Genomic DNA, 55,436 nt, shown 5'->3' with positions numbered 1-55,436 from the left:
AGGGTGAGGAGGTGTTCGGTGACTTGGCGCATGCCGTCGGCCATGGCGAGGTTGACGTGGGCGGCGGCGCGGCCGGCGGTGGGGTCGCTGTCGAGCATGACGAGGGGGAGTGCGGCGTCGCCGATGGCGTCGAGGGCGTGGGCGGCCATGGAGGAGGCGATGACGCCGTCGAGGGCGGCGCGGGCGGAGGCGAAGGGGTCGCGGGCGGGGCCGGTGCCGTCGGGGGAGGGGTAGAGGACGACGCCGAAGTCGTGTTCGGCGGCGATGCGGGCGGCGCCGGTGTAGACGCGGGCGAAGAATTCGTTGGTGAGGGCGGGGACGACGAGGAGGGCGGTGCGGGTGCTGCCGAGGCGGAGGCTGCGGGCGGCGAGGTTGGGGCGGTAGCCGAGTTCTGTGGCGGCTTCGCGGACGTGGGCGGCGGTGCGTTCGGAGACGCGGCCGCGCCATTTGTCGCCGAGGACGAGGGAGACGGTGGCCTGGGAGACCCCGGCGGCGGTGGCGACGTCGCGGCTGGTGGGTCTTGTCACACCGTGCTCCTGTTGTACGAGGTCGGCGGGGGTGGGGGTGGTTGTTCGGCTGGACCCCGTGGTGTGGCCATGGTACGTATGACGTCGAACGTTATACGTATTACTTGGATGACTCCCGGCTGGGTTCCGGGCAGAAGGGGGCGGACATGGCCGCGGGATACGCGGAGCTGCTCAGGACCCGGCACGCCACGAGGCTGCTGGCGGGCACGCTCGTCGGCCGCCTGCCGAACGCGACCGCGGCCATCGCGATCGTGCTGTTCACGCGGGCCGAGGGGGGCAGCTACAGCCTCGCGGGCGCCCTGGCCGCGGTGTACGGGGTGGCCAACGCGGTGGGTCAGCCGCTGCTCGGCCGTGCCGTGGACCTGTTCGGGCAGCCGCGGGTGCAGCTGCCCGCCGCGGTGCTCTCGGCGCTGGGCATGGCGTGGCTGGCGTTCGCGGGTACCGGGTCGGCGGCGGCCGCGTACGGGGCCGTGGTCGTCGGCGGGTTCTTCGCGCCGCCGCTGGAGGGCGGGCTGCGGGCGCTGTGGCCCTCCGTGCTCGGCGGCAAGGAGGAGCAGGTGCACGCCGCGTACGCGATGGACGCGGTGGCCCAGGAGATCATGTACACCGTCGGGCCGCTGCTCGTGACGCTGTGCGTCTCGCTGTGGGATCCGGCCGGGGCGCTGCTGGTGATCCATGCGCTCGGCGTCCTGGGGGCGCTGTCCGTCGTGGCCAGCGAACCCTCGCGGACGTGGCGCTCCGAGCCGCGTGAGGCGCACTGGCTGGGCGCGCTGCGCTCGCCGGGGCTGCGGGCGCTGCTGGGTGGGTTCTTCTTCGTGGGCATGGCGCTGGGTTCGATCACGGTGGCGGGCGTGGCGTACGCCGACGATCACGGGGGCCAGTCGGTGTACGGCTGGCTGATGGCGGCGCTGGGTCTGGGCGCGCTGGCCGGCGGTGTGCTGTACGGGGCGCGGCAGTGGGCGGGTGCGCCGGAGCGGCGGCTGCGGCTGCTGGTGGCGCTGTTGGCGGTCTGCTACCTGCCGCTGATGCTGGTTCCGGGGGTGGTGGCGATGACGGCCCTGTCGGCGCTGGCGGGTGTGTTCCTGGCGCCCGCGCTGGCGTGTGCGTTCATCGTGGTGGACCGGCATGCTCCGGCGGGGACGGTGACGGAGGCGTTCTCGTGGCTGGTGACGTTCTTCGGGGTGGGTGCGGCGATCGGTACGGCTGCGGCGGGGCCTGCGGTGGAACTGGGCGGGACGGCGAGCGGGTTCGCCGTGGCGAGTGTCGCCGGTGCGGCTGCGCTGCTGGTGCTGACGCTCACTCAGCGCGTCATGGCCGCTCCGGGCAGGACGCGTACGGTGGCGGGCTCGGCGTCGGGGTCCGCGGCGGATGCGGGTGCGGGCCCGGTCGTGGGCGCGGGCGAGCGGGCAGGCGGGGGCGGTGTGGAAGGCCGGGCGGACGGGCAGGCGGAGCGGCTTGTCGACAACTGATCGAAACGGCGTTCACGAACCCGGTTTCAGAACAGTGCAGAAGGCGTAATGTTCAGTCATGGACCGCCGCATTTTCGGGCTGGAGAACGAGTACGGCGTCACGTGCACGTTCAGGGGACAGCGCCGACTGTCTCCTGACGAAGTGGCGCGCTACCTCTTCCGCCGTGTTGTGTCATGGGGCCGCAGCAGCAATGTCTTCCTGCGGAACGGCGCCCGTCTGTATCTCGACGTGGGTTCGCATCCGGAATATGCAACTCCCGAATGCGACAACGTGACCGAACTGGTCACGCACGACAAGGCGGGCGAGCGCATTCTCGAAGGCCTGCTCGTCGATGCCGAACGCCGCCTGCACGAGGAGGGAATCGCGGGCGACGTCTATCTGTTCAAGAACAACACCGACTCGGCCGGCAACTCGTACGGCTGTCACGAGAACTATCTCGTGGCCCGGCACGGAGAATTCTCCCGCCTGGCGGACATCCTCATTCCGTTCCTCGTCACGCGGCAGCTGATCTGCGGCGCGGGCAAGGTGCTGCAGACCCCCCGGGGTGCGGTCTACTGCGTGAGCCAGCGGGCCGAGCACATCTGGGAGGGCGTCAGCTCCGCGACGACCCGGTCCCGGCCGATCATCAACACGCGGGACGAGCCGCACGCGGATGCCGAGCGGTACCGCCGCCTGCACGTGATCGTCGGGGACTCGAACATGTCCGAGACGACCATGCTGCTCAAGGTGGGGGCCACCGACCTGGTGCTGCGCATGATCGAGGCGGGCACGGTGATGCGTGACCTGACCCTGGAGAACCCCATCCGGGCGATCCGCGAGGTCAGCCACGACATCACGGGCCAGCGCAAGGTGCGTCTGGCGAGCGGCCGGGAGGCCTCGGCGCTGGAGATCCAGCGCGAGTACTACGACAAGGCCGTGGACTTCGCCGAGCGCCGGGGGATCCGTACCGGCACGGTGGACCAGGTGCTGGAGCTGTGGGGCCGCACCCTCGACGCGATCGAGGCGGAGGACCTGGACCGGATCGGGACCGAGATCGACTGGGTCATGAAGTACCAGCTGATCGAGCGGTACCGGGCCAAGCACGGCATGACCATGTCGAATCCGCGGGTGGCTCAGATAGACCTCGCGTACCACGACATCCACCGCCGGCGCGGGCTGTACTACCTGCTGGAGCGCAAGGGGCAGGCGGCGCGGATCTGCAACGACCTGAAGATCTTCGAGGGCAAGTCGGTGCCCCCGCAGACCACGCGGGCGCGGCTGCGCGGCGATTTCATCCGCCGGGCGCAGGAGCAGCGGCGGGACTTCACGGTGGACTGGGTGCACCTCAAGCTGAACGACCAGGCGCAGCGGACCGTGCTGTGCAAGGACCCGTTCCGGTCGGTGGACGACCGGGTGGAGAAGCTGATCGCCGGGATGTGACATCAGGCTGATCTTCGCCGGGGCCCCGTACGGATCTCGTACGGGGCCTCCTCACGCCTTAGAGTGGCGACGACCGCCAGCCGTCTGAGATCTGAGGAACCCGTGCGCCGACTTGCCGGCCTGCTTGTCGTACCCCTTCTGCTGCTGTCGACGGCAGCCTGTGGCGACAGCGGCTCCGACTCCGCCGAGATGAAGAACGGGGCGCCCGCGATCACCAAGGGTGCCAAGTTCGGTGAGACCCCGACCCTGTCCAAGGGCAAGGGCGAGCCGCCGAAGGAACTGAAGGTGGTGACCGTCAGCGAGGGCACCGGCCCGGCGCTGAAGAAGGGCGATGTCGCCCAGGTCAACTACCTCGGCCAGGTGTGGGACGGCAAGGAGCCGTTCGACCAGAGCTTCGGCAAGGGCAAGCCGTTCGAGGTGACCGTCGGCGCCGGCATGGTCATCAAGGGCTGGGACCAGGGCCTCGAGGGCAAGAAGGTCGGCAGCCGCGTCGAGCTGGTGATCCCGCCGGACCTCGGCTACGGCGAGAAGGGTTCCGGCGACAAGATCAAGCCGAACGCCACGCTGGTCTTCGTCGTGGACATCGTCAAGGGCACCTCGGTCCCGGCCTCGGCCACGGGCAAGGAGGTCGCGCAGGACAACAAGGACCTGCCGAAGATCGGTACGAACACGGACGGCAAGGAAGTCTCCGTGACCGTTCCGAAGGACGTCACCCCGCCGGCCAAGCTCGTCTCGAACTACGTGCTGGAGGGTGACGGCCCGGCCGTCAAGGACACCGACAGCGTCGTCGTCAAGTTCAACGGCAAGACGTGGAAGGACGACAAGACCTTCGAAAGCACGTACGCCACCGACCAGACGGTGACGTGGCCGATGGAGCAGCTCTCGGTCAAGGGCCTCAAGGACGGCCTGCTCGGCAAGAAGGTCGGCAGCCGCATCCTGCTGGTCATCCCGCCGGACCAGGGGTTCGGCGACAAGGAGCAGGGCACCATTCCGGCGAACTCGACGCTGGTCTTCAGCCTCGACATCCTCGCCGTGATGTAAGACTGTCCCAGTTGACCTGATTCGTTTTTGAGGAGCAGTTCCGTGAGCAACCAGCTCGAGAAGCCCGAGATCGACTTCCCCGAGGGCCCGGTCCCGGCCGACCTCGTCATCGAGGACATCTGGGAGGGCGACGGCGCCGAGGCCACGGCCGGCAACAAGGTCTCCGTCCACTACGTGGGCGTGGCCTTCTCCACCGGTGAGGAGTTCGACGCGTCCTGGAACCGCGGCGCCCCGCTGCAGTTCATCCTGGGCATCGGCCAGGTCATCGCCGGCTGGGACAAGGGTGTCCAGGGCATGAAGGTCGGCGGCCGTCGCAAGCTGACGATCCCCGCCCACCTCGCGTACGGCGACCAGAGCCCGACCCCGGCCATCAAGCCGGGCGAGACGCTGATCTTCGTCTGCGACCTGATGGGCGTCTGATCCGGCTACCCGCGATCAGTGAAGGGGCCCCCGCCGTGAGGCGGGGGCCCTCGCTTTTGCCGGGGCCCGCCGGGGCGGTACGGTCAACGGTCAATGCAACTTGTAAGCGGAGAAGGGCGGAAGGGCGTCGATGGCGATTGCCAAGGCCGAGCGGCTGATGAACCTGGCGCTGTGTCTGCTGGGGACCCGTCGGCCGCTGAGCAAGCGCGAGCTGCGCGGTTCCATCGAGGCGTACATGGAGGCCGGCAACGACGAGTCCTTCAACCGCATGTTCGAGCGGGACAAGGACGATCTGCGTGAACTCGGCCTGGTCATCGAGACGGTGGAGAACCTGGAGGGTGAGACCGGCTACCTCGCCCGCCGCGACAGCAACCGGCTGCCGCCCGTCTCGCTGGACGCCGAGGAGGCCGCCGCCCTCGGGCTCGCGGCCAAGGTCTGGCAGCAGGCCCGCCTCGCCGGAGCCGCCAGCGGCGCCCTGCAGAAGCTGCGCGCCGGCGGGATGCCGGAGGCGGGGGACCCGTACGAGGGCCAGCACAGCGCCATCGAGCCGCGCATCCCGGTCCACGAGGCCGCCTTCGAACCGCTGATGCTGGCCTGCCGCGACCGCCGGCCGGTGGTCTTCGACTACCGCAAGTCCACCGCGGCGCGCCCCGAGACCCGCCAGGTCGAGCCGTGGGCGCTGGAGTGCTGGCGCGGCCACTGGTACCTGGCCGGATACGACCGCGACCGCGGCGCGGAGCGGGTGTTCCGGCTCTCCCGGATCACCGGCAAGGTCAAGTCCCGGGCGGCCAGGTACACCGCCGAGGTCCCGGACGTGGTGACCGTACGGGAGACCGTGGCCAGCTGGGCCGGGGAGAGCGCGGACCGCTCCGCGCTGATCCGGCTGCGGGCCGGCGCCGGGTACCCGCTGCGGGCCAAGGCCACCGCCGTGCGCGAGCGCGGGGACGGCTGGGACGAGCTGGAGATCCCGTACGGGCACGGGCTGGACGCCTGGCTGGTCGAGTTCGGGCCGGACGTGGTGGTCGTGGAGCCCGCCGACCTGCGGGCGGACGTCGTGGACCGGCTGCGCGCCGTGGCCAAGGGCTGAGACCGGCCCGGCGCGCCCGGGCCGGGCAGACCGGGCCGGGCGTACCGGACCCGACAGGCCGGAGCCGTCGCGGCCGCCGCACGATCCGCATGACCGCACAGCGCATCACCGCACCACCGCACCGTTCGCAAGACGTGCCCTGAGGGGGAGACGTACCAGCATGGCTGCCAACGCCATCGACCAGACCCGCCGGATGCTGTCCCTGGTGACGTACCTGCGCGAGCGCCCCGGGGCGCACGTCGCCGACGTCGCCCGCGCCTTCGGGATCACCGAGGACGAGCTGATCTCGGACCTCGACGTGCTGCCCATGTGCGGGACCAGCTTCCGCGGCGGGGACCTGCTCGACATCGACACCGACGGGGAGCGCATCTGGTGGCGCAACCCCGACGCCTCGGGTGAGTCCACCGCCGAGCCGCTGCGCCTCGCCGCCGACGAGGCGACCGCGCTGCTGGTCGCCGCCCGCGCCGTGGCCACGCTGCCGGGGCTGCGCGAGAGCGACCGGGACGCGCTGCTGCGCGCCACCGCGAAGCTCGAGGCGGCCGCGGGCGAGGCGGCCGGGGCCAGCTCGCGGCTGTCGGTGACCTTCGAGGCGGAGGGCGGGGTCTTCGCGGACGTCGACCGGGCCATCGCGGAGCGCCGCCGGCTGTGGCTGCGCTACTACTCGCCGGCGCGGGACGAGCTGACCGAGCGCAAGGTCGACCCGATCCGGCTCTTCGCGGTGGGCCACACGTACATGGAGGGCTGGTGCCACCTCTCCGAGGCCCGGCGCACCTTCCGCCTGGACCGGGTCGCCGAGATCCGGCTGCTGGACGAGCGGGCCGAGCCGCCCGCCATCGAGCCGCGGGACCTGTCCGAGGGGCTCGTCCAGCCGGCCGCCGAGGACCCGGAGGTCGTGGTCGAGGTCGGGCCGGGCGGCCGCTGGGTCGCCGAGTACTACCCGCACGACAGCGCCGAGGAGCTGCCCGAGGGCGGCCTGCGGATCACGCTGCGCAGCCCGGACCCGGCATCGCTGCGCCGCCTCGCGCTGCGGCTGGGCCGCGAGGGCCGGATCGTGGCGCCCCTGGAGCTGGCGGACAGCGCGCGGCAGGCGGCCCGGGAAGCCCTGGCCGGGTACGGGGAACAGGGCTGAGCAAGGGGAGGCGGCGGGGCCCCGCGGGTGCGGGGCCGTGCCGTACGGGAGCTGTGCCGTCTGCAAGCTGTGCCGTCTGGAACGAATGGTCTGAGGGGAGCGCCGAGCGATGTCGCCAATGTCTGGGCCACGGGGTGTGCGAGCTGCCGCAGGATCGCCGGGGCGGTCGGTCACGGTCGGACCGGTCTCCTTCAAGGCGGCCTGTTCCGACTGCCGCGCCCGCTTCGAGCTGGACGCGGGGTCCCTGCGACTGGTGATCGGCGGCAGTCGGCGGACCACGTTCTACTCGTTCACCTGTCCCGAGTGCGGGGCCTCCGTGAGGAAGCCGGCCGGCGAGCGCATCGTGGAACTGCTGACCGGTGGCGGCGTGAGCACCCTGCGCAGCATCTGAGGCGGCCGGTGGCCTAGGCTCGACCCCATGCTGTGGCCGATGCTCGCAATCGCCCTGGGTTTCCTCGGGCTCGCCGTTCTCGCCGTCCTCGCCGTACGGGTCTTCGTGGAGGTGCGGCGGCTGGCCGGCCAGGTCGAGCTGGCCAGCCGGCGGATCACGGACGCCTCGGGGGACCTGGAGCGGGCGGCGAGCGACCTGGCACGTGCCGGTGGCGCCGCCCGGCCGTGAAACCGGCACGAACCGCAGGATCGCGTCCCGCAGGTCTCTGGAAAGTGCTGCACGGGCCCCGTACCGTCGGTCGCAGCCGCACGCAAGGCGTGGTACCCCCGGGGATTGCCGGGCGTTAACCCCCGGGGGTTACGATCCTTGCCTGAGCGGTCACGGACCACGATCCGCGGCCGCCGACACCACAACCAGCCGTTTCGGTGAGAAGGAAGACACACATGATCGGCAATATGAAGCCCCTCGAGATCCTTCTGATCATCGCTGTCATCGTGCTTCTGTTCGGTGCGAAGAAGCTCCCCGAGATGGCCCGCTCCCTCGGCAAGTCGGCCCGCATCCTCAAGAGCGAGGCCAAGGCCATGAAGAACGACGGCGCCGGCGACGACTCCGGCACCGCCGCGACGGTCGCCGACCAGACCCCGCAGCAGGCGACCGCCCCGCGTACCATCAAGGCCGCTCCCGGCGACGTGACCGGCTCGCGGCCCGTCAGCGAGCCGAACCACACCACCCAGGGCTGACCGTCCGGCCGCCGGGCTGCCGGTCCGCGGCCGCGATCACGCCGGTCATCTGCAACGAGACAAGGGACGTGGGTTGCTCAAGTCTGCCCGCAAGCAGGAGAAGCAAAGCAAGCAGGAGAAGGACGCCGAAGGGCGGATGCCTCTTGTCGAGCACCTGCGTGAGCTGAGAAACCGCCTGCTGAAGTCGGTCCTGGCGATCCTCGTGATCACCGCCGTGGCGGCTTTCTACTACAAGAACCTCATCGACTTCATGCTGAAGCCGATGCTGGACTCCGTCGGCTGCACCGGCGGGGTGGTCTCGCAGCGCAACGGCCGGCCCTGCGCCGACATGACCGTGAACGGCCTCATCGCCCCGTTCTCGATCGCCCTCAAGGTCTCGCTCACCGCCGGTGTGGTGCTTTCGGCGCCGGTGTGGCTCTACCAGCTCTGGTCCTTCGTCGCCCCCGGCCTGCACCGGCACGAGAAGCGCTACGCGACGGCCTTCGTCGCCGTCGGCGCTCCGCTGTTCGGCGCCGGTGCGGTACTCGCGTACAAGCTCCTGCCGAAGACCGCGCAGATCCTCCTCGAGTTCACCCCCGACAACGCGCGCAACCTGCTCCCGGTCGACGACTACCTCGACCTGGTCACGCGCATGGTCGTCGTCTTCGGCCTCGCCTTCGAGCTGCCGCTGCTCCTGATCCTGCTGAACTTCACCGGGGTCCTCACCGCGAAGCGGCTGGCGAGCTGGTGGCGGGCCATGGTGCTGGGCATCACGATCTTCGCCGCGTTCGCCACGCCCACCGGCGACCCGCTGACCATGCTGTCGCTGGCCGCGCCGATCGTCGCCCTCTATTTCGTCGCCCTCGCGATCTGCCTGCTCAACGACCGCAGGCGGGGCCGCAACAACCCCGACGCGCTCCTCGACGACGACGAGGCGGCCGAGCTCGACCTCACGCCCGCGCCGATCGGTGAGCTGGAGTCCGTCCAGGCCCCGACCGCGCTGCCCGAGCAGGCCGACGGCGGCCGCAGGCAGATCAACGGTTACGACGACGCGACCTGACAGGTACATTGCCCCGGGTGAGCGCTGAGATCACCCTCCTCGTCAATCCCACCGCGGGACGCGGCCGGGGCGCGCACGCCGCGCAGCCGGCCGCTTCTGCGCTCCGGGCCGCCGGATTCTCCGTACGGACGGTCCTCGGCGCCGATGCCCGGGACGCCCTGGCCCGGCTGCGCACCGCCGTGCGCGAGGGCACCGGAGCGGTGATCGCCGTCGGCGGCGACGGCGTGGTCTCGCTGGCCCTGCAGGCGCTGGCCGGGACGCTGGTACCGCTCGGGGTGGTCGCGGTGGGGACCGGGAACGACTTCGCGCGGGCCATGGGACTGCCCGTACGGGAGCCCGCGCAGGCGGGGCGGCTGGCCGCCGAGGCGCTCAAGGAGGGCCGGATCCGCGAGGTCGACCTCGGGCGGGTGGCGGGGACCCCGGGCCGGCGGGAGACCTGGTACGGGACCGTGCTGTGCTCCGGCTTCGATTCGCGGGTCAACGACCGCGGCAACCGGATGCGGCTCCCGGCGGGCCGGTTCAAGTACGACCTGGCGATCCTCGCGGAGCTGGCCGCCTTCCGGCCCTTCCCGTACCGGATCACCCTCGACGACGGTCCGGTGATCGAGACCGAGGCCACGCTGGTGGCCGTCGGGAACAGCTCCTCGTACGGCGGCGGCATGCGCATCTGTGCGGACGCCGTACCGGACGACGGGCTCTTCGACGTCGTGGTCGTCGGCGACTGCAGCCGGGCCACCCTGCTGAAGGTGTTCCCGCAGGTCTACAAGGGGACGCACCTCGGCCACCCGAAGGTGACCGTCCACCGGGCCGCGAAGGTCACGCTGGAGGCCGCCGGGATCACCGGGTACGCCGACGGCGAGCCGCTGGGACCGCTGCCGGTGAGCGCCGACTGCGTCCCGGGGGCCCTGCGGCTGCTGTCGTAGCGGCGGCTGTGCGGTCCGTATAAATGATCGCGACTGTTGTCAGGGGCGGCGGGTAGGCTCGAGAACAAGATGACCGAAGAACTCTCACCCGCCGAGCGGTACGCCGCTGCCCGGATCCGCGCCGCCGAAGAGGCCTCTGCCCTGGCCCCCTTCCGCGAGATGTACGAATTCGACCTGGACCCGTACCAGGTCGACGCCTGCAAGGCACTGGAGGCCGGCAAGGGCGTGCTGGTCGCAGCCCCCACCGGCTCGGGCAAGACGATCGTCGGCGAGTTCGCCGTGCACCTGGCCCTGCAACAGGGCCGCAAGTGCTTCTACACGACGCCCATCAAGGCCCTGTCGAACCAGAAGTACGCCGACCTCGTCAAGCGCTACGGCGCCGCCAAGGTGGGCCTGCTGACCGGCGACAACAGCGTCAACTCCGAGGCGCCCGTGGTCGTGATGACCACCGAGGTGCTCCGCAACATGCTCTACGCGGGCTCGCAGTCGCTGCTCGGCCTCGGGTACGTCGTGATGGACGAGGTGCACTACCTCTCCGACCGGTTCCGCGGAGCCGTCTGGGAGGAAGTGATCATCCACCTCCCCGAGTCGGTGACCTTGGTGTCCCTCTCGGCCACCGTGTCCAACGCCGAGGAGTTCGGCGACTGGCTCGACACCGTGCGCGGCGACACCGAGGTGATCGTCTCCGAGGAGCGGCCCGTCCCGCTGTGGCAGCACGTCATGGCCGGCCGCCGGATCTACGACCTCTTCGAGGAGGAGTCCGACCACGGAGGCCGCGGCTCCGCGCGCCGCGAGGTCAACCCCGACCTGCTGCGCATGGCGCGCGAGGAGAACACCCGCACGTACAGCCCGAAGGACCGGCGGCGCGGCAAGATGGTCCGCGAGGCCGACCGCGAGCGCGAGCGGCGTTCCCGCGGCCGGATCTGGACCCCGAGCCGCCCGGAGGTCATCGCCCGCCTCGACGGCGACGGGCTGCTGCCCGCCATCAACTTCATCTTCAGCCGGGCCGGCTGCGAGGCCGCCGTCCAGCAGTGCCTGTTCGCGGGCCTGCGGCTCAACGACGACACGGCCCGCCTGAAGGTGCGCGAGATCGTCGAGGAGCGGACCGCGTCCATCCCCACCGAGGACCTGCACGTCCTGGGGTACTACGAGTGGCTGGAAGGCCTGGAGCGGGGCATCGCCGCGCACCACGCCGGCATGCTGCCCACGTTCAAGGAGGTCGTGGAGGAGCTGTTCGTCCGCGGCCTGGTCAAGGCCGTCTTCGCCACCGAGACCCTGGCGCTGGGCATCAACATGCCCGCGCGCACGGTGATCCTGGAGAAGCTGGTCAAGTGGAACGGCGAGCAGCACGCCGACATCACCCCCGGCGAGTACACGCAGCTCACCGGTCGGGCCGGGCGGCGCGGCATCGACGTCGAGGGCCACGCGGTGGTGCTGTGGCAGCGGGGCATGGACCCGGCGGGGCTCGCCGGGCTCGCCGGTACCCGTACGTATCCGCTGCGCTCCAGCTTCAAGCCCTCGTACAACATGGCCGTGAACCTGGTCAGCCAGTTCGGGCGGCACCGTTCGCGCGAGCTGCTGGAGACCTCGTTCGCGCAGTTCCAAGCCGACCGCTCGGTCGTCGGGATCTCCCGGCAGGTGCAGCGCAACGAGGAGGGCCTGGACGGCTACCGGGAGGGCATGACCTGCCACCTCGGGAACTTCGAGGAGTACGCGCAGCTGCGCCGCGACCTCAAGGACCGCGAGACGGACCTGGCCAAGCAGGGCGCGGCCCAGCGCCGGGTGCAGGCGGCGAGTTCGCTGGAGAAGCTCAAGCCGGGCGACATCATCCACGTGCCGACGGGCAAGTTCGCCGGGCTCGCGCTGGTCCTGGACCCGGGCGTGCCGGCCGGGCGGGTCAACGGGCACCGCGGGTACGAGTACGCAGAGGGCCCGCGGCCGCTGGTGCTGACCGCGGAGCGGCAGGTCAAGCGGCTCGCCGCGATCGACTTCCCGGTCCCGGTCGAGGCCGTCGAGCGGATGCGGATCCCCAAGACGTTCAATGCGCGCTCTCCGCAGTCCCGCCGGGACCTGGCGTCCCAACTGCGGGCCAAGGCCGGGCACATCGCGCCGGAGCGCCGGGGCCGCGGCCGGGCCGCCGCCGCCGACGACCGCGAGATCACCCGGCTGCGCGCCGAGCTGCGGGCGCACCCCTGCCACGGCTGCGACGAGCGCGAGGACCACGCCCGCTGGGCGGAGCGCTACCACCGGCTCAAGCGGGACACCCAGCAGCTGGAACGCCGTATCGAGGGCCGGACGAACACCATTGCCCGCACCTTCGACCGGATCCACGCGCTGCTCACCGAGCTGGACTACCTGCGCGAGGACGAGGTCACCGTGCACGGCAAGCGGCTCGCCCGCCTGTACGGGGAGCTCGACCTGCTGGCGTCCGAGTGCCTGCGCGCCGGGGTCTGGGAAGGCCTGAGCCCGGCCGAACTGGCCGCCTGTGTATCGGCGTTGGTGTTCGAGGCGCGGCAGTCCGACGACGCCGTGGCGCCGAAGGTGCCGGGCGGCGCGGCGAAGGCCGCGCTGGGCGAGATGGTCCGGATCTGGGGCCGGCTCGACGCGCTGGAGGAGGAGCACCGCATCAACCAGGCGGAGGGCGTGGGCCAGCGCGAGCCGGACCTGGGCTTCGCGTGGGCGGCGTACCAGTGGGCCTCCGACAAGAGCCTGGACGAGGTGCTGCGCGAGGCGGAGATGCCGGCCGGTGACTTCGTGCGCTGGTGCAAGCAGGTCATCGACGTGCTGGGGCAGATCGCGGCCGCGGCTCCGGCGTCGTCCGCTCCCCCCTCCTCGCAGGGCGGGAGCACGGTCGCGCGCAATGCCCGCAAGGCCGTGGACGCGCTGCTTCGGGGTGTAGTGGCGTACAGCTCGGTCGGCTAGGCGCTTTTGGAGCTTCCTCCGAACGCGGTCATGGTCGGATCTCATCTCTTGCCATGATCGCTTCGGCGGTGTCCTGTGCGACGATCGCCCATGACCGGGGGAACGGCCGAAGGGCCGAGACGGGTCGGCCGGCCGCGTGTCGTACGGCCGCGGCCGGCGGGCGGCCGGTCGCCGCGCGAGGAACTCCTGTGCGCGGCGGCCGAGCTGTTCACCGTCCCCTAGGTTCCGGTTTCCCAGCCCAAGAGGTCTTCCCAGGCCCGTAGGGACAGCCCGCTCTCGAAGCGGCGCGGGGTGCCGGTCACCGGGTCGGTGAACGACACGGTGCGGGCCAGGAGTTGCAGGGGCCGACGGTAGTCGTCCGGCGCCGGGTCGGTGACCTGCGGGTAGACCGGGTCGCCGAGGATCGGCAGGCCCAGGCCGTTCATGTGCACCCGCAGCTGGTGGGTGCGGCCGGTGTGCGGGGTCAGCCGGTAGCGGCCCAGTTCCCCTTTGGTGCCGAGGAGTTCGACCAGGCTCTCGGCGTTCGGTTCGGCGCCCGCGATCTCGGCCGCGGCCATGACCCCGCGGATCTTCTCGATGTGGCTGCGGACCGTGCGCGGGAGGACGACCGCCGGATCGTGGCGGGCGAGGGCCTCGTACTCCTTGTGGACCTGCCGTTCCTGGAACAGCAGCTGGTACGCGCCGCGGTCCTCGGGGCGGATGCTGAACATCACCAGTCCGGCGGTCAGCCGGTCCAGCCGGTGCGCAGGGCTGAGCTCGGGCAGGTCGAGCTCGGCGCGGAGCCGGGCCAGTGCGGTCTGCGTGACGTGGCTGCCGCGCGGGGTGGTCGCCAGGAAGTGCGGCTTGTCCACGACCAGCAGGTGCGCGTCCCGGTGGACGACGCGGATCGGGAACGGGACGGGCGGCTCCGGTTGCATGTCCCGGTGGAACCAGACGTAGGCGCCGGGCTCGTACGGGTCCTCCGGTCGCAGCACGCGCCCGCCGGGGCCGAACACCCGTCCGGCGCGCAGCAGGTGCGCGATGGACTCGGCGCCGCGGGTGCCGGCGTAGCGCGCGGCCAGGTAGCCGCCGAGGTCGGGCCACCGCCCGTCGGGGTCGGCGGGCAGCCGCAGCCGGACCGGGTCGATGCCGGCGACCTGGGGGAGGGGCGAGGGGGGTGCCTGGGCTCTGCGTCTCATCGGCTCCAGGCTATGCGGACGGGCTACTGCTTGGTGAAGGTGCCCAGGTGGGTGGCGTCGAGGTACTCGATGCGGACCGTGCCGTCCTTGAAGACCACCCCGGTGCGGCCGACGGCGTTCTCGCCGGCGGTCACGTAGCTGAAGGTGTCTCCGTCGTAGTGGGTGAGCGGGAAGCGCATCGGCTTCGGGCCGAGGGCGAGGGTGAGACCGCCGCTGCCGTCAGCCGTCACGGTCAGCTTGCCGTAGTACGGGTTGTCGTAGGTCCCGGTGTACGCGCTGTCGGCGCGAGCCGGCTTCGCGCCCGCGGGCGGATGCGCGTAGTCGGTGGTGGAGCGGCCGGTGTCGAGGGCCTGGGCGTACAGCTCGGCGAAGAGGGGGAGCCAGTCGGTGGTCGGCCCGCCGTGCTCGGCGGTGTCGAAGAAGTCCTCGGCGATGGCGTCGGCGACGCCGACCGGGGCGCCGTTGGTGAGGACGATGATGCCGAGCTTCTCCAACGGGAGCATCGTGACGTTGGTGTTGGCGCCGAGCTCGAAGGCGCCGGTGTGGCTGAGGCGCAGCCGGCCGGCGTCGTCGTACGAGACGTTCCAGCCGAGGCCGTAGAAGCCGGTGTGGTCCAGGGGCGGGGTCGGCGCCTGCGACAGGATCTGCGGCAGGTGGGTGGTGGCGAGGGTGTCGGCGGGGACGATCCGCTTCCCGTCGAGGGTGCCGCCGGCCAGCTGGAGCCGCAGCCAGCGGGCCATGTCGGTGGCGGTGGAGCTCACGCCGCCGGCCGGGGCCTGGGCGTCCGGGTCGCGTACGAAGCGGGGCGACCAGGTGCCGTCAGGGTTCTTGACGTGGGTGGCGGCGCGGTCGGGGGCGTTGATGAAGGCCGAGAACTCGGTGCTGGTGTGCGTCATCCCGGCGGGCTTGAAGAGGGTGTCGTCGGCCAGCTTCTGCCAGCTGGTGCCGTGCTGCCGGGCGACGGCCTCGGCGGCCGCGGTGAGGCCGAAGTTGGTGTAGGCGTAGCTCGCGCGGAAGGGGGAGAGGGGCTCCATGCGGAGGTGGTCGAGGATGTACGCCTGGTCGTAGCCGAGGTCTTCGAGGAGGTCCCCGGCGTGGTCGGGGAGGCCGCTGCGGTGGGAGAAGAGGTCGGCGGTGGTGACGTGGTCGGTGACCCAGGGGTCCTTCAGCGCGAAGCCGGGGAGCTCGGTGCGGCGGTCCCAGTCGGCGGGGTTCTTGAGGGTGCCGGCCACGACGGTGGACGAGATCGGCTTGGAGAGGGAGGCGATCTGGAAGACGGTGTCGGGGCCGATGGCGCCGGGCGCGTCGGTGCGGCGGACGCCGAAGCCCTTGAGATAGACGACCTTGTCGTCGTGGACGACGGCGACGGCGGCACCGGGGACCCCGGTGCTGCGCATGGCGCTGGTGACGAACCCGGGCAGGCGCTTGAGCGCGGCGTCCACTTCCGCGTCCGTGATCTGGGGCTTCGGCGCGGGCGGCGGGCTGGGGGCGGCGGCAGCGCCGGTCACGCCGGTCGCGGCGAACACGACGGCGGCTCCTGCTGCGCCGAGCACGCGGAGCGTATGCATGGCGTCATTGTCCCGCCGAACGGGTGACCCCGCCTCTTCGCCGTCCCGCCAGGCCGCTTTGCCGTTCGGCCAGGCCGCTTTGCCGTCCGGCCAGGCCACTTTGCCGTTCGGTCAGGCCGCCGACTCCTGTTCGGCCAGGACCTTCGCGTTCCAGTCGCCCTTGATCGCGCGCCAGCCCTCGTCCGTCTCGCCGAGCCGCCAGTAGCCGGAGATCGACAGGCGTTCCTTCGGCACGCCCCGCTCCAGCCGGAGGTGGCGGCGCAGGTCCTTCACGAAACCGGCCTCGCCGTGGACGAAGGCGTGGACGTCGCGGGAGGGGAACTCGAGGGCCCTGACCGCCTCGACCAGGGCCTCGCCGATCGGACGGGTCCCCCGGTGGAGCCAGACCGGGACGATGCCGTCGGGGGTGGCGATCTTCTGTTCGTCCCCCGGGCCCTCGACCTCCACGAGCGCGTGCACCCGCGCGCCCACCGGCATCCGATCCATCGCGGCCCCGATCGCCGGCAGCGCGCTCTCGTCGCCCACCAGCAGGTGCCAGTCGGCCGCCGGGTCGGGGGCGTAGGCGCCGCCCGGGCCGAGGAAACGGACCAGCTCGCCCGGTTGGGCGCGCGCCGCCCAGGGGCCGGCCAGGCCCTCGTCGCCGTGGACGACGAAGTCGAGCGTCAGCTCCAGGTGCGCAGGGTCCCAGGACCGGATCGTGTACGCACGCTGGCGCGGCCACGCCTCCCGCGCGTACTCCGCGCGGATCCGGTCCAGGTCCCACGGCGAGGGGTAGGTGACACCCTCGGGCGCGAACAGCAGCTTGATGTAATGGTCGGTGAACTCGCCCGCACTGAATCGGACCAGTCCGGCACCGCCCAGCACCACGCGCACCATGTGCGGCGTCAGCCGCTCCGTACGCACGACGACTGCAGTGCCGATCTTGCGGGCGCGTCCTTCTGCCACGGCGTATCCCCTTGCTCCCCTGAAACTTAGGATTACCTAAGTTATCACCTCAAGGGCGCAGCGCGCTGCTGAGGCGCGACACCGCTCCGCCTAGACCCCACCTGCGCGCCAACGCGTCGACGAGTTCCGGCTGCGCGGGCACTGCCGGCAGAGCCGGGTCGAACACAGGAAGGGGGACGTCAGAGGCCACCTGGACCACCTTCGGAGCCACCGCCAGATAGGGCCGGGATTCGTCAAGCCGCTTGCGCTGGGCGGGGGTCAGCTTCGACTTCGGGTCGTCGATCGCGGCGATGATCCCGGCCAGCGTGCCGTACGCGTCGAGCAGCTTCGCCGCCGTCTTCTCGCCGATCCCCGGGACCCCGGGCAGCCCGTCGCTCGGGTCCCCGCGCAGCAGGGCCAGGTCGGCGTACCCGGGGCCGTCCACCCCGTACTTCTCGCGCAGCCACGCCTCGTCCGTCACCTGCAGCGTGCCCACCCCCTTGAGCGGGTACAGCACGCGCCGCTGCCGGGCGTCGTCCACCAGCTGGTACAGGTCCCGGTCGCCGGTGACGATGTCCACCGGGCCGGTGGCGCGCGCCGTGAGCGTTCCGATCACGTCGTCGGCCTCGTACCCGGCGACGCCCACCCGGGCGATCCCGAACGCGTCCAGCGCCGCCTCGATGATCGGCACCTGCGGGGCCAGGGTGTCCGGGGTCTCCTCCACGTCCGGTCCGGACTCGGTCTCCTCTGCGACCCGGTGGGCCTTGTAGGAGGGGATCAGCTCCACCCGCCAGTGCGGGCGCCAGTCGGCGTCCATGCACGCCACGAGATCGTCCGGGCGGTGGTCCTGGACCAGGCGCCCGATGAAGTCGAGCAGCCCGCGCACCGCGTTGACCGGGGTGCCGTCCGGGGCCTTCACGGAGTCCGGCACGCCGAAGTACGCGCGGAAGTAGAGGGAGGCGGTGTCCAGCAGCATCAGGCGTCGAGTCGTCGTCACGGTGACGATGATGCCGCAACCCTCCCGCGCGCCCGCGGCGGACGGTTACGGCCGGGAGGACGGAAAGTGGCCGAAAGAGCGATCGGACGTGGCACGGGAGTTTCACCCGGGGCGTACCTTGGTGGGCTCTTGCACGCGAAACCGGGGGCGGTTGCTGCGTAAGGTGCTTACAGCACACCGATGTGCGACGGACGCCGATGTACGCCGACGGACCAGACTAGGGGAGGGCAGCCCCGCCATGGACGACAGGGACGGCTCGGACGACAAGGAACGGGACAAGGACGCCAAGGAACCGCTCCGGGTGGGAGTGGCCGTGCGCAAGCGGCGCCGGGCGCTGAACCTCACCCTCGCCGCCGTATCGGCGCGCAGCGGCCTGTCGGTGCCCTTCCTGAGCCAGATAGAGAACGAGCGGGCCCGGCCCAGCATGCGGTCCCTCGAGCGGGTCGCGGACGCGCTGGAGACCACGGCCGTCGAGCTGCTGGCCGCGTCCGACACCGCGCGCACGGTCGACCTCGTACGGGCCGGCGACGACTCCGGGCTCACCCCGGTCCCGGGCGTGCGTCCCCTCGTACGCGGACACCACCAGCTGCACGCGCTGGAGTTCACCGGGGACCAGGACGCCGGCCGCGAGTACCAGCACCGCAACGACGAGCTGATGTACGTGGTCTCGGGCGCCTGCCAGGTGGAGGCCGAGGGGCGGGCGTACCGGCTGGAGAGCGGGGACGCGCTGTTCCTGTCCGGCGGGGTACGCCACCGCTGGCGGGCCGTCTCCGAGGACACCCGGCTCCTGGTGGTGGCGGTCGGGGAGCACATCCACGCGACCTCCGAGCCGCCCTCGCCCGGGCGCTGATCCGGATGCGGGTCGTCTCGCTGGTGCCCTCGCTGACCGAGGCGGTCGCGGTGAGCGCTCCCGGGCTGCTCGTCGGGGTCACCGACTGGTGCACCCACCCCGCGGACCTCGCGGAGCGGGGCGCGGTGCGCGTCGGGGGTACCAAGAACCCCGACGTGGAGCGGATCACGGCGCTGCGCCCGGACCTGGTGATCGCCAACGAGGAGGAGAACCGGGCCCCCGACCTGGCGGCGCTGCGCGCGGCCGGGGTGGAGGTGCTCGTCACCGAGGTACGGGAGCTGCCGCAGGCGCTGTCCGAGCTGGACCGGGTGCTGGTGGGGGCCCTGGGACTGGCGAGGCCGCAGTGGCTGGACGAGGCCGAGGCGGCATGGGCGCGGGTGGAGCCGGCCGGCCCGCTCAGGGCCTTCGTACCGGTGTGGCGGCGGCCCTGGATGGTGCTCGGCCGGGACACCTTCGCGGGCGATCTGCTGGCGCGCCTCGGCGTGCGCAACATCTACGCGGGCCACGGCGAGCGGTATCCGCGGGTGCCGGTGGAGGAGCTGGCGGCCGCCGACTGCGATCTGGTGGTGCTCCCCGACGAGCCGTACCGCTTCACGCGCGAGGACGGCCCGGAAGCCTTCCCGGCCCGCCCGTCCGCCCTGGTCAGCGGCCGCCACCTCACCTGGTACGGCCCCTCGCTGGCCGAGGCCCCGGCCCTGCTGGCGGAGGCGCTGCGGGGCGCCTTGTAGGGGGTGTCGCGGGGGTGTCGTCGAAGTCCCTCTCCCGGCTACCGCCGGGAGGTGCCCCCGGGTCGGCCTCACGGGGGGCGACGCTACTTCGACGACACCCCCTGGCGGGGCAGCAGGGTGCCCGTGAACAGGCCGCGCAGGGTGTGGGCGCCGGCCAGGAGCCAGGCGGTCACCAGGGCCAGGAACAGGGCGGCCGCGAGCCAGGCGAACGCGGTCAGGCCGGTGTGGCGGGCCAGGCCGGCGGCGCCGGTGACGCAGGTGCCGACGGGGAAGGTCAGCGCCCACCAGTTCATCGCGAAGCCCATGCCGTTACGGGCGGCCCGGACCAGCATCGCGGCGGCGAGGGCCAGCCACAGCAGGGCGAACCCCATCACGGGCACCCCGTAGACGACCGCGAAGGCGCCGAGCGCACCGGCGTAGGGGGCGCCGATCGCCCGGGGGGCCATGTCGGCGAGCTGGTTGACCGCGGTGGTGGACTGGCCGAGGGGGCCCAGCACCAGGAACAGGGTGGGGGTCAGCAACAGGGGCAGCGGGCCGCTCGTGATCAGCCGGCCGAAGACCAGGGGCAGCATCAGCAGCGTGGCCAGCAGGCTGATGCCGAACATGGCGTAGCAGGCCAGCAGGAGCGCCTCGCGGGGCTGGCCGGCCGGCAGGTGGGGTATCAGCAGGGGGCCCACGGCGGCGGAGACCATGGGGGCGACGAGGGGCAGCAGCCATACGGGGGTGGCCTGTGCGGCCTCGACCTTGTGGCGGACCACCATCAGGTAGGGCACCGCCACCGCCATGAGCAGGCCGATCGCGGTACCAGCGGTGAACAGCACGGCGTCGACGGCCACGGCGGCGGGCTCTCCGACGAGGTCCTTGCCGACGATCAGGGTGCCGCCGCCGACGGCCAGCAGGGCCATCGCGAGGCAGCCGTAGAACGGGGCCACGGCGGGGTCGAGGAGATGGGCGCGGGCCTGGTCGCGGTGGTGGAGCCAGTGGCCGGCCCGGGCGGTGAGCAGGAGGGCGAGGGCCGCGGCGGACAGCGCCCAGATGATCTGGCAGGCCACGCGCTGGCCGGGCACCTGGTACGGGAGGGTCGCGCCGGCGTTGGCGACGATCGCCGTGCCCATGACGGACGCGTACCAGTTGGGGCCGAGGTGACGGAGCGCCGGGAAGGCCTTGTGGGCCTGGGAGGTCCGGGAAGGGTGTTCGTGGGGTCGCACGAGGGTGGTGGCCATGGCCCCAGCGTCGTCGCGGGGCCCGCCGGACGGCAGAGGGCATCTCTCTATGAGGTCATAAACTGACTTTATGGGTAACGAGGAGTGGGTTCCGCTGGCACACCGGGTACCGGACCTGGGAGCGCTGGAACTGCTGCTCGCGGTGGCGCGGGTCGGCAGCCTGAGCGGCGCGGCCAAGCGCATGGGCATCACCCAGCCCGCCGCGAGCAGCCGGATCCGGGCGATGGAGACCCGGCTGGGCGTGGCGCTGGTGGACCGTTCGCCGCGGGGGTCGACCCTGACGGCGGAGGGGGCGCTCGTCACGGACTGGGCCCGGCGGGTGGTGGAGGCGGCGGAGGCGTTCGACGCCGGGGCGCAGGCGCTGCGCGGGCGGCGCGACTCGCGGCTGCGGGTGGCCGCCAGCATGACGATCGCGGAGTACCTGCTGCCGGGGTGGCTGATCGCGCTGCGGGGGCAGCGGCCGGGGACCGCGGTGTCGCTGCACGCGGGGAACTCGGCGGTGGTCGCGGAACGGGTCCTCGCGCACGAGGCGGACCTGGGCTTCGTGGAGGGGCTGTCGGTGCCGGAGGGGCTGGACTCGGCGGTGATCGCGCAGGACCGGCTGGTGGTGGCGGTGGCCCCGGGGCACCCGTGGGCGCGCCGCACGCGGGGGGTCGAGGCGGTGGAGCTGGCGGCGACCCCGCTGATCCTGCGGGAGTGGGGGTCGGGGACGCGGCAGGTGCTGGACGCTGCGCTGGCCGGGAGCGGGGGGCTGGCGGAACCACTGCTGGAGCTGGCGTCGACGACGGCGGTGAAGGCGGCGGCGGTGAGCGGGGCGGGACCGTGCGTGCTGTCGGAACTGGCGCTGGGGGACGAGCTGGCCGCGCGGCGGCTGGTCGAGGTCCCGGTGTCGGGGGCGGCGCTGGGGCGGGCGCTGCGGGCGGTCTGGCCGGTGGGAGCCAGACCGGCGGGCCCGGCCCGCGACCTCCTGTCCCTGACCCGCGCCACCCCCGCGCCCCCCGGCCGCTGACGACTGCGTCCCGCCCACGCCACCGCCCGGCTCCGCCGAGACCCGCGGCCCGAGGCCCGGGCGGGTCCGACGTCTTTGAGTCTCGCCGGCGATTGAGGCGCGGGTCCGGGCGGAGCCCGGGGAACGGTGGAAGGGGCGGACAGGGGACGGCCCCGCGCAGCGGCCCAGGAGCGCGCGTGCGGCGCCGTTGTGCGGGCCGGCCCGGACCCCCGCGCCTCAAGCGCCGGCGGGGCGGGATGGGGCCGGCGGGTCCGGAGGGGCTGCGGGGCCCGGGGACTCGGCCCCGCGAGCATGGGGCCCGGGCGCCCGGGCCCGGGAGCGCGCCGCAGGCCTCGGACGCACACCCCTACCCACCGGTAAAACCATCTGGCAGGCTGCCGCCATGAATCTTCCCGCCGGTGGAGACAGGGCCCGGTACGACCGGGCCACCGCGCATCTCGACGCGCCCCTGGCCATCGTCGATCTCGCCGCGTTCGACGCCAACGCGGACGATCTCGTCCGCCGCGCCGGCGGCAAGCCGATCCGCGTCGCCAGCAAGTCCGTCCGCTGCCGCGCGCTCCTCGAACGGGTCCTCGCCCGGCCCGGGTTCGCCGGGATCATGTCGTACACCCTCGCCGAGTCGATCTGGCTGGCCCGGTCGGGGTTCGAGGACGTGCTGCTGGCCTATCCGTCCGCCGACCGCGCCGGGTTCGCCGAGCTCGCGGGCGACCCCAAGCTGGCCGCGGCCGTCACCGTCATGGTCGACGACCCTGCCCAGTTGGAGCTGATCGACCACTCCCGGGACGGCGCCGGCACGCACGAGATCCGCGTCTGCCTCGAACTCGACACCGCGCTCCACCTGTTCGGCGGTCGGGTCCGCGTCGGCGCCCGGCGCTCCCCGCTCCGCGATCCCGCCGCGCTCGCGGACCTCGCCCGTACGGTCTGCGCCCGGCCCGGCTTCCGCGTCGTCGGGATCATGGGCTACGAGGGCCACGTCGCCGGCGTCGGCGACGTCCTTGCGGGGCGCCCGCTGCGCTCCCGGGCCATCCGGCTCATGCAGGCCGCCGCCCGCAAGGAGCTCGCGGCCCGTCGCGCCGAAGCCGTACGGGCCGTCCGCGCGGTCGTCCCGGACCTGGAGTTCGTCAACGGCGGCGGCACCGGCAGCGTCCAGCAGACCGCCGCCGAGGACGCCGTCACGGAGATCGCCGCCGGCTCGGGGCTCTACGTACCGCGGCTCTTCGACAACTACACGTCCTTCCGCGGTCGCCCCGCCGCGCTCTTCGCCCAGCCGGTGGTCCGCAGGCCCGGCGTCGGCGTGGTCACCGTACTCGGCGGCGGCTACCCCGCCTCCGGCGCGGCCGGCGCGGACCGGCTCCCGGAGCCGTACCTGCCGCAGGGCCTGCGCTACGACCCCCAGGAGGGGGCAGGCGAGGTGCAGACCCCGCTGCTCGGCAGCCCGGCCGACGATCTGCTGATCGGCGACCGGGTCTGGTTCCGGCACGCGAAGGCCGGGGAACTGTGCGAGCGCTTCGACGCGTTGCACCTGATCGAGGGCGACCGGGTGACCGCCACCGTCCCGACGTACCGGGGCGAGGGGCGCACCTTCCTCTAGGGGGTGTCGTCGAAGTCCCGTCTGGCCGGCGCTACTTTGACGACACCCCCTAGCCGGCCGGGACTACCGGAACGAGAAGACGGAGTCCGTCTGGTCCGGGATGACGCTCGTGTCACCCCGGCGGACGGGGCCCGCCGTGCCGTCGTGGTCGACGTAGCCGGAGGTCGAGCACGGGTACGGCGCGCTCTTCTGCTTCTTCGGCCCGATGAACATCGGGTTCACGATCCACTTGCCGTCGCTGTTGTCGTACGCACGGCACATCAGCTCGTTCTTGTTCCGGTTCACGACCAGCCGCAGCGCGGTCGCGTCCCGCAGGAACGAGACGTCGGTGTCGGAGTCGCCCGCGGCGAACACCTGGCGGCGCGCGGCCGGCTGGACCTTCTCGGCGGCCGCGCCGCGGACGCCGAAGACCTCCTTGTTGATCCAGCAGCGCTTGCCGTCGATGTACGTGATCATCGTGTCGGCGCCGTCCTTCACCGATCCGCAGCCCTGCAGGTGCGCGGTGAACTTCCCCCCGGACGCGGTCGTGTTGCGGATGCCGATGACGTGGTCCGCGTCGACCCCGACGCCCCCGGCCCACACCTCGACGACCGGCTGCGGCGAGGCCGAGCTGATCCAGACGTCGAAGCCGGCCTCCTGCAGGCCGGCTATGAGGTCCTTCTGCTGGTCGTAGTAGCGGACCCAGCCGGTGGCGGTACCGGTGCCGACCTGCTGCTCGGCGCCGACCGGCGCGGCCAGGTTCTCGGCCTGCGCGGCGGCCGCGAAGCCGCGGACCTCGCGTGCGGTCCAGCCCTGCATCAGCTGGGGCAGCCAGGCGTACGCGGGCTCGATGGTGCGGTGGTCCCAGCCGGCGAAGGCGGCGGCGCCCGAGCGGGTCGCGGCGGTGCCGTAGACGGCGGCGAGTTCGTCGGCGCAGCCGGCACCCTCGGGGGTGCCGGTGGGCAGCGGGGCGCCGGGGCGGGCGAGGGCGCCGCACGCGTCGGCGAGGGCCCGGGCGGCGGCCGGGGTGAGGTAGCGGCTGGTGGCGGTCCAGTCCCCGGCGGCCGGCCGGCGGATCTTGCCGTTCCGCAGCAGCCAGTACATGGTGGCGTCGCCGACGTCGTTCTTGACGACGGTGTTGTCCCAGTCGAAGACGGCGACGGGCTTGGTGCGGCTCGGCCGGTACGGGTTGCACTTCCCGTACGCGTCGATCAGCTGCTGGAGCCGGGCCCGGTTGTCCCCGTACCAGCCGGCCGCGAGCTGCGGGGTGGTGCAGTGGGCCGCCTGGGCGGCGGGGGCGGTGGCGACGAGGGTGCCGGCGGCGATCGCTACGGCGGCGCCGACGGCCTGGAGCCGTCGTGCCGTGCTACGTGGGGTCACTGGGGTGAACACTCCTTCTTTCCGGAATCGTGCGAGGTCATCGGAGCGTGGAACAGCCGGGCGTCGTACGACGCCCGGCTGTCGGGGGATGCGGTTCGCTTCGGCTTGCCTACAGCGGCGTCACGTACGCGCCCGAGATGCCGCCGTCGACCAGGAAGTCGGTGGCGTTGATGAACGAGGAGTCGTCGCTGGCGAGGAAGGCCACGGCGGCGGCGATCTCGGTGGGCTCGGCGAACCGGCCCAGCGGGATGTGCACGAGACGGCGGGCCGCCCGCTCCGGGTCCTTGGCGAACAGCTCCTGCAGCAGCGGGGTGTTGACCGGCCCCGGACACAGGGCGTTGACGCGGATGCCCTCGCGGGCGAACTGCACGCCGAGCTCGCGGGACATGGCGAGTACGCCGCCCTTGGAGGCGGTGTACGAGATCTGCGAGGTCGCGGCGCCCATGATGGCGACGAAGGACGCGGTGTTGATGATCGAGCCGCGGCCCTGGCGCTGCATGTAGGGCAGGGCGGCCTTGCAGCACAGGTACACGGAGGTGAGGTTGACGTCCTGGACGCGCTTCCAGGCCTCGAGGCCGGTGGTGAGGATCGAGTCGTCGTCCGGGGGCGAGATGCCCGCGTTGTTGAAGGCGATGTCGACGGAGCCGTAGGTTTCGAAGGCGGTCTTGAAGAGGGCCTCGACCTCCTCGGGGCTGGTGACGTCGACCTTCACGAACAGGCCGTTCACCTCCTCGGCGGCGGCCTTGCCGGCCGTCTCGTCGATGTCGGCGCAGACCACGTGGGCGCCCTCGGAGGCTAGGCGGCGGGCGGTGGCGAGGCCGATGCCGCTGCCTGCTCCGGTGACGACGGCGGTACGGCCGACCAGGCGGCGGCAGACGATCTCGGTGTCAGAAGTGGTCATGGTGTGCTCAGGCCTCCGTGCTGATGAAGACGTTCTTGGTCTCGGTGAATGCGGTGAGGGCGTCGGGTCCGAGCTCGCGGCCGAGTCCGGACTGCTTGTAGCCGCCGAAAGGGGTCCAGTAGCGGACGCTGCTGTGGGAGTTGACGGACAGGTTGCCCGCGGCGACCGCGCGCGAGACGCGCAGCGCGCGGCCGATGTCGCGGGTCCAGAGGGAGCCGGAGAGCCCGAACTCGGTCGCGTTGGCCAGCCGTACGGCGTCCTCCTCGTCCTCGAAGGGGAGGACGACGGCGACCGGGCCGAAGACCTCGTCCGCCGCCACGGGCGCGGTGGGGGCGACGTCCGTGACGAGGGTCGGCGGGTACCAGAAGCCGGGGCCCTCGGGGGCGGTGCCGCGGATCGCGGTGAGGTCGTCGGTGACGTACGACCGGACGCGGTCCAGCTGCACGCGGGAGATCAGCGGCCCCATCTGGGTCTTCTCGTCGGCGGGGTCGCCGACGCGGACGCCCTCGATCCCGGGGGCGAGCAGCTCCAGGAACCGGTCGTAGGCGGAGCGCTGGACGAGGATCCGCGTGCGGGCGCAACAGTCCTGGCCGGTGTTGTCGAGGAAGGCCATCGGCGCTGCGGCGGCGGCCGCCTCCAGGTCCGCGTCGGCGAAGACAATGTTGGGGCTCTTGCCGCCGAGCTCGAGGGTGACCCGCTTCACCCGGTCGGCGCACTTGGCCATGATCTGCTTGCCGACCGGGGTGGATCCCGTGAAGACGATCTTCGCGACGCCCGGGTGCTCGACGAGCGCGTCTCCGGCGACCGTCCCGCGGCCGGGGAGCACCTGGAAGAGGTGTTCGGGGATCCCGGCTTCGAGGGCGAGTTCGGCGAGGCGCAGCGCGGTGAGCGGGGTGGTCTCGGCGGGCTTGAGGAGGACGGCGTTGCCCGCGGCCAGGGCCGGGGCCAGGCCCCAGGCGGCGATGGGCATGGGGAAGTTCCACGGGGCGATCACGCCGATGACGCCGAGGGGTTCGAGGAAGGTGACGTCGATGCCGCCGGCGACGGGGATCTGGCGGCCGGAGAGCCGTTCCACTCCGCCGGCGGCGAATTCGAGCAGGTCACGGACGTTGCCGGCTTCCCAGCGGGCGTTGCCGACGGTGTGCCCGGCCTCGCGGACCTCCAGCTGGGCCAGTTCCTCGATGTGCCCGTCGACGACCGCGGCGAAGCGGCGCAGCAGCCGGGCCCGGTCGGCGGGGGCGGCCGCCGCCCAGCCGCGCTGGGCCGCGGCAGCCCGGGCGACGGCGGCGTCGACATCGTCCCGTGTGGCGGCCGGGACGATGGCGACGATTTCCTCGGTGGCCGGATTCAACACTGTCAGATTGTCGGGGGCCAGCACATCGGACACGTGGTGCCTCACAGATTCTCGGTTCGGTGGCGTGCTTGGCGCGCCGTGGCCTGCGTCGCGCGGGTGGCTACAGGCGCTCGAAGGAGCGGCGCAGTTCCCAGTCGGTGACCGCGGAGTCGTACGCGTCCAGTTCGACGCGCGCCATGTTGCGGTAGTGGGCGACCACCTCGGGGCCGAAGGCGGCCTTGGCGATCTCGCTGTTCTCCCAGAGCTCCGCGGCCTCGCGCAGGGTGGTGGGAACGTGCGCGAAGTCGCCGGTGTACGCGTTGCCCGCGCAGGCCTCCGGCAGCTCGAGGCGGTTCTCGACGCCGTAGAGCCCGGCCGCGACCAGGCCGGCGACGGCGAGGTACGGGTTGACGTCCCCGCCGGGGAGGCGGTTCTCGAAGCGCATGGAGCGGCCGTGTCCGACGACCCGGAGCGCACAGGTCCGGTTGTCCACGCCCCAGGCGACGGCGGTCGGCGCGAAGGATCCCGGCCGGAAACGCTTGTACGAATTGACGTTCGGGGCGTAGAGAAGGGAGAAGTCGCGCAGCGCGGCCAGCTGTCCGGCCAGGAAGTGCCGCATCACCGGTGACATTCCGCCCGGGCCGTCACCGGCCATCGCGTTGTGCCCGTCGGCGTCGCCCAGCGAGAGGTGGATATGGCAGGAGTTGCCCTCGCGCTCGTCGAACTTGGCCATGAAGGTGAGCGAGACGCCTTCCTGGGAGGCGATCTCCTTCGCCCCGGTCTTGTAGACGGCGTGCTGGTCGCAGGTGGTCAGCGCCTCGTCGTAGCGGAAGGCGATCTCGTGCTGGCCGAGGTTGCACTCGCCCTTCGCGGACTCGACGGTCAGGCCCGCGGCCTGCATCTCGTTGCGGATCCGGCGCAGCAGGGGCTCGATGCGGCCGGTCCCGAGGACGGAGTAGTCGATGTTGTACTGGTTGGCGGGGGTCAGGCCGCGGTAATTGGCGTTCCAGGCCTGCTCGTAGGTGTCCTGGAAGACCATGAACTCCAGCTCGGTGCCGACCATGGCCGTGTACCCGTGCCCGGCGAGGCGCTCGAGCTGGCGGCGCAGGATCTGCCGGGGCGCGGCGACCACGGGCGAGCCGTCGTTCCAGGCGAGGTCGGCGAGGAGGAAGGCGCTGCCCGGGTTCCAGGGGATCCGGCGCAGGGTCGCGAGGTCGGGGTGCATGGCGAAGTCGCCGTAGCCCCGGTCCCAGGAGGACATCTCGTATCCGTCGACGGTGTTCATGTCCGTGTCGACGGCGAGGAGGTAGTTGCAGCCCTCGGTGCCGTGCGCGAGGACCTCGTCGAGGAAGAACTGTGCGGCGAACCGCTTGCCCTGGAGCCGCCCCTGCATGTCGGGGAAGGCCAGGACCACGGTGTCGATCTCGCCGCCGGCCACGAGAGCGCGGAGCTCCTCGGGCGCGAGCGGCGGCTTGCGGTCTACCACTGGAATCTCTCCTTCGGTGAGCCGAGGAGGCCTAAGGTATTGAATAGAACCATTGCTTGGGAAGGGGAGGAGCCGAGATGACCGACACGGCGAGCGAAGGCGGCGCGATCGCGCGGCTGAATCCGGTGCTGCGGCAGGTGCGGGCGGGCAACGGTTTCGAGGAGGCGCTGGAGCAGATCCTCCAGGTGGTCCGGCTGGGGCTGGTGCCGGGCGGGGAGCGGCTGCCGCCCGAGCGGGAGCTGGCGGAGCGGATGGGGATCAGCCGGGTCACCCTGCGCGAGGTGCTGAAGGTGCTCCAGGACCAGGGCCTGGTGGAGGCCCGGCGGGGGCGGTACGGCGGAACCTTTGTGCTCCCCCGCCCCGACACCCCCGTCGGCGGCACCGAGGACGAGCTGCGCCGGCGCGTGGTGGGCGTGGACATCGAGGACGTCCTGCGGTTCCGCGAGGTCCTGGAGGTGGGCGCGGCCGGGCTGTGCGCCTCCCAGGGGCTGGCCGAGGAGGGCGCCGAGCGGCTGCTCGGCGCGCTGACCGCCACCCATGACGCACCGCTGCCCGACTACCGCCGCCAGGACACCCTCTTCCACCTCACCCTGTGCGAGCTCGCCGGATCCGCCACCCTCACGGCCCAGTACGCCGCCGTCCGGGCCACCGTGAACGACCTGCTGGACTGCATCCCGCTGCTGGTGCGCAACCTGGAGCACTCGCAGCAGCAGCACTCCGCGCTCGTGGAGGCGGTGCTGGAGCGGAACGCGGACGCGGCGCGCGAGGTGATGCGCGAGCACTGCTGCGGAACGGCCGCGCTGCTGCGGGGGTTTCTGGCCTAGGGGACTGGTGCAGGGGGTGCCCGTGAGGCTTTCGTAACCCTTGTTTAACGCAGGGGTCTTGCGCTCTCCACTCCGCTACGGCAAAGGTACGCCCCACAACCATTGCCCTAGGCAGGAGCGCACATGGCCGACGACACCGAGGCACGGCTCGCAGCCGTACCCGAACCCACCACGTCCCCCGAGGGCGGCGACGGTTACCTGGAACGCCGTACGCTCCGCCGCGGCAGCGCCGGCTGGCTCCTGCTGACCGGCCTCGGCGTCGCGTACGTCGTCTCCGGCGACTTCTCCGGCTGGAACGTCGGCCTCGCCCAGGGCGGCTTCGGCGGACTCGCCATCGCCACCGCCCTGATGGGCGCGATGTACGCCTGCCTCGTCTTCTCCCTCGCGGAACTGTCCGCGATCCTGCCGACGGCCGGCGGCGGCTACGGCTTCGCCCGCCGGGCGCTCGGCACCTGGGGCGGCTTCCTCACCGGCACCGCGATCCTGATCGAGTACATCCTGGCCCCGGCCGCCATCGCCATCTTCATCGGCGACTACGTCGAATCCCTCGACCTCTTCGGCCTCACGTCGGGCTGGCCCGTCTACCTCGCCTGCTTCGCGATCTTCATCGGCATCCACCTGTGGGGCGTCGGCGAGGCGCTGCGCTTCTCCCTCGTCGTCACCGCGATCGCCGTGCTCGCACTGATCGTCTTCGCGCTGGGCGCCTTCACCGAGTTCGATCCCTCCCACCTCGACGACATCGCCGTGGACACCACCGCCGCCGGATCCAGCTCGTGGCTGCCGCTGGGCGTCCTCGGCATCTGGGCCGCGTTCCCCTTCGGCATGTGGTTCTTCCTCGGCGTCGAGGGCGTACCGCTGGCAGCCGAGGAGGCCAAGGACCCGGTGCGCTCCATGCCGCGGGCCCTGTCGATCTCCATGGGCATCCTCGTCCTGCTCGCGCTGATCACCTTCCTGGCCTCGACCGGCGCGCGCGGCGCCGACGCCCTCAAGGACGCCGGGAACCCGTTGGTCGTCGCCCTCGAAGGCAACCCGGGCCTTTCCTGGCTGAAGACCTTCGTCAACTACGCGGGCCTGGCCGGGCTCGTCGCCTCGTTCTTCTCCCTCATCTACGCCGGCTCGCGCCAGCTGTTCGCCCTCTCCCGCGCCGGCTACCTGCCGCGCTTCCTCTCGCTCACCTCGAAGCGCAAGGCCCCGTACCTCGGCCTGCTCATCCCCGGCGCGATCGGCTTCGCGCTCGCCGCGGCCACCGGGAACGGCCCGCGCATGCTCAACATCGCGGTGTTCGGCGCGACCATCTCGTACGCGCTGATGGCCCTCTCCCACATCGTGCTCCGCAAGCGGGAGCCGGGCCTGGAGCGCCCGTACCGCACGCCGGGCGGCATCGCCACCTCCTCCGTTGCCTTCGTCCTCGCCCTGTCGGCGCTCGTCGCCACCTTCCTGGTGGACAAGGACGCGGCGTTCATCGCACTGGGTGTGTACGCCGTCGCCCTCGCGTACTTCGCGCTCTACAGTCGGCACCACCTGGTGGCCTCCGCGCCCGAGGAGGAGTTCGCGGCGCTGGCGGAGGCCGAGGCCGAACTCACCCGAGACTGACCGTCGTTCATCGTCCGTCCCTTGGAGGGAGCAACCGTGCCCAGGCCGCTCATCGGCATCACGACCTACGTGGAGGAATCCACCCGCTACGGGGTGTGGGACGTCCCGACGTCCCTCGTACCCACCGGGTACTACGAACTCGTCCAGGCGGCGGGCGGCGCGGCCGTGCTGCTCCCGCCGGACGAACCCGGATCGGCGGCGGAGGTGCTGAGCCGGCTGGACGGCCTGGTCGTCGCGGGCGGCCCCGATGTGGACCCGGTCCGCTACGGGGCCGAACGCCACCCGCGTACGGGGGCCCCCGCGACGCAGCGGGACGAGTGGGAACTCGCCCTGATCGAGGCGGCCCTGACGGCGGGCATGCCGGTGCTGGGCATCTGCCGGGGCATGCAGGCGCTGAACGTGGCACTGGGCGGCACGCTGGTCCAGCACATCGACGGCCATGCGGTGGCTCCGGGTGTCATGTCCTGGCACCCGGTCCGCCCGGTCCCGGACACGCGGTACGCGGCGCTGGTCCCGGAGGAGGCGGAGGTCCCGACCTACCACCACCAGGCCGTCGACCGCCTGGGCCGCGGCCTGGTCGCCTCGGCGCACGCGGTCGACGGCACGGTGGAGGCCATCGAGCTCCCCGGCCCCGCGCACTGGGTCCTCGGCGTCCAGTGGCACCCGGAACGCGACAAGGACACCCGCGTGATGTCCGCCCTGATCGAAGCCGCCACCCGCGCTGCGGCGGTCCCTGCCTGACCCGCCGGGCTCGGGCCCCGGTGGGTGACGGGGCGTCGGGGCCGGGGCCGGGGTCGGGGGGACGGGGCCGCGTAGAGTACGGGGAGGCAGCCGTACGGAACGGGGGGCGGAGCCGCCGGATGAGTGCGTCCACACCGCAGACCGCGGTCCTTGCCGAGCCCGCGGCCGAATCCGGGCCGGGCCGCCGCGGGTCCGCGCGGGGCGTCGCCGCCGTCGTGTGCGCCCTGGTGGGGGTGGGCCTGGTCGGCGGGGCAGGCATCAGCGGCTGGGCCGAACAGCGCGCCGCCCAACGCCCCCTGGCCGCCGACGCCGCCTACCGCAAGGCCGGCTCGCTCTGGCGCGCCACCCCCGTGGACACCCTGTTCCCGCCCGTCCTGGACGGGGCGGAGAGCGGCCCCGGCGGGGCAGACCGTACGTGGACCCGGGTCGCCCTCGCCCCCGACGCCGACTGCGGGCCCGCGCTCGCCCCCGACTGGCAGGCGGCCCTCGCCGCCACCGGCTGTACCCGGGTCCTGCGCGCCACCTACACCGACGCCACCCGCAGCTCCCTCGTCACCGTCGGCATGGTCTTCACCCCCGCCGACGCCCCGGCGATGGCGGCCCTGCGGGGACGCCTTCCCGCCCCGCCCGGCTACGGATTCGCCGACAGCCAGCGCGCCGCGTGGACGGCGTCCGTGGCGTCCGGGGCCCCCGTGGTCGTCTACACCGTCTCCGCGTTCACCGACGGCCGCACGCTGGACGCCCCCCGCCCCGCCGAGGACGTGATGCGCAAGGACGCCACCGGAGCCGTCGCCCAGGCCGGCCTCGGCCACGCGGCCAAGGCCGTCGCCGACCGGACAGAACGAGCCGTACACGCCCTCGCCGCGCAGCCCGCCCCGTCCGGGGCCGGCCGATGAGCCGGCCGAGGGCCGCAGCAGTCCTCGTACTCGGCGCCCTCCTCGTCGGCGCCACCGCGCCCCCCGCGGCCGCCGACGCCATCCGCGACCGCCAGTGGGGCCTCACGGCCCTGCGCGCCGAGGAAGCCTGGGGCACCACCCGGGGCAGCGGGGTCACCGTCGCCGTCCTCGACACCGGGGTCGACGCCACCCACCCCGACCTGGCCGGCCAAGTCCTCGACGGCGCCGACCTGATCGGCATGGGCGCCGGCCGCGGCGACCGCGCCTGGGCCCGGCACGGCACCGCCATGGCCGGGATCATCGCCGGGCACGGCCACGGCGCCAACCGCCGCCAGGGCGTCCTCGGCATCGCCCCGCAGGCGAAGGTCCTCCCGATCCGCGTGATCCTCGAAGAGGGCGACCCCGGCCGGGCCAAGGCCCGCGAGAACAAGGGCGGCGCCCTCGCCGAGGGCATCCGCTGGGCCGCCGACCACGGCGCGAACGTGATCAACCTCTCCCTCGGCGACGACAGCGACTCCGCGCACCACGAGGCCGCCGAGGACGAGGCCGTCCAGTACGCCCTCGCCAAGGGCGTCGTCGTCGTTGCGTCCGCAGGCAACGGCGGCCGGCAAGGGGACCACGCCTCCTACCCGGCCGCCTATCCCGGGGTCATCGCCGTCACCGCCGTCGACCGCGGCGGGAAGAAGGCCGCCTTCTCCACCCGCAACTGGTACGCCACCGTCAGCGCCCCCGGCGTCGACGTCGTCATCGCCGACCCCGACCGCTCGTACTACGAGGGCTGGGGCACCAGCGCCGCCGCGGCCTTCGTCTCCGGCGTCGTGGCCCTCGTCAAGGCCGGGCACCCGGACCTGTCGCCGGCGCAGATCAAGAAGCTCCTGGAGGACACCGCCTCCGACGCCCCGCCCGGCGGCCGGGACGACTCCCGCGGCCACGGACTGGTGGATCCCGTCGCCGCCCTCCAGGTCGCCGACACGGTGCGCGCCGAGCCGCCGGTCCCCGTGCCCGTCGCGGCCGGGCAGCCGTACTTCGGCCCCGGCCCCGAGCCCGTCCGCGCGGCCGAGCGCGGTGCCCGCCTCGGCGCCCCGGCCGCCGCGGCCGCCGGGCTGGCGCTGCTCGTCCTGGCCGCCGTACTGGCCAGGCGCCCGCGGGGCGCACGGCGGGATCGGGATAGGGTCGGGTAACTGTGGCGAACAAAAGCATTCCCGACCCCGGCTTCTCCGACGACGACGGCTCCGCCGATCCCCGGCTGAGCGCCGCCCTGGCCGCCTGGTCCACGGACCGGGCGAAGGAGCCGGAGGTGCTGGCCGCCCTCAAGGGGGCCCGTCTGCTGGTCCCGGTCGTCGCCGTGCTCGGCGAGGTGGAGACCGACCCGGAGACCGGGCTCAAGCGGGAGAAGACCAGCGACATGGCCGTCCCGACCCTGCGGGCGGGGGACCGGCGGGCGCTGCCCGCGTTCACCTCGATCGCCTCGCTGGCGCTCTGGGACCCGGCGGCCCGGCCGGTGGCCGTCCCGCTGCACCAGGCGCTGGCGGCCGCCGCGCACGAGAAGGCCGACACCGTGGTCCTGGATCTGGCCGGCCCCGTCACCTACCAGCTCACCGGCTCCGCGCTGCTCGCGCTCGCCGAGGGCCGCACCGACGCCGGCCCGCTGGCCGACCCCGCGGTGCGGGAGGCCGTACGGGCCGCAGTCTCCGCCGAGCAGGCCGTACTCCGCGCCCACCTGGGCCCGGGCGGAGCGGACTCCGACGGCACCCTGGCGATCGTCCTGGCCCCCGGTGCGCAGGCCCACGCCGCGGCCCGCCGGGTCGCCGAGGCCCTGGCCGCCGACGAGACGCTGCGGGCCCGCCTGGTGCGCGGGCTGGACCTGGCCCTGCTCCCGGAGGAGGCCCCGGCCCCGGCCGGCGAGCCGCTCTTCACCCGCTGAGCCGCGACGTACGACGCGACATGCACGAAGGGCCGGGGCGATGCCCCGGCCCTTCGTGCACGTGCGGGCGGCTCAGCCGAAGACCGGGCCCGTGAACTTCTCGCCCGGGCCCTGGCCCGGCTCGTCCGGCACGATCGAGGCCTCGCGGAAGGCGAGCTGCAGCGACTTCAGGCCGTCGCGCAGCGGAGCCGCGTGGAAGGAGCTGATCTCGGTGGCGCTCGCCGTGACCAGGCCGGCCAGGGCCGTGATCAGCTTGCGGGCCTCGTCGAGGTCCTTGTGCTCGGAGTCCGGCTTGTCCAGGCCCAGGTTGACCGCCGCGGCGCTCAGCAGGTGCACGGCCACCGTGGTGATCACCTCGACGGCGGGCACGTCCGCGATGTCGCGGGTCATGGCGTCGTAGTCGGGGGCCTGGTCGGCCTCGGTGGCGGGGGTGGGGGTCGCGTCAGTCATGCCTCACACGATAAGCCGGGACCCGTGCCCCGCCGACCGGGCCCCGGGCGGACACCGTGGGGACACCCGGGGGACACCGGACGGGCGGCCTCCGGGTGAGCGGACCCGGCGCGGAATGCTATATTGAGCTGACGACCGGCCGGAGACGCATGTCCCCGGCCCACAAGTGGAGGCTCCGCTCTCCCACCCGACCACCCTCCGGGGCGGCGGGTCACCGGTCAGGTGGCATCCATCGTTCCGTACGGACGATGGAAAGCTGCCCGAGTCTGCGCCCCGCGATCGCACGCGGCGGTGCTCCGGTTGTTTTGGAGCCCCTGCCTGTGCCCGGCGGGGCATTTTTTGTTCTCCGCCGCGGTTGGTCTGACGACATTAGACGTCAGCGGCTGTCTGCCAGGCAGCCGTGTGGTGCTACCGAGGAGGATCCATCAGCACCGAGCCCCGCATCAACGATCGGATTCGTGTCCCTGAGGTGCGACTCGTCGGTCCCAGCGGCGAACAGGTGGGCATCGTCCCGCTTGCGAAGGCGCTTGAGCTCGCGCAGGAGTACGACCTGGACCTGGTCGAGGTCGCGGCGTCTGCACGCCCGCCGGTCTGCAAGCTCATGGACTACGGCAAGTTCAAGTACGAGTCGGCCATGAAGGCCCGTGAGGCGCGCAAGAACCAGGCGCACACGGTCATCAAGGAAATGAAGCTCCGGCCGAAGATCGACCCGCACGACTATGACACCAAGAAGGGTCACGTCGTTCGGTTCCTCAAGCAGGGCGACAAGGTCAAGATCACGATCATGTTCCGTGGTCGCGAGCAGTCCAGGCCGGAACTCGGCTACCGACTGCTCCAGCGTCTCGCTTCGGACGTCGAGGACCTCGGGTTCATCGAGTCGAACCCGAAGCAGGACGGCCGAAACATGATCATGGTCCTCGGTCCGCACAAGAAGAAGACCGAGGCGATGGCCGAAGCCCGCGAGGCGCAGGCCGCCCGTAAGGCCGAGCGCCAGGGTGTCGCCGCCGACGAGGCTCCTTCCGAGGAAGCCCCCGTCGAGGAAGGCACCGAGGTCGCCTCTGCCGAGGTCACCGAGGATGCCTCCCCCGAGGCACCGGCCGAGGCCTGATTCCGAGGCAGCCTGCCTCGGATCACCGACACAACATGACGCTCCCGGGCGCCGGTCCCTAGCCGGACCGGCGGGGGCGCCACCGACGAGGAGATAACGGCGCTATGCCGAAGAACAAGACGCACAGCGGTACCAAGAAGCGCTTCAAGATCACCGGCTCCGGCAAGGTGCTTCGTGAGCGCGCCGGTAAGCGCCACCTGCTCGAGCACAAGTCGTCCCGTCTGACCCGCCGCCTCACCGGCAACGCGGAGATGGCCCCCGGCGACGCCGCGAAGATCAAGAAGCTTCTCGGCAAGTGACGTTCTCCGCTCCCCCTGCCGGGAGCGGACGTCAAGACCGGGACCCCATCGAATTCGGGCCGTGTGAAGACACCCACGGCCCCGCTACAAGGAGTTAAAAAGTGGCACGCGTCAAGCGGGCAGTAAACGCCCACAAGAAGCGCCGGGCAATCCTCGAGGCGGCCTCCGGCTACCGCGGTCAGCGTTCGCGCCTGTACCGCAAGGCCAAGGAGCAGGTCACCCACTCGCTGGTCTACAACTTCAACGACCGCAAGAAGCGCAAGGGCGACTTCCGTCAGCTGTGGATCCAGCGCATCAATGCCGCTGCCCGCCAGAACGGCATGACGTACAACCGCCTCATCCAGGGTCTGAAGGCCGCCAACATCGAGGTGGACCGCAAGATCCTCGCGGAGCTGGCCGTCAACGACGCCAACGCTTTCGCCGCGCTCGTCGAGGTTGCGCAGAAGGCGCTTCCGGCCGACGTGAACGCCCCGAAGGCCCCCGCCGCCGCCTAAGCACCACGCGCGCAGCGAGCCCTTCACAGGCTTCAGCCCGGACCCGCAGGCCCCGTGCCTGCGGGTCCGGTGCGTTGTAGCCGATCCACCTGTTTCGACCCGCAGTACGTACGGAAGCGAGCCGACCGCCATGGGTACCCCCGCCCCCGCCGAGCTGATCTCCCCCCGATCCCCGCGGGTGGCCGCCGCCAGGCGACTGGCGCGGCGCAACTTCCGCACCAAGGAGCGCCGGTTCATCGCCGAGGGCCCGCAGGCCGTCCGCGAGGCCGTCGAGCACCGGGGCGCCGGCGGCGCGTCGACCCTGATCGAGCTGTTCGCGACCGTCGAGGCCGCCGAGCGCTACGCCGAGATCGTCGATGCCGCACTGGCCTCCGGCGCGCGCGTCCACTACGCCTCCGACGAGGTGCTCGCCGAGGTCTCGCAGACCGTCACCCCGCAGGGGCTCGTCGGCGTCTGCCACTTCCTCGACTCGCCGTTCGAGGACATCCTCAAGGCCGAGCCCAAGCTGGTCGCCGTCCTCGCCCACGTCCGCGACCCCGGGAACGCCGGCACGGTGCTGCGCTGCGCGGACGCCGCCGGAGCGGACGCGGTCGTCCTGACCGACGCCTCCGTGGACCTGTACAACCCGAAGTCCGTACGGGCCTCCGTGGGCTCCCTCTTCCACCTGCCGGTGGCGGTCGGCGTCCCCGTGGAGCAGGCCGTCGAGGGGCTGCGGGCGGCCGGCGTGCGGATCCTCGCCGCCGACGGGGCCGGCGAGGACGACCTGGACGCCGAGCTCGACGCGGGCACCATGGGCGGCCCCTCGGCCTGGGTCTTCGGCAACGAGGCGTGGGGCCTGCCGGAGGAGACCCGGGCGCTCGCGGACGCCGTCGTACGCGTCCCGATCCACGGAAAGGCCGAGAGCCTGAACCTCGCGACGGCCGCCGCGGTGTGCCTCTACGCATCCGCGCGTGCACAGCGGGCTCCCGGAGGGTGCCGCTCCGTGACCCCCAGCTAGTAATGTGGCGGCCCGGGGGCCCACTGCGCTACTCGGAGATGTGGGGTACGGGGACATGACCGTCGGTACGAACAGCTCGCCCGGGGCCGTCAAGGCGTCCGGGACGCCGTCCCTGGCGGCCGTGCCCCCGCAGGGCGCCGGCCGCGCCGGACCGGCCGCAGCCGAACCCGAACCCTGCGACCCCTGCGAGTTCTCCCAGCTCGGGGTCGACCCCGACGACCTGCCCGACGGGCTCGTCGTCGCCGACCACACCGGCCGGGTGATCTGCTTCAACTCCGCCGCCGCCCGGATCACCGCGCTGGCCCCCGGCGAGGCGCTCGGCGTACGCATCGACCGGGCGCTGCCGCTGGAGGACCTCGACGGCCGCCGCTGGTGGACGCTGACCGATCCGTACGGGGGCCTCGCCACCCGGCGCGGCCAGCCCGAGCGCAACCTCCTGCTGCCCGGCGGCCGCGAGGTGCTGGTCTCGGCCAGCTACATCCGCACCCACCCCACCGGCCCGCTGCGCCGCCTCGTCGTCACCCTGCGCGGCACCGAGGCCCGCCGCCGCACCGAGCGCAGCCACGCCGAGCTGATCGCCACCGTCGCGCACGAGCTGCGCTCGCCGCTGACCTCCGTCAAGGGGTTCACCGCGACCCTGCTCGCCAAGTGGGAGCGGTTCACCGACGACCAGAAGCGCCTGATGCTGGAGACCGTCGACGCCGACGCCAACCGCGTCACCCGGCTGATCGCCGAGCTCCTCGACATCTCCCGCATCGACTCGGGCCGCCTGGAGGTGCGCCGCCAGCCGGTGGACATCGCCACCGCCGTCGGCCGCCACGTCCAGGCGCTCACCGCGAACGGCCAGGCTCCCGACCGGTTCCTCGTACGGGTCTGCCGCTCGCTCCCCGATCTGTGGGCCGATCCGGACAAGATCGACCAGATCCTCGGCAACCTCCTCGAAAATGCGGTGCGGCACGGCGAGGGAACGGTCACCATCGACGTATCGCCGACCAGCATGACGAACGCTGCGGGCAAGACCGAGAAGGGAACCGCCGTCACCGTGACCGACGAGGGCCCCGGGATCCCCGAGGAATCGATGGGCCGCGTCTTCACCCGCTTCTGGCGGGGGAGCAAGCGCGGCGGCACCGGCCTGGGCCTGTACATCGTCAAGGGCATCGTGGAGGCACACGGCGGCACCATCACGGTCGGCCGCGGCCCCGGCGGCGGCGCCGAGTTCCGATTTATCCTGCCCGTGGGCGCGCCGGCCTACCTCACGCAGTAACCCTGCGGAGCGTCTCGCCAGGCGGCCCACGGGCTCCTTCACCCCCAGCGACCTTTAGACTCGTCCTTTGGCACCTTTGGGCCCGTGTCCGAATCGGTCGATCGAACTGTCGAGCAATCGCGCGGGGCTCCACCAGCCAGCCATCGGAAGTACGGGAAGAGATGTCGGCACCGAACAAGTCGTACGACCCTGTCGAGGTCGAGGCACTGAAACCGGAAGAGATCGAGCGCATGCGGGACGAGGCGCTCGCCGCCTTCGCGTCCGCCGGCGACCTCGACGCGCTGCGTGAGGCGAAGACCGCGCACATGGGCGACCGCTCGCCCCTGGCGCTCGCCAACCGCGAGATCGGCGCCCTGCCGCCGCAGGCCAAGGCCGAGGCGGGCAAGCGCGTGGGCCAGGCCCGCGGCGCCGTGAACAAGGCCTTCGGGGCCCGCACGGTCGAGCTCGAAGCGGAGCGCGACGAGCGGGTGCTGGTCGAGGAGGCGGTGGACGTCACGCTGCCGTACGACCGCGTCCCGGCCGGCGCCCGGCACCCCCTGACCACGCTGATGGACCGCATCGCGGACGTCTTCACGGCCATGGGCTACGAGGTGGCCGAGGGCCCCGAGGTCGAGGCTGAGTGGTTCAACTTCGACGCCCTCAACTTCACGCCCGACCACCCGGCGCGCCAGATGCAGGACACCTTCTTCGTCCAGGGGCCCGAGGGCACCGAGGGCGACGAGTCCGGCGTCGTGCTGCGCACCCACACCTCCCCGGTGCAGGCGCGCTCGCTGCTCGACCGGGAGCCGCCCGTGTACGTGGTGTGCCCGGGCCGGGTGTTCCGCACCGACGAGCTCGACGCGACGCACACCCCGGTCTTCCACCAGGTCGAGCTGCTCGCCGTCGACGAGGGCCTGACCATGGCCGACCTCAAGGGCACCCTGGACCACATGGTCCAGGCGCTCTTCGGCAAGGACATGACCACCCGGCTGCGCCCGAACTTCTTCCCGTTCACCGAGCCGTCCGCCGAGATGGACATGCAGTGCTACGTGTGCCGCGGCGAGTCGGTGGGCAACCCCGACCGCCCGTGCCGCACCTGCTCCAGCGAGGGCTGGATCGAGCTCGGCGGCTGCGGAATGGTCAACCCCAAGGTGCTCATCGCCTGCGGTGTGGACCCCGAGAAGTACAGCGGGTTCGCCTTCGGGTTCGGCATCGAGCGGATGCTGATGTTCCGCCACAACGTCGAAGACATGCGAGACATGGTCGAGGGTGACGTCCGGTTCACCCGGCCGTTCGGGATGGAGATCTGATGCGGGTCCCGCTTTCTTGGCTGCGGGAGTACGTCGACCTGCCCGCGGGCACGACCGGTCGTGACGTACAGGCCAAGCTCGTAGACGCCGGCCTCGAGGTCGAGAGGGTCGAGCAGCTCGGCGCCGGCCTCAAGGGCCCCCTCGTCGTCGGCCAGGTGCTGACCATCGAGGAGCTCGAGGGCTTCCGCAAGCCGATCCGTTTCTGCACGGTCGACGTCGGCCAGGCCAACGGCACCGGCGAGCCGCAGGAGATCGTCTGCGGCGCCCGGAACTTCTCCGTCGGCGACAAGGTCGTCGTGGTCCTGCCCGGCGCCGTCCTGCCCGGCGACTTCGCGATCGCCTCGCGCAAGACGTACGGCCGCACCTCGCACGGCATGATCTGCTCCGGCGACGAGCTGGGCATGGGCGACGACGGCACCCACGGCATCATCGTGCTCCCCCCGGAGCACGAGGTCGGCACCGACGCGATCGAGCTGCTCCAGCTCGTCGACGAGGTCCTCGACATCGCCGTCACCCCGGACCGCGGCTACTGCCTGTCGATGCGCGGCGTGGCCCGTGAAACCGCCACCGCGTACGGCCTGCCGCTGCGCGACCCGGCGCTGCTCGACGTGCCCGCGCCGAACTCGTACGGCTACCTGGTCAAGATCGACGACCCGGCCGGCTGCGACCGCTTCACCGCCCGTACGGTGACCGGCCTCGACCCCGAGGCGAAGTCCCCGATCTGGCTCACGCGGCGCCTGCAGAAGGCCGGCATGCGCCCGATCTCGCTCGCCGTCGACGTCACCAACTACGTGATGCTCGAGCTCGGCCAGCCGCTGCACGCCTACGACCGCTCCCGCCTGGACGGTGCCATCGGCGTGCGCCGGGCCGAGCAGGGCGAGAAGTTCACCACCCTCGACGGGGTCAAGCGCACGCTCGACTCCGAGGACCTGGTGATCACCGACAACAGCGGGCCGATCGGCCTCGCCGGCGTCATGGGCGGCGCCGACACCGAGATCGCCGACTCCGTGACCGACCCCGAGACCGGCGCGGTCTCGGGCACCACGGACGTCGTCATCGAGGCGGCGCACTTCGACGCCCTGACGATCTCGCGCAGCGCCCGCCGCCACAAGCTCGCCTCCGAGGCCTCCAAGCGCTTCGAGCGCGGCGTCGACCCGCAGGCGGCCTCCGCGGCCGCGCAGCGGACCGTCGACCTGCTCGTGCTGCTCGCGGGCGGCACCGCCGAGGCCGGCGTCACCGAGCTCACCGCCCCGGGCGCCCCGCGCACCATCGCGATGCGTGCGGACCACCCGGACCGGGTCGCGGGCATGGACTACGGCCGCGAGACCGTCGTGCGCCGCCTCCAGGAGGTCGGCTGCGACGTCTACGGCCAGGACGAGCTCGTCGTGACCGTCCCGTCGTGGCGCCCCGACCTCGCCGAGCCCAACGACCTCGCCGAAGAGGTCATCCGGCTCGAGGGCTACGGGAACCTCCCGTCGACCCTGCCGCAGCTGCCCTCCGGCCGCGGTCTGACCGCCCGGCAGCAGCTGCACCGCCGGGTCGGCCGCGCGCTGGCCGGTGCGGGCTACGTCGAGGCGCTCAGCTACCCGTTCGTCGGCGAGGGCGTCTTCGACCAGCTCCAGCTGCCCGCGCACGACGCGGCCCGCCAGGTCGTCAAGCTGGTCAACCCGATCTCCGACGAGGAGCCGGCGCTGCGCACCACGCTGCTGCCGGGCCTGCTGGGCGCCCTGCGCCGCAACGACAGCCGGGGCAGCCACGACCTCGCCCTCTTCGAGACGGGCTCGGTCTTCCGGGCCGGCCCGCAGCCGGGTGTCGCCGTACGGCTGCCCGTCGACCGGCGTCCCACGGCCGAGGAGATCGCCACGCTGAACGCCGCCCTGCCGGCCCAGCCGCGGTACGCCGCGGTCGTGCTGGCCGGTGCGCGCGAGCAGGCCGGCTGGTGGGGCAAGGGCCGCCCGGCCGACTGGGCGGACGCGGTCGAGGCCGCGCGCTCGCTGGCCGTCGAGGCCGGTGTGGAGATGGTCGTGCGCCAGGGCCAGTACGGGCCGTGGCACCCGGGCCGGTGCGCCGAACTGCTCGTCACCCTGGACGGGGTGGAGACGGTCATCGGCCACGCCGGCGAGCTGCACCCGCGCGTCGTCAAGGCCATGGGCCTGCCGGCCCGCACCAGCGCCATGGAGCTCGACCTGGACCGCCTCGCGGCGGCCGGCGGCGGCGCCGTGCAGGCGCCCCGGATCTCCACCTTCCCGGTGGCGACCCAGGACGTCGCGCTGATCGTGGACGCGTCGGTCCCGGCCGCCTCGGTGGAGGCCGCGCTGCGCAAGGGCGCCGGCGAACTGCTGGAGTCCCTGCGGCTGTTCGACGTGTTCACCGGTGAGCAGGTCGGCGCGGGCAAGAAGTCCCTGGCGTACGCGCTGCGCTTCCGCGCGGCCGACCGCACGCTGACGGCCGAGGAGTCCACGGCCGCGCGCGACGCGGCGGTGGCGCTGGCCGGCGAGCGTACGGGCGCGGTGCTGCGCGGCGCGTAACCGCTGCCGCAGCTGTTGCTGCTGAGAGCCTGAGGGCCTGAGGGGCGTATCCGGTGGTCCGGGTGCGCCCCTCACTCGTTCGGGTGAGAACGCCGGTGGGCCGTGTCCGCTGCTCCGGGCGGTCGACACAATCGTTGCGGCCTGATCGGCAAGACGCCCCCTGGGGGAGGCCGGAACGATGATCACGCGGGGAGATGCCCCAGGTGCGTCGGGTGTGCGTCCTCGCATGGGGCGGCGCCGCGGTGTCCTGGGAGCTGTCCACCCCCGGGCGGCTCGGGGCGAGCCTGGCCAGCTGCGCGGCGTTCCTGTTACTGGCCACCGGGTGTGCACTGCACATCCGGCAGAGGCTGATGGCGGAGCTGCGGCGCTCGCAGGAGATCGCGGGCGCGGCGCAACGGGCGCTGCTGCGGCCGCTGCCCGGGCGGATCGACGGCCTGACGCTGTCGGCGGCGCAGCTGTCGGCGAGCCGGGGCGCGGCGGTGGGCGGCGACCTGTACGAGGCCGTGCCGACGACGTACGGGGTCCGGGTGGTCATCGGGGACGTACGGGGGCACGGGCTGCCGGCGCTCGGCGCGGCGGCGGCGGTGCTCGGCGCCTTTCGGGAGGCGGCGTACGACGAGCCCGCGCTGGGCGGCGTACTCGTCCGGATGGAACGGGCCCTGGCCCGGCACGTCCGGGCCCAGGACGCGGTGGAGGAGTTCGTGACGGTGCTGCTGCTCCAGATCGCGGAGGACGGCTCCGTGCTGGCCCTGAACTGCGGCCACCCGTGGCCGTACCTCTTGCGCGAGCCGCTGCCGCCGGAGCCGTGCGGCGCCGTTGCCGGGGGCCGACCCCCGGACCCCCGCGCCTCGAACGCCGGCGGGGCTGGAATTGCCGCTGCGCGGCACCCTCCAGCCCCTCCGGCGTTCGAGGCGCGGGGTCTGGGGCGGAGCCCCGGTTCGGGAAGGGGCGGGGTGGGGAAAGGCTCCGCGCAGCGGGGCACCGACGTGCGCAGCTTCGACGGGGGTGAGGTGCTGCCGCCGCTCGGGGTGGTGCCCGTGCAGCCGGACCTGCAGTCGCAGGACTGCGGGCAACTGTGGCCCGGCGACGTGCTGTTCCTGCACACCGACGGCGCCGAAGACGCACGGGACCCCGCAGGGCGCTTCTTCCCCCCTGCGCAGCGTGCTCGCAGAGCAACCTGCGGACACGCCCGCGCGGCTGGTCGCGGGCGTGCACGCCGCACTGCTGCACCACACCGGTGGACAACTCACCGACGACGTCGCCCTGCTGGTGCTGCGCAGCGACCGCAGCTGCTGATCCGGAGGGAACCGCACACCGGGCCCGGTGGGAGGGCCCGGCGCGCGTTCCGCGGCCCCTGCCGGGGCCCGGCGACCAACCGGGCGCCGGCGGAGCCGGAGCGCGCCGCCCGCCTGCCATGGAGTGTCGGGCAGACAGCAGAGCGGGCGGCGCGGTGCGGGTCGTCGCACTGTACGAGGGGGAGCCGACGACCCGGGCTGCCTCTTTGGCGAGGCTCTTAAGTGAACCGCTCCCAGGGCTCCTTGCGGCAGGGTGCGTATCGCATTTATGCGCGTACCAGGTTCACACCCCGTGTGAACCGCGCACCCACTAGCCTGAGACCGAAGAGCCCTTGGAGGGGCCCATGCAGCCCAATGCCCTGCTCGACGCCCTCCTCGCCGAGGCGGGCATGTCCCACGCCGGACTCGCGGCGCACGTCAACCAGGCAGGCCGGTCCCGCGGACTGGCCCTGCGCTACGAACACACCGCCGTCACCCGGTGGTTGAAGGGGCAGCGGCCGCGCGGCCAGGTGCCCGACCTGATCTGCGAGGTGCTCGGCGGCCGGCTCCGGCGCCCGGTGTCGCTGGACGACGTCGGGCTCGGCGTGCCCGGCCAGCCCGTGTCCGCGCACGGGTCCCCGCTCAGCGGCTTCGTCGACCGGGCCGCCGCCCTGTGGCGTTCCGACGAGCAGGGCCGGTTCCAGCTGCTCACCGCCGAGGCCGTCACCGGGACGCCCGCCGTGATCCCGGTCTGGGAGTGGGAGAACCCGCCGGAGGACGCCGACGTCTCCCGCGACGGGCCGAACCGGATCGGGCCGGAGCACATCGAGATCCTGCGGGCCGCCCGCGCGCACTACGAGCTGATGTACCGCCGGGCCGGCGGTGTGGCCACCCGGGCCCGGATCGTCCGCTTCCTCGGCAGCGAGACCGCGCCCATGCTGCGCGGGAGCTACCCCGACGGCCTCGGCCGCCAGCTGCACCGGGCCACCGGGTCCCTCGTGGCGGTGGCCGGGATCTGTGCGTACGACTCCGACGCCCACGGGCTCGCCCAGCGGTACTTCCACCAGGCGCTGAGGCTCGCGAAGGCGAGCGGGGACCGGGGGCTGGGCGCCTACGTCATCGCGCTGATCGTCAACCAGTCGCTGCACCTGCGGGAGTACCGCCAGGCCGTCGCCTTCGCCGAGGCCGCGCTGCGCGCCGCCGGCCGGGACACCACCCCGGCCCTGACCGCCGACCTGTACGCCATGCAGGCCAAGGCGTACGCCCAACTCGGCGACACCGCCGCCGCATTGGGCTGCATCCGGAACGCCGAGGCGGCCGCCGAGCGGATCCGGCCCGGCACGGAGCCCGACGAGACGGGGTACGTCCAGCCCGGGCTGGTCAACGTACAGGTGGCCGAGGCGCTGCTCAGCCTCGGCGATCTCGATGCCGCCCACGAGCAGGCGGCCGCGGCCGTCGGGACGCCCGCGCACGACCGGGGGCGGGTCCACCGGCTGGCGATGCTGTGCGAGATCCAGCTGCGCCAGGGCGAGGCGGACCGGGCGGTGGCGGCCGCCGCCGAGATGGCCGAGCGGGCCAAGGGGATGGAGTCGCTGCGGCTGCGCGACCGGCTGCGGGCGGTCCGCGAACAGCTGCTGACCAGCGGTTGTTCCGGCGCGGAGGAGACCGCGCAGCTCATCGACGGGGCGCTGCGCGTTCCCCTGTGACGGCGTGAACTGCTGCCATGTTGCCACCTACTCGAACGGAAGGTGGCACAACCGTGCAGTGGACGAACCTGAGTGAGCAGACCGTGTACAAGAACCGCTGGTTCGACGTGAACCTCGCCGATGTGGAACTTCCCGACGGCCGGCACCTGGACCACTTCGTGATCCGGCTGCGGCCGGTCGCCGTCGCCACGGCCGTCAACGGGGCCAACGAGGTGCTGCTGCTGTGGCGGCACCGGTTCATCACCGACAGCTGGGGCTGGGAACTGCCCGCGGGCGTGGTCGAGGACGGCGAGGACATCGCGGAAGCCGCCGCCCGGGAGATGGAGGAGGAGTCGGGCTGGCGGCCGGGGCCCCTCCACCACCTGATGACCGTCGAGCCGGCCAACGGGCTGACCGACGCCCGCCACCACCTCTACTGGGCGGACGGCGCGACGTACATCGGGCACCCGGAGGACGACTTCGAGTCCTCGCGCCGCGAGTGGGTGCCGCTCAAACTGGTGCCGGACATGATCGCGCGCGGCGAGATCCCGGCCGCCAACATGGCGGCCGGGCTGCTGCTCCTGCACCATCTGCGGCTCGGCTAGCGCGGGCCGCAGGGCGCGGGGGTCAGCCGTACGGGTAGAAGCCCGAGCCGGTCTTGCGGCCGAGGCGACCCGCGTCGACCATCCGCTGGAGCAGCGGGGGAGCGGCGTACAGGGGCTCCTTGTACTCCGCGTACATCGAGTCGGCGATCGAGGCGATCGTGTCCAGGCCGATGAGGTCGGAGAGTTTGAGCGGACCCATCGGGTGGGCGCAGCCCAGCTCCATGCCGTTGTCGATGTCCTCGCGGCTGGCGATGCCGGACTCGAACATCCGGATGGCCGACAGCAGGTACGGGACCAGGAGCGCGTTGACGACGAAGCCGGACCGGTCCTGGGCGCGGATCGCGTGCTTGCCCAGGACCTTCCCCACCAGGGCCTCGGCCCGCCTGACGGTCTCGTCGCTCGTGGTCAGCGCCGGGATCAGCTCGACGAGCTGCTGCACCGGGGCCGGGTTGAAGAAGTGGATGCCGATGACCTGGTCGGGCCGCGAGGTGGTGACGGCCAGCTTGACCAGCGGGATCGAGGAGGTGTTGGAGGCGATGATCGCGTCCGGGCGGGTGATCACCTGGTCGAGGACCTGGAAGATCTCCGTCTTGACCTGCTCGTTCTCGACGACGGCCTCGATGACGAGGTCACGGTCGGCGAACTCGCCGAGATCGGTGGTGAAGGTGAGGCGGGCCAGGGTGGCGTCCCGCTCCTCCTCGCTGATCTTGCCGCGTTCGGCGGCCTTGGTCAGGGAGTTGTGCAGCCGGGTGCGCCCGATCTCCAGGGCCTCGCCGGTGGTCTCGGCGACCTTCACCTCGAGGCCGCTGCGCGCGCACACCTCGGCGATGCCCGCGCCCATCTGGCCACAGCCCACTACGCCGACTCGAGTGATGTCGGAAGGGAGGTCAGTCACTTCGTGCCTTTCGCTGCTCATCCGTCGGCGGGTCCCCCGTGTACCGCAGTGGTAACTGCTTTCCGGCGCCCGCCACGCCCCACGACGTTACCCCCGACCTTGTCCGTGCCGGGGCGCCGGGGCGGGCATGCTGTCAGACGCAAGGCAATGTCACGCAAAGGAACGGAGTCGTCACATGGCGTACATCGGACGGCGGGGGCTGCTGGCGGGGGCTGCCGGGCTGCTGGCCGCGGCGGGTGCGACGGGCGGGGCGGGCCCGGCGCGGGCGGCGGGTGCGAGGGGCCCGGCGCGGGCGGTCGAGGAGGCGAGGGGGCACGGCCGGCGCAGGGAGGCGGCCGCCGAGTTCCGCGCGATGTGGATCGCCTCTGTGGAGAACGTCGACTGGCCCTCCGAGAGCGGGCTGGACGCCGAGGAGCAGAAGGGCGAGCTGACCGGCCTCCTGGACACCGCGGTCGCCCGCCGCCTGAACGCGGTGATCCTCCAGGTCCGGCCGACCGCCGACGCCATGTGGCCCGCCGCCCGGGAGCCCTGGTCGCAGTGGCTGACCGGGGAGCAGGGCGAGGACCCCGGCTGGGACCCGCTCGGTACGGCGGTCGCCGAAGCCCACGCCCGGGGGCTGGAACTGCACGCCTGGTTCAACCCGTACCGGGTGGCCAACCACACCGACCCCGGGCGCCTGGCCGAGGACCATCCGGCCCGGCGCAACCCCGGCTGGGCGATCCCGTACAACGGGAAGCTGTACTACAACCCCGGGCTGCCCGAGGTGCGCACCTTCGTGCAGGAGGCCATGCTCGACGCCGTCTCCCGCTATGCGGTGGACGGGGTGCACTGGGACGACTACTTCTACCCGTACCCCGCAGAGGGGCAGTACTTCGACGACGACGACGCGTACGCGCGCCACGGCGGCGCCTTCGCCTCCCGCGCGGACTGGCGCCGCGACAACACCGACAGGCTGGTCCGCGAGATGTCGGAGCGGCTGCGGTCGGTCCGGCCGGAGGCGCGCTTCGGCATCAGCCCCTTCGCGGTCTGGCGCAACAGCGACCGGGACCCGCTCGGCTCGCCCACGCAGGCGGGCGTCGAAACGTACGACGACCTGTACGCGGACACCCGCAAGTGGGTCCGGGAGGGCTGGATCGACTACATCGTGCCGCAGGCGTACTGGCAGATCGGCCATCCGACCGCCGACTACGCGAAGATCGTGCCCTGGTGGGCGGACACCGTCGCCGGCACCGACGTGTCGCTGTACGTGGGAGAGGCGCTGTACCGCTGCGACCGCAACAGCTCCACCGCCGCGTGGCGCGATCCGGCGGAGCTGTCGAAGCACCTGACGTTCGCCCGCCAGTACCCCGAGGTCCGCGGCCACGTCTACTTCTCGGCGAAGCAGGTGGTCGCGGACCCCAATGGAGCGATGGCCAGGGTCGTTGCCGACCATTACCCGACGGCCGTGCCGCCGCGCTGAGGCCGCGTCGGCCGTGTCGGCCGCGTCAGCCGCGTCGCGTCAGTGCGTGGGCTCCGTCGGGTGCTTGACGACGCAGTCGGGGCCCGGGGACATGACTGCCTCGTGACCGTCCGAGAAACGGACCCGGTAGGGCGGGGTGCCGTTCTCGCCGAGTACCTGAGTGATTTCACCGACCTTGTCGTGCTGCCCCACGATCCTGCCGTGCTGCACCAGCTGGTCGCCCTCGGTCGCGCGCATACTGACCTCCTCGGAGGCGGTCTGGATCCGGTGACAGCAGTTTACGGCGGATTGTGCGGTTTAAGCCCGTTGGGTCACGGCGATGCAGACCAGAACCGCGCAGGCGGCGGCCGGGGCGGCGGGGGAGAGGTGCTCGCCCAGCAGCGCCACCGACCAGACCAGGGTCAGCAGCGGCTGGGCGAGCTGGAGCTGGCTGGCCCGCGGGGCGCCGATCTCCGCCATGCCGCGGTACCAGACGTACAGGCCGAGGAAGGTGGAGCCGGCGGCCGCCCACACCAGACCGGCCAGTCCGTGGCCGGTCAGGTGCACCGGCTCGTACGCGAGCCCCAGCGCGGCACCGGCCACGCCCAGCGGCAGGCACAGCACCAGCGCCCACCCGACGACCTGCCAGCCGGGCAGGACGCGGGCGAGACGCCCGCCCTCGGTGTACCCGGCCGCGCAGACCAGCAGGGCCCCGAAGAGGTAGCCGTCGCCGGTCGAGAGGGCGCCGCCGCTCTGGGCCAGCGTGAAGCCGAGCACGACCGCGGCTCCGGCGACGGCCGCCCCCCAGAACCGGCCCGAGGGGCGGGCGCCGGTGCGCAGCGCGGACAGGGCGGCCGTGGTGAGCGGGAGCAGGCCGACCACGACGGCGGCGTGCGAGGTGGTGGAGGTGGTCAGCGCCAGCGTGGTGAGCAGCGGGAAGCCGATGACGACCCCGGCGGCGACGACGGCAAGGCCCGCCCAGTGCGCGCGGGCGGGCAGCGGCACGCGGCCTGCCAGCAGGAAGGCGCCCGCGATCAGGGCCGCGAGGACGCTGCGCACGGCGACGAAGGACCAGGGGCCGAAGCTCTCCAGGCCCCAGGCGGTGGCGGGGAAGGTCAGCGAGAAGGCGACGACGCCGAGCGCGGCGAGCGCGGTGCCTCCGGTGGCCCGGCGGGCCGGGCGGCCCGAGTGGGTCGGGTGGTCAACCGCTATCGAGCTCGGGAGAGTAGCGCTATTCTTTGCTGTCATGTACGAGCGTAGCAGCGTGGCCGAACTGGCGGAATCCCTGCGGTCGGAACTCGACCGCTACTCCGTGGGTGGAAAGCTCCCGTCCAGCCGCGCCTTGGTGGAGCGCTTCCGGGTCAGCCCCGTCACGGTCTCCCGCGCCCTCGCGCAGCTGGCCGCCGAGGGGCTGGTCGTCACCCGGCCCGGCGCCGGGGTGTTCCGGGCACGGCCCCGGACGGCGGAGCCCGCGCCCGGGGACACCTCCTGGCAGGAGGTCGCCCTCAGCGCGGAGGGCGAGGGCGAGATCGTGCCGCGCTCGGTGGACGCCTCCGGGGTGCTGGCCTGTCTGGCCGCACCGCCGTCCGGGGTGATCGGGCTCAACAGCGGCTACCTGCACCCCTCCATCCAGCCCGAGCGGGCCATGGCCGCCGCGCTCGCCCGGGCCGGGCGGCGCCCCGGGGCCTGGGAGCGGCCGCCCATGGAGGGGCTGCCCGAGCTGCGCGACTGGTTCGCCCGGGAGATCGGCGGAGCCGTATCGGCTGCCGACGTACTGGTCACCGCGGCCGGGCAGAGCGCGCTGACCACCGCCCTGCGGGCACTGGCCCCGCCCGGGGCGCCCGTCCTCGTGGAGTCCCCGACCTACCCCGGGTTGCTGGCCATCGCCCGCGCCTCCGGATGCCGGCCGGTGCCCGTCCCGGTGGATGCCGAGGGGGTCCGGCCGGAGCTGCTCGCCGCCGCCTTCGCAGCGACCGGGGCGCGGGTGTTCGTATGCCAGCCTCTGTTCCAGAACCCGACCGGGGCGGTGCTGGCTCCCGCGCGGCGGGCCGAGGTGCTGCGGATCGCGCGGGCCGCCGGGGCCTTCGTCGTGGAGGACGACTACGCCCGGGCGCTGGGCCACGACGACGCCGGTCCGCTGCCCCCGACGCTGGCCGCCGAGGACCACGACGGGGTGGTCGTGCACGTCCGGTCCCTGACCAAGGCCACCTCGCCCAGCCTGCGGGTGGGCGCGCTCGCCGCGCGCGGCCCGGTGCTGGACCGGCTGCGGGCCATCCAGATCGTGGACAGCTTCTTCGTGTCCCGGCCGCTGCAGGAGGCCGCCCTGGAGCTCGTCGGCGCGCCCGCCTGGCCCCGCCACCTGCGCGCCGTCGCCGCCGAGCTGCGCCACCGGCGGGACGTGCTCGCGGGCGCGCTGCGCCGGGAACTGCCGGGGCTGACCCTGCCCCATCTGCCCTCGGGCGGATACCAGTTGTGGGCGAGGATGGCCGAGGGCAGCGACGACACGGCCTTCGCGGCGGCGGCCCTGCGCGCCGGGGTCGCGGTCGCCGCGGGCCGCCCGTACTTCTGTGCCGAGCCGCCGGGACCGTACGTACGGCTCAGCTTCGCCGGGGTGTCCGGCGCGGGGGAGCTGAACGAGGCCGTCCGCCGGCTGCGCAGCGGGGCCGGCGACGCCGTCGGTCCAGGCGCTTGACCCCGTGCGGCATGCGGCTCACCATCGCCGCATGAATGTTCGGGTTTCGCTCGTCGCCGCAGCCCGTGGTTCCTCGCTGCTCGCCGAGCGCTTCGACGACGACCGCCCGCTGGACGGGGCGGGCTGGCGGGCGGTCGAATCCGCGGCGCGCGGGCTCGTGCCCCTGGGCGCGGCCGAGCTCCGCTACTGCTCGCCCAGCCCGCGCAGCCGGGCCACCGGGCAGGCCCTCGGGTACGCGCCGCTCGCCCAGCCGGCGCTGCGCGAATGCGACATGGGCCGCTGGCGGGGGCTGACCCTGGCCGAGGTGGCGGAGCGCGAGCCCGGGGCGGTGGACCTCTGGCTCACCGACCCCGTCGCCGCCCCGCACGGCGGCGAATCCCTGCTCGCGTTCATCTCCCGCATCGGCGGCTGGCTGGACACCCGGCCCGCCGACGACGGGGGCGCGATCGTGGCGGTGGCGGAGCCGTCGGTGGTCCGGGCGGCCCTGGTGTACGCACTGCGGGCGGCCCCGCTGACGTACTGGAACGTGGACGTCCGCCCGCTCTCCACGATCACCCTGACGGGCCGCTCGGGCCATTGGCACCTCTCCCTCCAGGCGCCCGCCTAAAAGGGTGGAGCCGGGCCCGTCCACCGCCCTAGCCTGCGGTCATGACCGGCATACAGATCACCACCCTCGCGCAGCGACCCGAACTGGCCGAACGGCTCTGGGACATGAAGGACACCTGGCCGCAGTTCGCCCAGCACGACTCGGTCGCCTGGCTCCTCTACCCGCGGATGGTCAAGGAGCTGGCCGACTACGTCCTGGTGGCCACCGACGGGGATGCGGTGATCGCCCGCGGGTTCAGCGTGCCCTTCGCGCAGCACGCGCCGGGCCGGGACGGGGCGCTGCCCGCGCAGGGCTGGGACCGGGTCCTCATGTGGGCCTTCTCCGACCTGCGGCGCGGGATCGCGCCCGACACGGTGAGCGCCATCGAGATCACCATCGCCACCGACCGGCTCGCCGAGGGCCTGTCCGGGCGGATGCTGGCCGCGATGCGGGACAACGCCCGCGCCCGCGGGTTCGCCGAGGTGGTGGCCCCGGTCCGGCCCAGCGGCAAGCCGGCCGAGCCGGAGACGCCGATCGAGGAGTACGCGTACCGCACGCGCGAGGACGGTCTGCCGTACGACCCGTGGCTGCGGGTCCACGCCCGCGCGGGGGCGGTGATCGACTCGGTGGCGCCGCTGTCGATGACGATCACCGGCTCGCTCGCGCAGTGGCGGGAGTGGACCGGGCTGCCCTTCGACGCGACGGGCCCGGTCCTGGTGCCGGGAGCCCTGGCCCCGGTCCGCTGCGAGCTCGAACAGGGCTACGCGGTGTACGTGGAGCCGAACGTCTGGGTCCGCCACGCCCTGGACCGCCCGGCGTAGGCGGCTCCGTCTCACCCCCCTGTGACGGAGCGCTCGCTCCAGTTGGCGGGATCCGCCCACTGGAGCGCTCAGCCAGAGGCGGCCCTACTGGTAGGCGTTGCAGGTCGGCGAGGTAGCCCTCCCGGCTGTAGTCGGCCGCCCGGTCGGACTCGCCGTGGCCACGCTGATCGGGGGCTATGACCCGCCACTCCGGGGCGAGGGTGGCGGCGAGCCCGGCGTACGACAGGCCCTCGGACATGTGCCCGTGCAGAGCGAGCAGCGGGCGGCCGGGGCCCGCCCCGCTCAGTCGCACCCCTCCGCGGCCCGCGCGGCAGCGCTTTGCATAAACGTGCGGCGGTACGTATAGTCATGCCATCGAGGAGGAGGGTCCGATGGTGGTACGTGTAGCGGTGGCCGGAGCGAGCGGGTACGCGGGCGGAGAGGTCCTGCGCCTGCTCCTCTCTCACCCCGAGGTGGAGATCGGCGCGCTGACCGGCAACTCCAACGCCGGACAGCTCTTCGGGACCCTCCAGCCGCACCTCGTGCCGCTCGCGGGCCGGACCCTTGAGGCGACCACGCCCGAGGTCCTCGCCGGACACGACGTCGTCTTCCTCGCGCTGCCCCACGGGCAGTCCGCCGCCGTCGCCGCCCAGCTCGGCGGGGACGTCCTCGTCGTGGACATGGGCGCCGACCACCGGCTCAAGGACTCCGCCGACTGGGACGCGTTCTACGGCGCCCCGCACGCCGGCACCTGGCCCTACGGGCTCCCCGAGCTGCCCGGTGGCCGCGCGGCGCTGGAGGGGTCCAAGCGCATCGCGGTTCCCGGGTGCTTCCCGACCGCCGTCTCCCTCGCCCTGTTCCCGGCCTACGCCGCGCAGCTGGCCGAGCCGGAGGCGGTGATCGTCGCCGCCACCGGAACCTCGGGCGCCGGCAAGGCGCTCAAGCCGCACCTGCTCGGCTCCGAGGTCATGGGCTCCGTGAGCCCGTACGGGGTGGGCGGCGGGCACCGGCACACCCCCGAGATGGTGCAGAACCTCAGCCCGATCGCCGGGCAGAAGGTCTCCGTCTCCTTCACGCCGACCCTCGTGCCGATGCCGCGCGGCATCCTGGCCACCTGCTCCGCCAAGGCCCTCCCCGGCACCACCGCCGAGGCGGTGCGCGCCGCGTACGAGAAGGCGTACGCGGACGAGCCGTTCGTCCACCTGCTGCCCGCGGGGCAGTGGCCGGCGACCTCGTCCGTCTACGGTTCCAACGCCGTTCAGATCCAGGTCGCGTACGACGAGTCCGCACAGCGGATCATCGCGATCAGCGCCATCGACAACCTCACCAAGGGCACCGCCGGTGGCGCGGTGCAGAGCATGAACATCGCCCTCGGGCTCCCCGAAGGGCTCGGGCTTTCCACGATCGGAGTCGCGCCGTGAGCGTTACGGCAGCACAGGGGTTCACGGCCGCGGGCATCGCGGCCGGGATCAAGGCGAACGGCAACCCGGACCTGGCCCTCGTGGTCAACCACGGGCCGCGGCTGGCCGCAGCGGGCGTGTTCACCTCCAACCGCGTCAAGGCCGCGCCCGTGCTCTGGTCCGAGCAGGTCCTGCGCGGCGCCTCCGTCAGCGCGGTCGTCCTCAACTCCGGCGGCGCCAACGCCTGCACCGGCCCCAAGGGCTTCCAGGACACCCACGCCACCGCCGAGAAGGTGGCCGAGGCGCTGGGCGGCGAGCACAACGCCGGCGAGGTCGCCGTCGCGTCCACCGGCCTGATCGGCGTCCTGCTCCCCATGGACAAGCTGCTCCCCGGCATCGACACCGCCGTCGCGGCGCTCTCCGAGGACGGCGGCGAGGCCGCCGCCATCGCCATCAAGACCACCGACACCGTGCACAAGACGGCCGCCGTCACGCAGGACGGCTGGACCGTCGGCGGCATGGCCAAGGGCGCGGGCATGCTCGCCCCGGGCCTGGCCACCATGCTCGTCGTCCTCACCACCGACGCCGACCTGGACAGCGCCACCCTCGACAAGGCGCTGCGCTCGGCCACCCGCACCACCTTCGACCGGGTCGACTCCGACGGCTGCATGTCCACCAACGACACGGTGCTGCTGCTCGCCTCCGGGGCATCCGGCCAGGTGCCGGCGTACGAGGCCTTCACGGAGGCCGTACGGACCGTCTGCGACGACCTCGCCCGCCAGCTGATCGGCGACGCCGAGGGCGCCAGCAAGGACATCCGCATCGAGGTCGTCGGCGCGCTCACCGAGGGCGACGCGGTCGAGGTCGGCCGGTCCATCGCCCGCAACAACCTGCTCAAGTGCGCCATCCACGGCGAGGACCCCAACTGGGGCCGGGTGCTCTCCGCCATCGGCACCACCCGGGCCGCCTTCGACCCGGACCGGCTGAACGTGGCCATCAACGGCGTCTGGGTCTGCAAGAACGGCTCGGTCGGCGAGGACCGCGACCTGGTCTCCATGAAGGACCGCGAGGTCCGCATCACCGCCGACCTGGCCACCGGCTCCGAGTCCGCGGTGATCTGGGCCAACGACCTGACCGCCGAGTACGTCCACGAGAACAGCGCCTACTCCTCATGAGCAACGAGAAGGCCGGCCAGCCCGGCGCCGGAACCGCGCGCAAGCACACCGCTCTGCCCAAGGCGCAGATCCTCATCGAAGCCCTGCCCTGGCTCACCCGCCACAACGGCAAGGTCGTCGTCATCAAGTTCGGCGGCAACGCCATGATCGACGAGGACCTCAAGGCCGCCTTCGCCCAGGACGTGGTCTTCCTGCGCCAGGCCGGCCTCAAGCCGGTCGTCGTG

The 55,436-nt window shown here is 72.8% G+C and carries 54 protein-coding genes and 2 pseudogenes (2 of these 56 running past the window's edge); 41 read left to right on the top strand and 15 right to left on the bottom strand.

What is annotated here, in order from left to right:
- A protein-coding gene (locus ACZ49B_RS17510; RefSeq protein WP_468306416.1) for a LacI family DNA-binding transcriptional regulator crosses the window boundary here: on the bottom strand, positions 1–527 show its 5' portion. It extends 469 nt beyond the left edge of the window; the window shows 527 of its 996 coding nt (coding positions 1–527); it begins with the start codon at positions 525–527; its stop codon lies off the left edge, out of view.
- 146 nt (positions 528–673) lie between these two features.
- Here ACZ49B_RS17510 and ACZ49B_RS17505 point away from each other — a divergent pair, with 146 nt between their 5' ends.
- The 13 genes from ACZ49B_RS17505 to ACZ49B_RS17445 all read left to right on the top strand — a co-directional run bounded on the left by ACZ49B_RS17505 (position 674) and on the right by ACZ49B_RS17445 (position 13,330).
- Positions 674–1,996, top strand: a complete 1,323-nt coding sequence (locus ACZ49B_RS17505; RefSeq protein ID WP_468306414.1) for an MFS transporter — start codon at positions 674–676, stop codon at positions 1,994–1,996.
- Between the two features lie 58 nt (positions 1,997–2,054).
- Positions 2,055–3,416, top strand: a complete 1,362-nt coding sequence (pafA, locus tag ACZ49B_RS17500) for a Pup--protein ligase (protein WP_030294339.1) — start codon at positions 2,055–2,057, stop codon at positions 3,414–3,416.
- Positions 3,417–3,518: 102 nt separating this feature from the next.
- A complete protein-coding gene (locus ACZ49B_RS17495; protein ID WP_468306410.1) occupies positions 3,519–4,457 on the top strand; it encodes an FKBP-type peptidyl-prolyl cis-trans isomerase in 939 nt (312 codons plus the stop codon).
- A 42-nt stretch (positions 4,458–4,499) separates the two neighbouring features.
- Complete coding sequence (locus tag ACZ49B_RS17490) at positions 4,500–4,877, top strand: FKBP-type peptidyl-prolyl cis-trans isomerase (protein WP_030294343.1); 378 nt, start codon at positions 4,500–4,502, stop codon at positions 4,875–4,877.
- A 130-nt stretch (positions 4,878–5,007) separates the two neighbouring features.
- Positions 5,008–5,964: a helix-turn-helix transcriptional regulator gene (locus ACZ49B_RS17485; protein WP_468306408.1), complete on the top strand. Its 957-nt coding sequence runs from the start codon at positions 5,008–5,010 to the stop codon at positions 5,962–5,964.
- Between the two features lie 160 nt (positions 5,965–6,124).
- Positions 6,125–7,093: a helix-turn-helix transcriptional regulator gene (locus ACZ49B_RS17480; RefSeq protein ID WP_468306405.1), complete on the top strand. Its 969-nt coding sequence runs from the start codon at positions 6,125–6,127 to the stop codon at positions 7,091–7,093.
- A 118-nt stretch (positions 7,094–7,211) separates the two neighbouring features.
- Complete coding sequence (locus ACZ49B_RS17475; RefSeq protein WP_468306403.1) at positions 7,212–7,484, top strand: hypothetical protein; 273 nt, start codon at positions 7,212–7,214, stop codon at positions 7,482–7,484.
- Between the two features lie 27 nt (positions 7,485–7,511).
- Positions 7,512–7,712, top strand: a complete 201-nt coding sequence (locus ACZ49B_RS17470) for a hypothetical protein (RefSeq protein ID WP_468306401.1) — start codon at positions 7,512–7,514, stop codon at positions 7,710–7,712.
- A 215-nt stretch (positions 7,713–7,927) separates the two neighbouring features.
- Positions 7,928–8,224: a Sec-independent protein translocase subunit TatA gene (tatA, locus tag ACZ49B_RS17465; RefSeq protein ID WP_468306398.1), complete on the top strand. Its 297-nt coding sequence runs from the start codon at positions 7,928–7,930 to the stop codon at positions 8,222–8,224.
- A gap of 73 nt (positions 8,225–8,297) precedes the next feature.
- On the top strand, positions 8,298–9,263 hold the full coding sequence (gene tatC / locus ACZ49B_RS17460) for a twin-arginine translocase subunit TatC (protein ID WP_468306395.1): 966 nt from the start codon (positions 8,298–8,300) through the stop codon (positions 9,261–9,263).
- Positions 9,264–9,280: 17 nt separating this feature from the next.
- Positions 9,281–10,186, top strand: a complete 906-nt coding sequence (locus ACZ49B_RS17455; RefSeq protein WP_468306393.1) for a diacylglycerol kinase — start codon at positions 9,281–9,283, stop codon at positions 10,184–10,186.
- Between the two features lie 69 nt (positions 10,187–10,255).
- Positions 10,256–13,108 carry a DEAD/DEAH box helicase gene (locus ACZ49B_RS17450; RefSeq protein ID WP_468306390.1) on the top strand — a complete coding sequence of 951 codons (2,853 nt, stop codon included), beginning with the start codon at positions 10,256–10,258 and terminating at the stop codon, positions 13,106–13,108.
- A gap of 90 nt (positions 13,109–13,198) precedes the next feature.
- On the top strand, positions 13,199–13,330 hold the full coding sequence (locus ACZ49B_RS17445; RefSeq protein ID WP_468306387.1) for a hypothetical protein: 132 nt from the start codon (positions 13,199–13,201) through the stop codon (positions 13,328–13,330).
- On the opposite strand, the gene ACZ49B_RS17440 is transcribed toward ACZ49B_RS17445, so the two are convergent.
- From ACZ49B_RS17440 to ACZ49B_RS17425, 4 genes are all read right to left on the bottom strand, one after another.
- A complete protein-coding gene (locus ACZ49B_RS17440) occupies positions 13,327–14,286 on the bottom strand; it encodes an RluA family pseudouridine synthase (RefSeq protein WP_468306384.1) in 960 nt (319 codons plus the stop codon). The two genes, ACZ49B_RS17445 and ACZ49B_RS17440, sit on opposite strands and share 4 nt — an antisense overlap.
- Positions 14,287–14,309: 23 nt before the next feature.
- Positions 14,310–15,854, bottom strand: a complete 1,545-nt coding sequence (locus ACZ49B_RS17435) for a serine hydrolase (protein WP_468306381.1) — start codon at positions 15,852–15,854, stop codon at positions 14,310–14,312.
- Between the two features lie 111 nt (positions 15,855–15,965).
- A complete protein-coding gene (locus ACZ49B_RS17430; RefSeq protein WP_468306378.1) occupies positions 15,966–16,799 on the bottom strand; it encodes a siderophore-interacting protein in 834 nt (277 codons plus the stop codon).
- 49 nt (positions 16,800–16,848) lie between these two features.
- A complete protein-coding gene (locus tag ACZ49B_RS17425) occupies positions 16,849–17,754 on the bottom strand; it encodes a 5'-3' exonuclease (protein WP_468306739.1) in 906 nt (301 codons plus the stop codon).
- Between the two features lie 259 nt (positions 17,755–18,013).
- On the opposite strand from ACZ49B_RS17425, the gene ACZ49B_RS17420 reads away from it, so the two are divergent.
- Positions 18,014–18,625, top strand: a complete 612-nt coding sequence (locus ACZ49B_RS17420) for a helix-turn-helix domain-containing protein (protein ID WP_468306376.1) — start codon at positions 18,014–18,016, stop codon at positions 18,623–18,625.
- A 5-nt stretch (positions 18,626–18,630) separates the two neighbouring features.
- Positions 18,631–19,353 carry a helical backbone metal receptor gene (locus tag ACZ49B_RS17415; protein ID WP_468306373.1) on the top strand — a complete coding sequence of 241 codons (723 nt, stop codon included), beginning with the start codon at positions 18,631–18,633 and terminating at the stop codon, positions 19,351–19,353.
- Between the two features lie 83 nt (positions 19,354–19,436).
- Here ACZ49B_RS17415 and ACZ49B_RS17410 read toward each other — a convergent pair whose 3' ends face one another.
- The gene (locus tag ACZ49B_RS17410) at positions 19,437–20,468 is read right to left on the bottom strand and encodes a TDT family transporter (RefSeq protein ID WP_468306736.1); all 1,032 of its coding nucleotides are present in this window, start codon (positions 20,466–20,468) and stop codon (positions 19,437–19,439) included.
- Between the two features lie 178 nt (positions 20,469–20,646).
- Between ACZ49B_RS17410 and ACZ49B_RS17405 the strand changes: the two genes are divergently transcribed.
- Positions 20,647–21,585, top strand: coding sequence for a LysR family transcriptional regulator (locus tag ACZ49B_RS17405; RefSeq protein ID WP_468306370.1), 939 nt, complete (start codon positions 20,647–20,649; stop codon positions 21,583–21,585).
- Between the two features lie 382 nt (positions 21,586–21,967).
- Positions 21,968–23,176 carry an amino acid deaminase/aldolase gene (locus ACZ49B_RS17400; protein WP_468306368.1) on the top strand — a complete coding sequence of 403 codons (1,209 nt, stop codon included), beginning with the start codon at positions 21,968–21,970 and terminating at the stop codon, positions 23,174–23,176.
- Between the two features lie 63 nt (positions 23,177–23,239).
- On the opposite strand, the gene ACZ49B_RS17395 is transcribed toward ACZ49B_RS17400, so the two are convergent.
- The 4 genes from ACZ49B_RS17395 to ACZ49B_RS17380 form a co-directional block, all read right to left on the bottom strand.
- Positions 23,240–24,535: a haloacid dehalogenase-like hydrolase gene (locus ACZ49B_RS17395; RefSeq protein ID WP_468306366.1), complete on the bottom strand. Its 1,296-nt coding sequence runs from the start codon at positions 24,533–24,535 to the stop codon at positions 23,240–23,242.
- 109 nt (positions 24,536–24,644) lie between these two features.
- Complete coding sequence (locus tag ACZ49B_RS17390; RefSeq protein WP_468306363.1) at positions 24,645–25,436, bottom strand: 3-oxoacyl-ACP reductase; 792 nt, start codon at positions 25,434–25,436, stop codon at positions 24,645–24,647.
- A 7-nt stretch (positions 25,437–25,443) separates the two neighbouring features.
- A complete protein-coding gene (locus ACZ49B_RS17385) occupies positions 25,444–26,790 on the bottom strand; it encodes an aldehyde dehydrogenase family protein (protein ID WP_468306362.1) in 1,347 nt (448 codons plus the stop codon).
- A gap of 100 nt (positions 26,791–26,890) precedes the next feature.
- The gene (locus ACZ49B_RS17380) at positions 26,891–28,255 is read right to left on the bottom strand and encodes a glutamine synthetase family protein (protein ID WP_468306359.1); all 1,365 of its coding nucleotides are present in this window, start codon (positions 28,253–28,255) and stop codon (positions 26,891–26,893) included.
- Positions 28,256–28,332: 77 nt separating this feature from the next.
- Here ACZ49B_RS17380 and ACZ49B_RS17375 point away from each other — a divergent pair, with 77 nt between their 5' ends.
- The 6 genes from ACZ49B_RS17375 (at position 28,333) to ACZ49B_RS17350 (ending at position 34,233) form a co-directional block, all read left to right on the top strand.
- On the top strand, positions 28,333–29,079 hold the full coding sequence (locus ACZ49B_RS17375; RefSeq protein ID WP_267000335.1) for an FCD domain-containing protein: 747 nt from the start codon (positions 28,333–28,335) through the stop codon (positions 29,077–29,079).
- 123 nt (positions 29,080–29,202) lie between these two features.
- Positions 29,203–30,672 carry an ethanolamine permease gene (eat, locus tag ACZ49B_RS17370; RefSeq protein ID WP_468306357.1) on the top strand — a complete coding sequence of 490 codons (1,470 nt, stop codon included), beginning with the start codon at positions 29,203–29,205 and terminating at the stop codon, positions 30,670–30,672.
- 36 nt (positions 30,673–30,708) lie between these two features.
- Entirely contained in the window at positions 30,709–31,413 is a 705-nt protein-coding gene (locus ACZ49B_RS17365) for a gamma-glutamyl-gamma-aminobutyrate hydrolase family protein (protein WP_468306354.1), read from the top strand.
- 119 nt (positions 31,414–31,532) lie between these two features.
- Complete coding sequence (locus ACZ49B_RS17360; RefSeq protein WP_468306351.1) at positions 31,533–32,309, top strand: hypothetical protein; 777 nt, start codon at positions 31,533–31,535, stop codon at positions 32,307–32,309.
- Positions 32,306–33,490 (top strand): type VII secretion-associated serine protease mycosin, encoded by a 1,185-nt coding sequence (gene mycP, locus ACZ49B_RS17355; protein ID WP_468306348.1) that lies wholly within the window; start codon positions 32,306–32,308, stop codon positions 33,488–33,490. Before ACZ49B_RS17360 ends, mycP begins: the two co-directional genes overlap by 4 nt.
- Before the next feature lie 2 nt (positions 33,491–33,492).
- Entirely contained in the window at positions 33,493–34,233 is a 741-nt protein-coding gene (locus tag ACZ49B_RS17350; RefSeq protein WP_468306346.1) for an SseB family protein, read from the top strand.
- Between the two features lie 72 nt (positions 34,234–34,305).
- Here ACZ49B_RS17350 and ACZ49B_RS17345 read toward each other — a convergent pair whose 3' ends face one another.
- Positions 34,306–34,683 (bottom strand): DUF1844 domain-containing protein, encoded by a 378-nt coding sequence (locus ACZ49B_RS17345; protein WP_356869669.1) that lies wholly within the window; start codon positions 34,681–34,683, stop codon positions 34,306–34,308.
- Between the two features lie 400 nt (positions 34,684–35,083).
- Here ACZ49B_RS17345 and infC point away from each other — a divergent pair, with 400 nt between their 5' ends.
- From infC to ACZ49B_RS17290, 11 genes and pseudogenes are all read left to right on the top strand, one after another.
- Positions 35,084–35,791: a translation initiation factor IF-3 gene (gene infC / locus ACZ49B_RS17340; RefSeq protein WP_078613184.1), complete on the top strand. Its 708-nt coding sequence runs from the start codon at positions 35,084–35,086 to the stop codon at positions 35,789–35,791.
- 104 nt (positions 35,792–35,895) lie between these two features.
- Positions 35,896–36,090: a 50S ribosomal protein L35 gene (gene rpmI, locus ACZ49B_RS17335; protein ID WP_327282603.1), complete on the top strand. Its 195-nt coding sequence runs from the start codon at positions 35,896–35,898 to the stop codon at positions 36,088–36,090.
- A 101-nt stretch (positions 36,091–36,191) separates the two neighbouring features.
- Positions 36,192–36,584 carry a 50S ribosomal protein L20 gene (gene rplT / locus ACZ49B_RS17330; RefSeq protein WP_008741875.1) on the top strand — a complete coding sequence of 131 codons (393 nt, stop codon included), beginning with the start codon at positions 36,192–36,194 and terminating at the stop codon, positions 36,582–36,584.
- 130 nt (positions 36,585–36,714) lie between these two features.
- Complete coding sequence (locus ACZ49B_RS17325; RefSeq protein WP_468306341.1) at positions 36,715–37,581, top strand: TrmH family RNA methyltransferase; 867 nt, start codon at positions 36,715–36,717, stop codon at positions 37,579–37,581.
- A 55-nt stretch (positions 37,582–37,636) separates the two neighbouring features.
- Positions 37,637–38,845, top strand: a complete 1,209-nt coding sequence (locus tag ACZ49B_RS17320) for a sensor histidine kinase (RefSeq protein ID WP_468306338.1) — start codon at positions 37,637–37,639, stop codon at positions 38,843–38,845.
- A 161-nt stretch (positions 38,846–39,006) separates the two neighbouring features.
- On the top strand, positions 39,007–40,134 hold the full coding sequence (pheS, locus tag ACZ49B_RS17315; RefSeq protein ID WP_468306335.1) for a phenylalanine--tRNA ligase subunit alpha: 1,128 nt from the start codon (positions 39,007–39,009) through the stop codon (positions 40,132–40,134).
- Positions 40,134–42,662 carry a phenylalanine--tRNA ligase subunit beta gene (gene pheT, locus ACZ49B_RS17310; RefSeq protein WP_468306333.1) on the top strand — a complete coding sequence of 843 codons (2,529 nt, stop codon included), beginning with the start codon at positions 40,134–40,136 and terminating at the stop codon, positions 42,660–42,662. The genes pheS and pheT overlap by 1 nt, the downstream gene beginning before the upstream one ends.
- A 194-nt stretch (positions 42,663–42,856) precedes the next feature.
- A pseudogene (locus ACZ49B_RS17305) lies at positions 42,857–43,390 on the top strand (SpoIIE family protein phosphatase); the annotation flags it as partial.
- Positions 43,391–43,823: 433 nt separating this feature from the next.
- The gene (locus ACZ49B_RS17300) at positions 43,824–43,958 is read left to right on the top strand and encodes a hypothetical protein (RefSeq protein WP_468306774.1); all 135 of its coding nucleotides are present in this window, start codon (positions 43,824–43,826) and stop codon (positions 43,956–43,958) included.
- 343 nt (positions 43,959–44,301) lie between these two features.
- Positions 44,302–45,642: a transcriptional regulator gene (locus tag ACZ49B_RS17295; RefSeq protein WP_468306330.1), complete on the top strand. Its 1,341-nt coding sequence runs from the start codon at positions 44,302–44,304 to the stop codon at positions 45,640–45,642.
- Positions 45,643–45,695: 53 nt separating this feature from the next.
- Complete coding sequence (locus tag ACZ49B_RS17290; protein ID WP_468306328.1) at positions 45,696–46,226, top strand: NUDIX hydrolase; 531 nt, start codon at positions 45,696–45,698, stop codon at positions 46,224–46,226.
- Positions 46,227–46,248: 22 nt separating this feature from the next.
- On the opposite strand, the gene ACZ49B_RS17285 is transcribed toward ACZ49B_RS17290, so the two are convergent.
- A complete protein-coding gene (locus ACZ49B_RS17285; protein WP_468306325.1) occupies positions 46,249–47,142 on the bottom strand; it encodes a 3-hydroxybutyryl-CoA dehydrogenase in 894 nt (297 codons plus the stop codon).
- Positions 47,143–47,296: 154 nt separating this feature from the next.
- On the opposite strand from ACZ49B_RS17285, the gene ACZ49B_RS17280 reads away from it, so the two are divergent.
- Positions 47,297–48,580: a glycoside hydrolase family 10-like protein gene (locus tag ACZ49B_RS17280; protein WP_468306323.1), complete on the top strand. Its 1,284-nt coding sequence runs from the start codon at positions 47,297–47,299 to the stop codon at positions 48,578–48,580.
- 39 nt (positions 48,581–48,619) lie between these two features.
- Here ACZ49B_RS17280 and ACZ49B_RS17275 read toward each other — a convergent pair whose 3' ends face one another.
- Positions 48,620–48,817 carry a DUF1918 domain-containing protein gene (locus tag ACZ49B_RS17275; protein ID WP_030294415.1) on the bottom strand — a complete coding sequence of 66 codons (198 nt, stop codon included), beginning with the start codon at positions 48,815–48,817 and terminating at the stop codon, positions 48,620–48,622.
- Between the two features lie 60 nt (positions 48,818–48,877).
- A complete protein-coding gene (locus ACZ49B_RS17270) occupies positions 48,878–49,807 on the bottom strand; it encodes a DMT family transporter (RefSeq protein WP_468306319.1) in 930 nt (309 codons plus the stop codon).
- Here ACZ49B_RS17270 and ACZ49B_RS17265 point away from each other — a divergent pair.
- From ACZ49B_RS17265 to ACZ49B_RS17255, 3 genes are read left to right on the top strand one after another with little or no spacing between them, the layout of a single operon-like run.
- The gene (locus ACZ49B_RS17265; protein WP_468306316.1) at positions 49,806–51,251 is read left to right on the top strand and encodes an aminotransferase-like domain-containing protein; all 1,446 of its coding nucleotides are present in this window, start codon (positions 49,806–49,808) and stop codon (positions 51,249–51,251) included. The two genes, ACZ49B_RS17270 and ACZ49B_RS17265, sit on opposite strands and share 2 nt — an antisense overlap.
- A 31-nt stretch (positions 51,252–51,282) precedes the next feature.
- Positions 51,283–51,858 (top strand): histidine phosphatase family protein, encoded by a 576-nt coding sequence (locus ACZ49B_RS17260; RefSeq protein WP_468306314.1) that lies wholly within the window; start codon positions 51,283–51,285, stop codon positions 51,856–51,858.
- Between the two features lie 41 nt (positions 51,859–51,899).
- Complete coding sequence (locus ACZ49B_RS17255; RefSeq protein WP_468306311.1) at positions 51,900–52,658, top strand: N-acetyltransferase; 759 nt, start codon at positions 51,900–51,902, stop codon at positions 52,656–52,658.
- 139 nt (positions 52,659–52,797) lie between these two features.
- Here ACZ49B_RS17255 and ACZ49B_RS17250 read toward each other — a convergent pair.
- Positions 52,798–52,950: pseudogene (locus ACZ49B_RS17250) on the bottom strand (alpha/beta fold hydrolase); the annotation flags it as partial.
- A gap of 79 nt (positions 52,951–53,029) precedes the next feature.
- Here ACZ49B_RS17250 and argC point away from each other — a divergent pair.
- The 3 genes in view from argC to argB are tightly spaced (each overlapping or abutting the next) and all read left to right on the top strand, a layout consistent with a single transcriptional unit that may run on beyond the window.
- Entirely contained in the window at positions 53,030–54,058 is a 1,029-nt protein-coding gene (gene argC, locus ACZ49B_RS17245; RefSeq protein ID WP_468306308.1) for an N-acetyl-gamma-glutamyl-phosphate reductase, read from the top strand.
- Entirely contained in the window at positions 54,055–55,212 is a 1,158-nt protein-coding gene (argJ, locus tag ACZ49B_RS17240) for a bifunctional glutamate N-acetyltransferase/amino-acid acetyltransferase ArgJ (protein WP_468306305.1), read from the top strand. Before argC ends, argJ begins: the two co-directional genes overlap by 4 nt.
- Positions 55,209–55,436, top strand: the start of a protein-coding gene (argB, locus tag ACZ49B_RS17235) for an acetylglutamate kinase (protein ID WP_468306302.1). It continues 711 nt past the right edge of the window; 228 of the gene's 939 nt are visible here — the first part of the coding sequence; its start codon is at positions 55,209–55,211; the stop codon falls past the right edge of the window. Before argJ ends, argB begins: the two co-directional genes overlap by 4 nt.

It is taken from the genome of Streptomyces sp. NPDC031132 (genome assembly GCF_055570595.1).
The sequence above is the reverse complement of the archived record's forward strand: the minus strand, read 5'-3'. Positions and strand labels throughout refer to the sequence as shown.

What these genes read in the sequence shown, in the direction of transcription:
- ACZ49B_RS17505 (WP_468306414.1), top strand. Translation starts at nt 674, where the DNA reads ATGGCCGCGGGATACGCGGAGCTGCTCAGGACCCGGCACGCCACGAGG.
- pafA (WP_030294339.1), top strand. Translation starts at nt 2,055, where the DNA reads ATGGACCGCCGCATTTTCGGGCTGGAGAACGAGTACGGCGTCACGTGC.
- ACZ49B_RS17485 (WP_468306408.1), top strand. Translation starts at nt 5,008, where the DNA reads ATGGCGATTGCCAAGGCCGAGCGGCTGATGAACCTGGCGCTGTGTCTG.
- ACZ49B_RS17480 (WP_468306405.1), top strand. Translation starts at nt 6,125, where the DNA reads ATGGCTGCCAACGCCATCGACCAGACCCGCCGGATGCTGTCCCTGGTG.
- ACZ49B_RS17475 (WP_468306403.1), top strand. Translation starts at nt 7,212, where the DNA reads ATGTCTGGGCCACGGGGTGTGCGAGCTGCCGCAGGATCGCCGGGGCGG.
- ACZ49B_RS17470 (WP_468306401.1), top strand. Translation starts at nt 7,512, where the DNA reads ATGCTGTGGCCGATGCTCGCAATCGCCCTGGGTTTCCTCGGGCTCGCC.
- tatA (WP_468306398.1), top strand. Translation starts at nt 7,928, where the DNA reads ATGATCGGCAATATGAAGCCCCTCGAGATCCTTCTGATCATCGCTGTC.
- ACZ49B_RS17450 (WP_468306390.1), top strand. Translation starts at nt 10,256, where the DNA reads ATGACCGAAGAACTCTCACCCGCCGAGCGGTACGCCGCTGCCCGGATC.
- ACZ49B_RS17445 (WP_468306387.1), top strand. Translation starts at nt 13,199, where the DNA reads ATGACCGGGGGAACGGCCGAAGGGCCGAGACGGGTCGGCCGGCCGCGT.
- ACZ49B_RS17440 (WP_468306384.1), bottom strand. Translation starts at nt 14,286, where the DNA reads ATGAGACGCAGAGCCCAGGCACCCCCCTCGCCCCTCCCCCAGGTCGCC.
- ACZ49B_RS17435 (WP_468306381.1), bottom strand. Translation starts at nt 15,854, where the DNA reads ATGCATACGCTCCGCGTGCTCGGCGCAGCAGGAGCCGCCGTCGTGTTC.
- ACZ49B_RS17425 (WP_468306739.1), bottom strand. Translation starts at nt 17,754, where the DNA reads ATGCTGCTGGACACCGCCTCCCTCTACTTCCGCGCGTACTTCGGCGTG.
- ACZ49B_RS17420 (WP_468306376.1), top strand. Translation starts at nt 18,014, where the DNA reads ATGGACGACAGGGACGGCTCGGACGACAAGGAACGGGACAAGGACGCC.
- ACZ49B_RS17415 (WP_468306373.1), top strand. Translation starts at nt 18,631, where the DNA reads ATGCGGGTCGTCTCGCTGGTGCCCTCGCTGACCGAGGCGGTCGCGGTG.
- ACZ49B_RS17410 (WP_468306736.1), bottom strand. Translation starts at nt 20,468, where the DNA reads ATGGGCACGGCGATCGTCGCCAACGCCGGCGCGACCCTCCCGTACCAG.
- ACZ49B_RS17405 (WP_468306370.1), top strand. Translation starts at nt 20,647, where the DNA reads ATGGGTAACGAGGAGTGGGTTCCGCTGGCACACCGGGTACCGGACCTG.
- ACZ49B_RS17400 (WP_468306368.1), top strand. Translation starts at nt 21,968, where the DNA reads ATGAATCTTCCCGCCGGTGGAGACAGGGCCCGGTACGACCGGGCCACC.
- ACZ49B_RS17390 (WP_468306363.1), bottom strand. Translation starts at nt 25,436, where the DNA reads ATGACCACTTCTGACACCGAGATCGTCTGCCGCCGCCTGGTCGGCCGT.
- ACZ49B_RS17375 (WP_267000335.1), top strand. Translation starts at nt 28,333, where the DNA reads ATGACCGACACGGCGAGCGAAGGCGGCGCGATCGCGCGGCTGAATCCG.
- eat (WP_468306357.1), top strand. Translation starts at nt 29,203, where the DNA reads ATGGCCGACGACACCGAGGCACGGCTCGCAGCCGTACCCGAACCCACC.
- ACZ49B_RS17360 (WP_468306351.1), top strand. Translation starts at nt 31,533, where the DNA reads ATGAGTGCGTCCACACCGCAGACCGCGGTCCTTGCCGAGCCCGCGGCC.
- mycP (WP_468306348.1), top strand. Translation starts at nt 32,306, where the DNA reads ATGAGCCGGCCGAGGGCCGCAGCAGTCCTCGTACTCGGCGCCCTCCTC.
- ACZ49B_RS17345 (WP_356869669.1), bottom strand. Translation starts at nt 34,683, where the DNA reads ATGACTGACGCGACCCCCACCCCCGCCACCGAGGCCGACCAGGCCCCC.
- rpmI (WP_327282603.1), top strand. Translation starts at nt 35,896, where the DNA reads ATGCCGAAGAACAAGACGCACAGCGGTACCAAGAAGCGCTTCAAGATC.
- ACZ49B_RS17325 (WP_468306341.1), top strand. Translation starts at nt 36,715, where the DNA reads ATGGGTACCCCCGCCCCCGCCGAGCTGATCTCCCCCCGATCCCCGCGG.
- ACZ49B_RS17320 (WP_468306338.1), top strand. Translation starts at nt 37,637, where the DNA reads ATGACCGTCGGTACGAACAGCTCGCCCGGGGCCGTCAAGGCGTCCGGG.
- pheS (WP_468306335.1), top strand. Translation starts at nt 39,007, where the DNA reads ATGTCGGCACCGAACAAGTCGTACGACCCTGTCGAGGTCGAGGCACTG.
- pheT (WP_468306333.1), top strand. Translation starts at nt 40,134, where the DNA reads ATGCGGGTCCCGCTTTCTTGGCTGCGGGAGTACGTCGACCTGCCCGCG.
- ACZ49B_RS17295 (WP_468306330.1), top strand. Translation starts at nt 44,302, where the DNA reads ATGCAGCCCAATGCCCTGCTCGACGCCCTCCTCGCCGAGGCGGGCATG.
- ACZ49B_RS17285 (WP_468306325.1), bottom strand. Translation starts at nt 47,142, where the DNA reads ATGAGCAGCGAAAGGCACGAAGTGACTGACCTCCCTTCCGACATCACT.
- ACZ49B_RS17280 (WP_468306323.1), top strand. Translation starts at nt 47,297, where the DNA reads ATGGCGTACATCGGACGGCGGGGGCTGCTGGCGGGGGCTGCCGGGCTG.
- ACZ49B_RS17275 (WP_030294415.1), bottom strand. Translation starts at nt 48,817, where the DNA reads ATGCGCGCGACCGAGGGCGACCAGCTGGTGCAGCACGGCAGGATCGTG.
- ACZ49B_RS17265 (WP_468306316.1), top strand. Translation starts at nt 49,806, where the DNA reads ATGTACGAGCGTAGCAGCGTGGCCGAACTGGCGGAATCCCTGCGGTCG.
- ACZ49B_RS17270 (WP_468306319.1), bottom strand. Translation starts at nt 49,807, where the DNA reads ATGACAGCAAAGAATAGCGCTACTCTCCCGAGCTCGATAGCGGTTGAC.
- ACZ49B_RS17260 (WP_468306314.1), top strand. Translation starts at nt 51,283, where the DNA reads ATGAATGTTCGGGTTTCGCTCGTCGCCGCAGCCCGTGGTTCCTCGCTG.
- ACZ49B_RS17255 (WP_468306311.1), top strand. Translation starts at nt 51,900, where the DNA reads ATGACCGGCATACAGATCACCACCCTCGCGCAGCGACCCGAACTGGCC.
- argC (WP_468306308.1), top strand. Translation starts at nt 53,030, where the DNA reads ATGGTGGTACGTGTAGCGGTGGCCGGAGCGAGCGGGTACGCGGGCGGA.